This window comes from Pseudomonas sp. GM50 (assembly GCF_000282375.1).
In the GTDB taxonomy this organism is placed as follows: domain Bacteria; phylum Pseudomonadota; class Gammaproteobacteria; order Pseudomonadales; family Pseudomonadaceae; genus Aquipseudomonas.
Genome location: NZ_AKJK01000051.1, coordinates 1 through 57,671, shown reverse-complemented (window position 1 = coordinate 57,671; position 57,671 = coordinate 1). Strand labels below are relative to the sequence as shown.

The following is a 57,671-nucleotide window of genomic DNA, read 5'->3' as shown; positions in this document are numbered from 1 at the left end:
CGGGGCATCGTTTTTCAGGCTGGTGGCGTAGAGCGCATCGAACACCATGGCTTCGGTCGGGCACAGCTCTTCGGCGCCGCCGGCGAGCATCAGCGGCAGGCGGCCGAACTTGATCGATTCGTAGGCGTAACCGATGCCCTGGCTGCCGCTGGTGCAGGCACTGGAGGTCGGGATCAGCCGGCCGGTGAGGCCGAAGAAAATGCTGATATTCGCCGCCGTGGTGTGCGGCATCATCCGCACGTAGGAGTTGGCGTTCAGGCCTTCAGCCACCGAGTTGAGCAGCATATTGCCGAACGCCTTGATCTCGTCGGTGCTGCCGGTGGAGGAGCCGCAGGAAACGCCCATGCGCCCGTCCTTGATCGATTCGTCACCCAGCAGACCGGCGTCCGCCAACGCTTGCTCAGCAGCACCAACAGCGAGCCGCGAGACGCGGCCCATGCTGCGCAGTTGCTTGCGGGTCCAGTGGCTCGGCACTTTGAAGTCGTCGATCGGCCCGGCCAGGCGGGTGTTGAGTTCGGTAAAGCGATCCCACTCGTCCATGCGGCGGATGCCGCTGCGATTGGCGGCGAAGTTGGCGGCGATGGTGTCCCAATCGCTGCCCAGTGAGGTGATGCCGGCCATGCCGGTGACGACGACGCGCTTCATCAGCACAGGCCTCCATTGACGGCCAGAACCTGCCGGGTGATGTACGACGCTTCCGCCGACATCAGGAAATTCACCGCACTGGCCACCTCTTCAGGGGTGCCCATGCGTTGTGCGGGGATCATTTTCATCAGTTCTTCCACCGGCACATTTTCATCGAGCATCGCCGTGTCGATCAGGCCGGGTGCGACACAGTTAACCGTGATTTTGCGTTTGCCCAGTTCGATCGCCAACGCCTTGGCTGCGCCGATCAAACCGGCCTTGGACGCGCTGTAATTGACTTGCCCGCGATTGCCGATCAACCCGGAAACAGAGGTGATGCAAACAATCCGCCCGGCGGCGCGACGACGGATCATCGGCATCATCACCGGGTGCAGCACGTTGTAGAAACCGTCGAGATTGGTGCGCATCACCAGATCCCAATCCTCCTCGCTCAGGGCCGGAAAAGCACCGTCGCGGGTCAGGCCGGCGTTGAGCACCACGCCGTAATAGGCGCCATGGGTTTCGACGTCGGCTTCAAGAATAGCTTTGCAACTGGCGCGGTCGGACACGTCGAATTGCAGGATGCGCGCGTTGCGGCCCAGGGTCTCGACTTCGGCCTTGACGGCTTCGGCGTCCGCGAGACCGCTGCGGCAGTGCAGCACGATGTCATGCCCGGCCCGGGCCAGACGCAACGCAATGGCGCGGCCGATACCACGGCTGGAGCCGGTGACCAGTACGGATTCAGTCATCACTCGACTCCTTGGGGTTCATGAAGATATTGCGCGGCCTGAGGCGGGCGAAACACGTTCAGCCGGGCGGTGGCGTGGATGCCGGGGGCGGTGAGGTGGCATTCGAACACACCCATGCCGTTGTCGTCTTCCAGCGAGCGTATTCCATGGATGGTCAACTCGGTGCCGGCGGGGAAGTGTTCCACGTTGCATTCGAATTTACGGGTGCCGAGCAGGAAACCCAACTCCACCGCATTGCCTTTCTGGCGTGCATGGCAGCCGGCGTATGCGGCGACGCTCTGGGCCATCAGCTCGATGCCGACCCAGGCTGGCAGGCTGCCGTCGGGGCGATTGAACAGGCCGCCGGGTTTGACGGTGAGTCGGGTGTGAATCTGTTCGTCATCGAACGACAGGATCTGCTCGATGAGGATCATGTCGCCGGCATGCGGCAGCAGTTCGGCGAGCGGCCAGGCAATCATGGGGCGTCTCCGATAATCAGGCTGACGTTATTGCCACCGAAGGCAAAGGAATTGCTCATCAGGTAGCGAGGTGCAATGGACGTCAGGTGGTCGGTCGGGGTCACCCAATGCAGGGCCGGCAATTCAGGATCGGGCTGGCCGTCCCATACGTGGGGCGGCAACGCATGTTCGCGGTTGTCCGCGCTCAGGCTCAACCAGCAGAACGCCGCTTCCAGGGCACCGGCAGCGCCGAGGGTATGGCCGGTCATCGGTTTGGTCGACGAGCAGGGCACGCCTTGCGGGAATAGCGTCGTCACGGCCAGGCTTTCCATGGCGTCGTTGTGTTGCGTGGCGGTGCCGTGCAGGTTCAGATAGCCGATCTGCTGCGGTTGCAGGCTTGCGCGGCTCAAGGCTTTGCGCATCGCTTGCAGGGCGCCACGGCCGGTCGGTTCCGGCGCGGAAATATGGTGTGCATCGGAGCTGGCGCCACTGCCCAGCAGGGCAATCGCTTGGCCGTTGCCGGCGTTTTTGCTCATCAGAAACAGCACCGCCGCTTCGCCGATGTTGATGCCGTTGCGGTTGGCTGAAAACGGATTGCAGCGCTGTTCGGACACCGCTTCCAGGGCCGAGAAACCGTTGAGGGTCAGCTTGCACAAACTGTCGACACCGCCGCACAACACGGCGTCGCACATGCCCAGGTCGAGCAGTCGTTGAGCACTCATCAGCGCGCGGGCGCTGGAGGTGCAGGCGGTGGAAATCACATAGGCCGGGCCGCTCAATTGCAGCCAGTCGGCGAGAAACGTCGCCGGCGCGCCGAGTTCCTGTTGCTGATAGTCATAGTCGGCAGGGAACTGGTGCTCTCGGATGTAATGGGCAAGACCGCTGCTGGCCTCGTCGATGCCCGAGGTGCTGGTGCCCAGGATGACGCCGATACGGTCGCGGCCGTAGGTCTGGATCGCCTGCTCGATGTCTTCGCGAATTTGCAGCGCGGCCTCCAGCAGCAATTGATTGTTGCGACTGCTTTGATGCGCCAGCTCAGCCGGAATCGGCGCCAGCTCGCCGCGCACCGCCGCGACTGGCAGCGTGCGTTCCGCCACCCAGCCGGCCTCGCTGCGCATGCCCGAGCAATCGCCGGCAAACAGGTTGCGGGCGACTTCCTGCTTGTCGCGGCCCAGGGCGCAGATCACCCCGAGGGCGTTCAGATAGGCCGTCATGGCGTGTGCTCGCCTAACGGAGTGACGCGATAGTGCGGGCCTTGGGACACGTTCAATTCAAAGCTCAGTGGTTGTGAATAGCGGATGTTCCAGCGTGGTGACAAGGAGCGTTGCCCGCCATCCTGCCGGGCGGCGGGATAGTTGCCATGCAACTCGCCCGCAGGGGTCAACGCAAACAACAAGGCTGCGAACAGCTCCCGGGCTTCCGGATTGGGCGGCAGCAGGCCGTCGGCCTGCCATTGGCCATCGATCAGTTTCTGCCGTGCCACGGGAATCCCCAAAGGGTCCATCATCGACCAACGAATGCCCGGGCCTTCACGCTGGATTACCAGCAGCCAGTCCTGACGCTGTTCGGCCATCTGACGCTCGATGTGCAGTTGCAGCGGCAACGCCAGGTTCGGGGTTCGCTCTGGCAACGGTGCCTGGCTGGCGCAAGCGCTCAGCAACAGGGCACAACCCAGAAGCAGGAAACGGATCATCAGGCACACCCTTCAAGAGTCTTGCGCGCGACTACATTGACCAGGGTTTCTTCCCGTTGGCCAAAGGGTTTTGGCTGGCGCAGGCCGAAGCGTTCGAGCAGGCCGAAATCCTTGGCGCGGCTCCACCACAAGTAAGGGTAAGACACGTTCTGCGGGCCGAATTCAAAACCCTGTCGACGGATCATGTCCAGGTAGCCGGCAGCGCTCTTTTGCACGTGCATCGGGTGGCGGAACAGCCAGCGAATCACCCACGTATCAATGTAAGCCTCGGTGGACTCGGCGAACAGCAAATAACCGCCCGGCTTGAGCACTCGATAGAACTCGGCCAGGGCCTGTTCCTGCTCGACAAGGTGATGGAAGGTCTGGTGACAGAACAGCAGATCGACACTGGCGTCCGGCACTTTGATGCTGGCGCAGTCGCTGCCGAGCAGCTCTACATCCATGCCCTGGCGGGCCGCTTCCGCACCGCTCAGGTTCAGGCTGTGAGGGTCGGCATCCAGCCCGATCAGGCGCAGAGGCGCGAAGGTCTGGCGCAGGTACTGGAACGACTTGCCCTGGCCGCAACCGGCATCCAGCAATACCGGGTTGTCGGGCAATGGCGCGCTGAACAGGTTGCGCAAATCATTGATCGCCACGCGCAATACATGGTGCTGCCAGGTGTGACTGCGCAGGAACCAGAAACCGAAACGGGTTTCTTCGACGTAGTTGTCGCTCAAGTAACTCATGTCGGATCCTGTGCGCAAAGGTCCGAGATCATCCGCAGTCGACGTTTGGGTTCGCTGACGAACGGGTTGCGTTCATCCCAGGCGTAACCCGCGAGGATCGAGCTGATCATGCGGCGGATATCCGCTGTGCCGCCCTGATAGAAAATCACATCCTGGAAGGTCCCCGCGTACCAGCCTTCGACGTAGCAACGGAAGGTGTCGACGCCGCGCTTGAGCGGTTCGGCGAATTCGGTCTGCCAGTTGACGCTTTCACCTTGCAGTTGGCGGTGCAGCACCCCGGCGGCCATGCTCGCCGAACGCATGGCGATGGTCACGCCGGAAGAGAACACCGGGTCGAGAAATTCCGCCGCATTGCCCAGCAGGGCGAAACCTGGGCCATGCAGGGTTTTGACGTTGGCCGAGTAACCACCGATGGTCCGCGCGGGCGTGTCCCACACGGCATTGTTCAGCACAGCGGCCAGGCTTGGGGTTTCGGCGATGAAGCCGCGCAGGCAGTCGTCCAGATTCTCGGTGCGGCCTTCGAAGTGTTCGGCGGCTGCCACCACGCCCACCGAGCAACGGCCGTTGCTGAACGGGATGGTCCAGAACCAGATATCGCGCTGGGTCGGATGGGTGGTGATGAGGATTTTCTCCCGGTCGAAAGCCGGACTGTCGATGCAATCTTCGACGTGGGTGAACACGGCCTGGCGCACCGGGAAATTCGACGGTGCTTCAAGGTCGAGCAAGCGCGGCAGCACGCGACCGTAGCCGCTGGCATCAAGCACGAAGTCGGCTTCGACGCGGTACTGGCTACCGTCTTCGCGAAGCACGTCGAGCTGCGGTTTAGGCAGGCTGAAATCGGCGCTGACGATGGCTTCGCCGTAACGGACTTCGACACCTTGCAGCTCAGCCTGATCGGCCAGCAGCTTGTCGAAATCGGCGCGCTGGACCTGGAACGTCGTCGGCTTGCCGTTGCTGAACGTATCGCCGAAATCGAAGGCGCTGTACTGATCGCCCCAAGCGAACGCCGCCCCGTTCTTGCGCTGGAAACCAGCCGCATTTACTGCCTCGAGCATGCCGGCTTCTTCGACGAAATCCAGGCAGTGGGACAGCAGGCTTTCACCGATGGAAAATCGTGGGAAATGCTGGCGTTCGATCATCAGCACATCATGACCTTTACGCTTGAGCAGCGCGGCGGCGATGGCGCCCGAGGGGCCAGCGCCGATCACCAGTACCTGACGACGTTCCATTTCAACTGTTGGCACGGGTGCTCCTTGCCGGGGCGGCGATGTTCAAAGGGATTCGGTGCATGCCGGCGAGTGCCGGCAGCAGGGTTGCGATCAAGCCCATCAACATCAGCGCGAAGTACAGCGCCGGGCTGATGAGCTGTTGTTGCAGCAGCAGGTTGAGAAAAACGATCTCGCTCAAGCCGCGAATGTTCAGCAGGAGACTTTCCCTCCAGCGGCTGGCACCTTCAAACGAGGCGCCGCCCCAGCCCAACCCCAGCCAGTTGCCCAGCAGTTTGCTGGCAATCGGTAGCAGCAGGAGTGCCGCCAGTTGCACCCAGCCGAGGCTGGCCATAGCGCTGTGCACGTTGATCTGCACGATGCCGAACGTGAGGATCAGCGGGATGGCGATCCAGGTCTGCAAACGGCTCATCCACGCCGCCGACAATGGCAGCACCAATGGTACCTTGAGCGCGGCCATGCACAGCAGATAGCCGATGCCGAAAATCAGCGCATTGAGTTTGAAGTGTTCGGCGACCACCAGCAGCGCGAAGAAGCAGCCGCTGTGCAGCAACGGTTGGCGCAACCTGAGCAGTCGCAGCAACAACGGCAGACAGGCGCCGGCCAGCGGCAGCAAGAGGCTGCTCAGGTGCAGGCTGCCCTGGGCAAACGCGAACAGGGTCCAGCAGGTCAGGTCGATCAGGATCGCGGTCTGCACCAGGCGTCGGGTGGCAGCGGGCGGGTAGTTGATGTGTCGCAGGTACAGATACAACACCGGAATCGCGGTGATGGCGAACAGCAGACCGACCGCCAGCGAGCTGATCCACGGCTGCGGCGGCAACAGCCAGACCGCTGTCGCCAGCCCGCAGGCAAACGGGATGCAGAAACTCGGCAGGGCGATTTTCAGGCTCTGGCGTTCCAGCCGCAGGTCGATCACGTCGCTGAGGATGTGCCCCAGCAGCAAGGCAAAGCTCAGGCTGTAGAGGTTCTTCAGCCAGCCCGGCGAGATCAGGTTGGCACCGCTCAGGTGCCAGCCCGGTTCGATCCAGAAGTACATCAGCAACGGCAGGCCGAAGGTCGCCAGCAGCAACTGGCTGACGATCGGAATCAGACCGAAATGACGACCGACACGGGTGGCCACGGCGAATAACACCAGGGCCATCACCCAGAACACCGCGACCATCATGCTGCCGGCTCCGTAACTGGGGCGGCGTGAACTTGGCGTCCGGCCCACGGTGCCAGGATGAAACTGAATGCCAGGCCCAAGCTCACCGACAAGCCGAAGTTGCTCACTGCCGGCGTGCTGGATACTGCCAGCAAGCCAAACGACAACCAGGTGGTCACCGCCGCCAGCAAGGTGCCCAGCAGACTCGCCGCGGCACCGCCGATTTGTTCGCGCATGAGGATCGCGTAATCGACGCTGATGGCCGTTACCAGCAGCAGGCCGAACAGGCTGAACAGTGTCAGCGGCTGACCGAGCCAGCCGAGGCTTGCCAGACTGCACAGGGCCGCCAGCAGCGGCAAAGAGACGATACGCAGCGCGCCACCGAAACCGAATGGCAGGATCAGTACCAGCACGATCAGCACGCAGGAAGCGAGTTTCAATTCAGCGGCGCTGATTTGAGTGGCGGCGAAAACCTGGTTCAGTTCGCCGAGGCGGTCCACCAGTTCCACACCCGGCAAGTCCAGGGCCTGGACCCGCAACAGCGTGGGATTGTTCAAGCCTTGCAGGCTGACCATCGCGGCCACGCCGTCATCGGTCGGCCCCAGCCACAGGGTGCGGTAGGGCTCGGCCAATGGGCCGGCCAGCGCTGTGTCGATGTCTTCGGTGGGCAGCGCCTGCAACGTTGCCAACTCGGCCTGCAACGCGGCGGCCGGTACGCCGAGGTCGAGCAACGGTTGCCAGAACTGTGGCAGCTTGCTCAGTGCTTCACGCACTTTGCGCTGCTCGCTCGGTTGGCTGACCAGTTGATTGAGCGACAGGTAGCCCTGGAGTTTTTCCAGGTTGACCAACTGATCCAGACGCTCGCTCAGTGCCGTCTGGCGTTCGAGTAATTCTTGCTGATTGGCCGCGCGCACCAGGAAGAACTGGCTGGTGGGTTGATAGCCGGTGATGCGTGCGATGGTCTGGGCTTCGTCAGTCAGTTGCTGCGGTGCGCCGACCCATTGGCGAATATCGTTTTTGCTCTGCAGCTGCAACAGACCGCCGACACAAAAGGCGATCAGCAGTGCCAGCAGTACCGGTGAGCGTACGTATTTGAGCAACGTTTCACGCAGCTCCAGCAATTTCTCGGCGATGCGCATGGGCCACTGCGCCGGGCGCAGAACCACGCCCTTGAGCAGCGCCGGCAGCAGGCACACTGCCGACAGGTAGGCGCCAAGCAGGCCGGCGGCGGAGAACACGGCAATTTGGGTCAGGGCCGGGAACGGCGTCCAGGCCAGGGCCAGGTAGCCGATGCAACTGGTGATCAGGCTCAGCGTCAGCCCCGGCAGGGTCAGGCGTAACGCCGGCCAGCTGTGCCAGGGTTTCAGGCTCCAGCTTTTGGACAGGTAATGCAGTGGGTAATCCACCGCCACGCCGATCAGGCTTGAGCCCAACACCAGCGTCATCACATGCATGTGGCCGAACAGCGCCACGCAAGCCACCGCACCGAACAACATGCCCACCAGCACCGGGACGAACGCCAGCAACACTCGCCAACGCCGGAAGGCCAGCAACAGCAGCAACAGAATCCCGACCGTGGCGCCACCACCGACCCAAGTCATTTCGCGCGCGGCTTGCCGTTGACCGCTGGCGGCATACAGCAGGCCACTGGCGGCGAGCAGTTGCACATCCGAGCGGGCGGCTTCTTCGCGACTGTGTTGCAGCAGGTCAGCCACTTGCAGCGGCAGGTTCATATCGAACGCGTTGCCGACGGTTCGCGCCCGCAGCATCACCCAACTCTTGCCGTCGGCATCGGCAACCAGCGCACCGCTGCCGATGTCCAGTTGTACCGAGCCGTGTTGCGGCTGGCTGTTCTGGATGCGCCCGGTCAGGCCGAGCCAGTCGTCCTGGCTCGGTACCAGGCTGAAGCCGGTGAACGGGTCGAACAGGGCTTGTACCCGTTGCTGGATAAAGGTGTCGGGGTGCTCGATGAGTTGCTGCCGGTCGGCCACGGACAACATCGCCAGTCGGCCTTGCAGCAATTGCGTGCGCAGCGCCGGCAAGTCGGCCTGCAGGTTCCACTGGACCTTTTCGAACACGCCGCTGGCCTGCCACTGCTCGCCCAGCTTTTGCGCCATGGCGATGGCTTGCTGGCGGTCTTGATGGCCGACCAGCACCAGCATTTCCCGGTTCAGCGGTTCTTGCATGCGCTGTTCGGCGCGCAGTTCCAGCGCGTCTGGCGCCGTGCCTGGCACCAGTTCCATCAGATTGGCCGACAGCGGTGCACCGTCACGCCATTGCCAGCCGGCGAGCGCGAGCACCGCCAGCAGCAGGATCAGAAACAGCCGCGGCAGCATCCGTTCACTCGGCAAAGTCATGTTGCTCCGCATCGCTCAAAGGTTGTGCGCTGGTGCTGTCCTGCATGCGCAACAGGGTTCGGTCACCCTGGGTTTCGAGCAGCTCGATGCTGTGCACCAGTTCGCCGCCGTCAATGTTGATCTGATTGAACACCTGCTTGAGCAGCATCGAACGCGGGGTCAGGGTCAGTTTCCAGTTCTGGGCATCGCCGCTCAGCGCAAGCTCGAAATCCCTTTGCAAGCCGCTGCTGTCGCCTTGCAGCACCGCGAGGAACAAGCGGTTCTGTTCGGCGCCGGCACTTTTGTTCGGCAGCATTTGCCAACCGTTGGCATCACGCCGGGCAATGCCCTTGGCGCTGATGCGGTAGTCCTGTTGTAGCGGGGTTTTCAGCAGCCAGAGCAAGCCGTGATTCTTCGCCAGAACGAAGGTGCCCTTGCTGGTCAGCGGCTGGGGCAGGGCACGCAGGTGTTTTTCCTGGACGAAGCTGCCGTGGATCACATCGGGTTTGGCCAGTTGATCGCTGAGCTGTTGCAGATCGAAGGCCTGCGCCAATGATGAGAGCCCGAGCAACGCTAAAGCGCCAAGGCATTTGAGGAGCGAGTTCATGGCAGCATCCTTTCAACCGCATCGGTGAAAACCTTCGGTGAAGCCAACTGCATTTCGCGGCTGCTCATGTCGACGGCGACTTGTACGGAACAGGCGCGGGTCAGACGTTCGCCGGTGGCCAGATCGCTGATCAGATAACTGATCTTCAGGCGGTTTTCCCACTCCACCAGGCTGGCACGCACATTCAGCTTCTGGCCGAACACCGCGCCGCGCACATAGCGCAGCTGCAAGTCGATCACCGGCCACGCGTAACCCGACGCCACCATGGCGTCGTAGTTGTGGCCGATCCTGTCCAGCAGCGCACAGCGGGCGACCTCCAGGTATTTGACGTAATGGCCGTGCCAGACCACGTTCATGGTGTCGACGTCAAAGAACGGTACGAGGATTTCCGTGTCGGTGTGAAGCACTCCCTTGCTACGCATGCAGCCTCCAGTGTTGTTCAGCGATGCGTTGCAGGCACAGGCGCAATTCGCCTTCAAGGGCACGGTCTTCGATGACCGGCGGGAAGTCCTTGGCCAGCTCAAAGTGCATCGCAGCCAATGCCGGTGGCAATGGGCGCGCGTCTTCAGCCTGGCCGCGCAGCCAGACGCCCTGGTTGGCGGCGAGCAAGGTGGCAGCGGCGACCTGTTCGGTCAGCTCCAGCACACGGATGGCGTCGCGGGCGGCGATCGTGCCCATGCTGACTTTGTCCTGATTGTGGCACTCGGTGGAACGCGAGAAGACGCTGGCCGGCATGGTGTTTTTCAGGGCTTCGGCGGTCCAGGCGCTGGTGCCGATCTGCACCGCCTTGAAGCCGTGATTGAGCATCGCGCGGTCGGCCGTGGCACCGGACAAATTGCTCGGCAGGCCGTGGTTGTAGCGCTCGTCCACCAGCAGGGCGAGCTGGCGATCCAGCAAGTCAGCGACGTTGGCCACCAGGGTTTTCAGACTGTCCATGGCGAATGCGATATGGCCGCCGTAGAAGTGCCCGCCGTGCAGCACGCGTTCGGCTTCGGCGTCGATAATCGGGTTGTCGTTGGCGCTGTTCAGTTCGATCTCGATGAACGAGCGCAGCCAGTTCAGGCTGTCGGCCAGCACGCCGAGCACGTGCGGCGCACAACGCAGGGAATAGCGGTCTTGCAGGCGATGCAGCGGCGCGGTCGGCGCATCGATCGCCAGATCCTTGCGCAACCAGGCGGCGACTTGCATCTGCCCTGGATGGGGTTTGGCGGCGAACAGACGCTCGTCGAAGTGCTCCGGGTTGCCTTGCAAGGCAACTACGTTAAGTGCGGTGATGCGCGTGGCCAGTTGCAGCAGGTAATCAGCGCGCGCATAAGCCAGGCAGGCGATGCCGGTCATCACGGCGGTGCCGTTCATCAACGCCAGCGCTTCTTTGGGGCGCAACACCAGCGGTTCCCAGCCCAGTTCGCTGTGCACATCGGCGGCTTGTCGACGCTCACCACGGAACATCACTTCGCGCTCGCCGGACAAGGTCGCGGCGACGTAGGACAGCGGCGTCAGATCACCACTGGCGCCCACCGAACCTTCTTCCGGAATCAACGGCAGAATGTCGTGTTCGAGGAAGCCTTGCAGGCGCTCCAGCAATTCCACGCGCACCCCGGAAACGCCTTGGCACAGCGACTGCAAACGCGCCGCCAGCACCGCGCGGGTGGCCTGGGCGTCGAGCAGTTTGCCCAGGCCGCAACCGTGAAAGGTATACAGATGACGGGGCAGGGCTTCGACGTGGTGCAGCGGCACCGCCACCACACAGGAATCGCCATAACCGGTGGTCACACCGTAGATCACGCCTTCCTTGTCCAACAGGGAGTCAAGGAACTGCGGACCCTTGGCGATGCGCTGGCGAAACTCAGCGTCGCCCTGCAACTGCGTCGGCACCTGACGGTTGGCCAGGGCCAGCACGTCTTCGATGCGCAAAGGGAGTTCGCCGAAGGTTACCGGCTCAAGCGTTGGCGTCGTCATCGGTCTTCCAGAAAGGGTAAAAGTTGAACCATTGTTGGGGCGCTTCGAGGCAATAGTGACCCAGGCGTTCGGCGTAGCGGGAGGCCCACTGATGAATGACCTGTTCGCGGTCGCTGCGTTTCCACACGATGGCGTCGGCGAACGGTTCGAGGGTCAGTCGATAGTCGCCAGTGGGTTTCTTCAGGCACAGCATCAGGTTGATCGGGCATTTCAGCAGGCCGGCCAGCAACCATGGGCCCTGAGGGAACGCGGCTTGATGGCCGAGGAAATCCACGCTCACGCTACGCCCGCCATGCAACGGCACGCGGTCGCCAGCAATCGCCAGCCATTCGCCGCGCTCCAGGCGTTCATGCAGTTGCAGCATGATCACCGGGTCCAGCTCGCTGACCTGAATCAGCCGCAGGTTGGTCGCCCCGGCTTCGCCCAGCAGACGGTTGAATTGTTCGGCGTGCTTGGTATGCACCAGCACGTTCATGGTGACTTTTTCGCCGATCTCGGCCAGCGCCCGGCAAACCTCGAGATTGCCCAGGTGCGCACCTACTAGCATTTGCCCGCGTGTGCCGCGCAGTTTATTGCGCAGCAGCGCCGGGTCGATGATTTCGATTTGATCGATGCTCAGCTTGCCGTTCCACACATCGAGTTTGTCGAGCATGGAGTCGGCGAAAGCCATGAACTGGCCGAACACCCGCCAATGGCTCGGGCGCAATTCGCTACGGCCGCTCCAGTCAGCGAGCCGCTGCTGGTATTGCCAGGCGCTTTTGCGGGCGCTGCGCCCGAACAGGAAAAAGTACAGCACGATGCCGTACAGCAGCGGGCTCAGCAGTCGGCGACCCAAGACTTTTGCGCAGAGCGCGGTGAACTTCATCAACCAGAAGCTGCCGCGCTCCTGGCGGTCGGCCCAGTGCTGTTTGTCTGCGTTGTCGCTCATGCTCGCCACCGTCGCCAGAGGATCACCGGGGCCCGCAGCAACATGCCGAAGAACAGCCGGGTGTGCATGCTCGTAATCAGCACATTGTCGTGGAACAGGCGAAAATGCGAGACGCCATCCGAAGGGTAATGGACCCTGGTTTTCAGCCACTGCATCGGCAGATTACGCCAGGCCAGGCGCACCAGGATGTCGGAGTCGAAGTCCATGCGTTTACCAATCCTGGCCGAGTCGATCAGTGCCAGGGTCGGTGGCAATGGGTAGACGCGGAAGCCGCACATGGAGTCGCGAATCTGCAACGACAGGGTGTTGATCCAGACCATGATGTGCGTCAGGTAGCGGGCGTACAAACGACCTTTCGGCACACTGGCGTCGTATTGCGGATAACCGCAGATTACCGCCTCGGGATGGGCACGCGAATGCTCGATGAAGACCTTGACGTCTTGCAGGTCGTGCTGACCGTCGGCGTCCACCTGCAAGGCGTGGCTGAAGCCCAGGCGCGAAGCTTCGCGCAAGCCGGTCATCACCGCGCCGCCCTTGCCTTGATTGACGGTGAGCCTGATCAGGTAAACCCGGTCACGCTGGGCCAGTAGGTCAAGCACCTTGGCGCAGGCCGGGCTGCTGGCATCGTCCACCAGAATGCATGGCAAGCCACTGGCAAGCAGCGCATCGACCACGGCGGTGATTGCGGTTTCGTGGTTGTAGACCGGGATGATTGCGCAGGGGTTATGCATGTTGGCGTACACCTGAAGGATCGAGGTGCCTGCATCGCGAGCAGGCTCGCTCCCACATTGGATGTGTGTCGAGCACAGATTGGACGCATGGCCGCGATTTATTGTGGGAGCGAGCCTGCTCGCGATTGAGTGCGCAGCACTCACCAGAGTTATGCATCGCTGGCAGCCTCCAGCAAAATCCGCCCACTGGAGCAGGTAGCGGTTTCATTGCGATAGGCGAAATACAATTTACTGCGTGCCGAGTCGAAGCGCAGGTGCAACTGGATTTCATCACCGGGGCGTACCAGTTGCTGAAATTTCAGCACTTCCATACCGGCGAATCTTGCCGGCAGGTCCATCAATTGCTGGCCCAGGTTCAATGCCCAATCCACCTGCACTACGCCGGGCAATACTGGCGCTCGGGGAAAGTGTCCGCTGAAATACGCCAGGTCTGGCGGGACGGCCAGTTGCAGGCTCCACTCGCCATCGGCTTCGAGCTGCTCCAGCACTTGCGGCGCCTTTGGGCGGGGCGCCAGCAGCAGGGCTTCGACCTCGGCCTGGGGCAGTTTGCCTTGCGCGTTCAACGGCAGTTGCCGCAACAAGCGCCAGCGGCGTGGCAGGGCCAGCGTTTCACAATGCTGACTCAGATGCTGACGCAATGCTTGAGTGAGGCTGCGTCGTCCCAGATTGCGCAGGGCATACAAACCTTGCTCGCTGAGCACCAACAGCGCCCCTAATGAGGCGCGGTTTTCCTGAACCACGCCGAGGCGCGCTTCGGCGACCCAGTCGTGAGCCGTCAGCGCTTGTTCGAGCATCGGTAGCGAGATACGTTTTTCTTCCAGTTTGACGATTCGGTCCAGCCGTCCCAACAGCTCGAAACGGCCGTCGGCGGCGATGCGCGCAGCATCGGCGGTGTGTTCGATGTGGCCGGCCGGCAAGTACGGTGAAGCGATAAGCAGGGCGCCATCGCTGTCCTGGCTCAGTGCAACATCAGCGAAGGGCTGCCAGAGATTTTGGCCCTGGCGCCAGGCGATGCCGCCGGTTTCCGAACTGCCGAAAATTTCTGTCGGCCATTGTTGCAGGCGCTCATGCAGGCTTTGCGCCGCTTCGGCGGGCAGCGCGCCACCGGAGGAAAACACTCGGCGCACCGCCCTCAGCGCTGGCCAGTCGAGGTTATCGCCCATGCGCTTGAGCAGCGCCGGGCTGGCGACCCAGGCGAAGGCCGGGTGTTCGCGGCTGGCGCGCTGCAAGTCTTCCGGGAAGGCCAATTGTTTGCGCACGAACGAGCGTCCGGCGCACAACGGCCACAGCACCCGAAACAGCAACCCGTAGATGTGCTGGGTGGCGACGCTGCCAATGATGCAGGCCTCGCCCATATCTGCGCCCCACAGGTGCTCCAGCGCTTGGACTTCATTGGCCAGTTGGCGCAGGGTTTTGTCGATGCGCTTGGGTTCACCACTGGAACCGGAGGTGCACAGGCTTAGCTGACAGCGATCCAGATCCAGCAGGCTGGCCGGCAGCGGTGGATGCTGATAATCGCTCAGGTGCGCATCCTCGGCGTGATCGGTCAGCCACAGATCGACCTCGGTCGACCAGCGCTGGCGCGTCTGCGCTTGCAGGTCGGCGGGCAGCAGCACGCTGACCCCGGCACGCCAGGCGCCGAGCAGGGCAATGGCCAGGTCGGCAGCGTCCTCAAGGTGCACGGCGATGCGCTGCACGCCTTGCGCTTGCAGGCCGGCAGCCAGGCTCAGGGCCTGCTCGCACAATTGCGCGTGATTCAACGCCGGTTCGGCCGTCACGGCACGGTCCGGCTGAGCCTTGAGCAACAGTTGCTCAAGTGTTATCCAATTCATGGGCGGCCTCTTACCCGTTGTCGTATCAGCCATTCAATGGCAAACATCAGGCCGATCAATCCATAGGAGATCAGGCCGGTGTACAACATCCACCAACTCAGCGGCGCCCAAAGGGTCAGGGCGGCGGCGCACAAGCCGTTGCAGAGAAAAAACACGCTCCAGGCAATCGTCACCTGGCGGGTGTAGCGAATGGCCCTGGCCGGTAATTCCGGTTCTCGCAGACGGGCTAGGCGCTCGGCCATCGGCGGGCCATATTTCAGGCTCAGCCCGAACAGCACCAGCATGAATGCGCTGATCAGCACCGGGTACCAGCGCAGCAGCACCGGGCTGTCGAACAACGCCAGCAGCAGGCAGAACGCGATGGCGACCATGGCCATCCACAGGCTTCCAGGTCGCCGTTCGCCAGTCAGCGCCCGCGCCAGCCACAGGCTACCCAGCAGCAAACCGAACTGCCACGGGGCAAAATGCTCCATGCCGAAATACACCGCAAAGGGGTACAACAGGCCTGCCAGCAGCAGGCCCAGGCCGATCAATCGGCTCATGCGGCCGGTTGAACCAGACGGTAGACCGCCTCGACCACGTCGCTGACGGTACGCACCGATTTGAATTCTTCGGCGGCGATTTTCTTGCCGGTCTGGCGTTTGATGTGATCGATCAGGTCGACTGCATCGATGCTGTCGATTTCCAGATCCTGATACAGGTTGGACCCCAGACTGATGCGCTCGGGCTCCAGCTCGAAGAGTTCGACCAGAGCATCGCGCAGGGTATTGAAAATATCGTCACGAGTTTGCATGGTCCGGTCTCAAGCTGCCTGTTTTGCAGTGACGAACGCCGCAAGGCTCGCCACGTTGGTGAAGTGATTACGGGTGTCCTTGGCGTCGGCATCGATTTTGATGCCGTACTTTTTCTGGATTGCCAGGCCGAGTTCCAGGGCGTCTACCGAGTCCAGGCCCAGGCCTTCGCCGAACAGCGTCTGGTCGTCGCCGATGTCGTCGACGCTGATGTCTTCGAGGCCCAGTGCTTCGATGATCAGTTCTTTTATCTCACGGTGCAGATCGCTCATCTTCGGCGAGCTCCTTAATAAAGTAATGGTGCAAATAATCATTGAGCTTGCGCGAGGCCTGAGGCGCAGGCCCTTGCGTAGCGAAGGCCTGTGGGTCTATATCGGCCCCGACGCGAAAACTGAAGTGCACGCGGCGTTTGGGAATGCGATACCAGGGTTCGGCCTTGGTCAATGTGGTCGGGCTGACCTTGATGATCACCGGGGTGAGGATTCTCGCACCGCGCAGGGCGATTGCCGCAGCCCCCCGATGAAAGGCCGGCGGTTTACCGGGTTGGGTGCGGGTTCCCTCTGGAAAGATGATCAGGGTCTGACCGCTTTTCAGTGCGTCGGCAGCGGCATCGAGCATGTCCATGCTGCCGTCGTTGCTGATGTAATCGGTGCGGCGTAACGGACCGCGGGTGAACGGGTTTTCCCAGAGGCTTTTCTTGACCACGCAGTTGGCATGACCCACCAGGCCGATCAAAAACACCACATCGATGAGTGAGGGGTGATTGGCAACGATCATCTGGCCTGGCCGCCCGAGCTTTTCCGCCCCTTGAATGTCATAGGTCAGCACGCCACTGCGAGCCATGAAACGAATGAAAAACCAGAAACACCGGCTGACGGTCTGCCGTGCCCGCTGACGATGGGCCTGGGCGTCTCCCGGCAGGCAGCTCAACAGCGGGAACACTACCAGTCGCAGGCAAAGCCCGCCCAACCCGAACAGGGTGAAGCTAGCGGCAGTGGCCAGCAGGCGCCAGTAATAGGCGTCGCGGTTTTTATCGGTTACGGGTTGCGTTGCCAGGTCCATACACGATTTTTCCAGGCATGTTGGCAGGTGGTCTGCTGGCCGAGCAGGGTGCGTAACAGATTCAGGGCATGGGGCCAGTGGGGTTTGGACAACGCTTGCGAGGTGCTGTTCAGCGACAGCTGCCACTGATTGCCGGGCGTAATCAGCAGGCCAACCGCATAAGGGAATGGCACGTCGTCGATCCAGGCCGAGTAGGCCGCGGGCGGTTGCTCTTCCGTCACTATCAGCAGTACCGCAGGCGCTCCTTCATCAAGCAATGCCGCCGCCTCTAGCATGCCGTGTTCAAGGCCATCGCCAGCCGCGGCGAGGGCGGTCATTTCGCTGGTTTCGCCGCGCATGATCGACCACAGGCCAATGACCGCGTTGTGTACCGACAGGCTGAACTGAGTGGGCGACAGCGGTTGGTCAGTCGCCAGATCGCTGAGAATTTCGAAAGTGCGCGGGGTTTCGCCGTGGCGGGAAATAAAGACCAACGGTAAATCCTGGCGACCATCAGCCAACGGCCAGCCAACGTTGAATGCCATCCGCGCCAGACGGCTGAGTCGCCGACGCTGCATGGCAGGCAGAAATGACACATCGGGGGCGGCATCGCTACGCTCGAGCACGACCGGTTGTCGGCTCCAGGCCCGCCAATCATCCACGCTTTCAAGCCCAGGGGCCCACGCGCGCCATTGGGCGATGTTGAAGTTGATCACAGACATTCATCCCGCCCCTGCGGGCTTCCTTGACGCGGTGAGTCGCAAAAAAGCGCGGCCGACCTTACGTGGCGCTTAACGCCGAGTGGCGCGCATTATCCCGGTGCGGCGGGCGTGTAGCAAATGTTGGTTACATTTTGCGCAACGAAATGTACCGACTGGTTCGCGAAAAAAGCTGTCGTTTGGCCATTATCCACGTTGCAGCGGACATGTCTGTCGGCTCCATCGGCTGTCGATGGACGAGTTGGCGGCTTTTTCTGCCGGATATTTACCAATGACTTCGTAGTCCCGATGCCAGTGAGGTAGCTAAGCAGCGCCGTGGACTACTACACTCGGTCATTCTTTGATACACGGAGGTTTTGACATGCGGCGCGTGGTGTTCAATCAGAAAGGTGGCGTGGGCAAGTCAAGCATTGCCTGTAATCTGGCGGCGGTCAGCGCCAGCGAAGGCTATCGCACACTGTTGGTGGATCTCGATGCTCAGGCCAACTCCACTCAATACCTGACGGGACTCACCGGTGATGATATCCCGATGGGGATCGCTGACTTCTTCAAGCAGACTCTGTCCTCCGGGCCGTTCTCGAAGAAAAACCAGGTCGATATTTACGAAACCCCCTTCGACAACCTTCACGTCGTCACCGCCACCGCCGAGCTGGCGGACTTGCAGCCCAAGCTTGAGGCCAAGCACAAGATCAACAAGCTGCGAAAATTGCTCGAGGAACTGGACGGCGATTACGACCGAATTTACCTCGATACGCCGCCAGCACTGAATTTCTATGCCGTCTCGGCCTTGATCGCCGCTGATCGTGTGCTGATTCCCTTCGATTGCGACAGTTTCTCGCGTCAGGCGCTGTATGGCCTGTTGGCGGAAATCGAAGAATTGAAGGAGGACCACAACGAAGGGTTGGAAGTCGAAGGCATCGTCGTCAACCAGTTCCAGGCCCGTGCCAGTTTGCCCCAGCAAATCCTCGACGAACTGATCGCCGAAGGGCTACCGGTGTTGCCGGTGTACCTGGCCAGTTCAGTACGCATGCGCGAATCCCACCAGGCCAACACGCCACTGATCCACCTCGACCCGCGGCACAAACTGACCCAGCAGTTCGTCGACCTGCACAACCTGCTGGAAAATGCCTGAATCGCTGTTGTTGGCACAGAAACCATGTGGGAGCGGGCTTGCTCGCGAAGGGGTCATAACAGTCAACATCATCGCTGATGGATAGACCGCTTTCGCGAGCAAGCCCGCTCCCACATTTGTCCGCGTGTAGTTTCAAATCCCCTGACTACGCAGCCAGCTCATCAATTGCGGTAACGGGAACGCCCCGCTCTGGCGAGCCACTTCCCGGCCGTTCTTGAACAGAATCAGGCTCGGGATCGAGCGAATCCCCAACTGCGCCGACAATTGCTGATTTGCCTCGCTGTCCAGCTTGGCCAGCCGACACTTGCCCGCCAATTGCCCCGCCGCCTGCTCGAACACCGGCGCAAACGACTTGCACGGCCCGCACCAGTCCGCCCACACATCCACCAGCAACGGCAGGTCGCCCTTGATCTGACTGGCGTAATCGCCTTGCTTCAATTCGAACGGCTTGTTGAGCAGCACTTCGGTCTTGCAGCGACCGCATTTTGGATGGTCGTCGAGGCGCTCGGCAGGGATGCGATTCAAGCCGTTGCAGTGGGGGCAGGGGATGAGGAGTGGGTCAGGCATGATTGGGTTCCGGATGAGTAGGCAATCTATGGCACTGATCTGGAGTCGGAAATGATGTTTATCAAGGCAGAAGTTTGTAGGCAATAACCTTCCTTGGTTTGAGATACACCCTACGAGTGCTGGTGTCCCTGACTGATTGGCTGAGAGCGGTTCAACTCTTAGTCTTGAGCCCTATTTTCACGCAGCAAGACCGAAGCACCACTAATAGGGAGCAATAATGAGCGATATCGTTAAGCGAGCCGTCGAACACTGGCCATTTGTAGCCTGGCTATTAAAACGACCTGAATCGGAAGCTGAATACAACCTGTTGGCTGAGTCGCGGTATGAATTGCTAGCAATGATGGGCGGAGAAGAATTACATCCGTTGGAAAACCTGGTGGAGATCATAGGCGACCATATCGAAGCCTATGACCATGAGCGCCGGCCAGTACCAGTCTGAATACTCAGTGTTGTTAAGTCTCACGACGAACAACTGATCTCCAGATGCTTGCCCCACTCCGGTGGCCGCTCGGCGTAGCTCTCCATTCCCGGTTGCTCCTCGAACGGATTGCTCAATACCGCGTGCAAACGACGAACTTCTGAGTAGTCGCCACTTTCCGCCGCATCGATGGCTTTCTGTGCCAGATAATTGCGCAGGATGTACAGCGGATTGACCGCATGCATGCGCGTGCGGCGCTGTTCCTGGTCCACCTCACCTTCACGGGCAACCCGGGCGATGTAGAGCTCGCCCCATGCATCAAAGCCCTTGATGTCGACGAAGTCATCGCGCAAGCGGGCGAGGGCCTGCTCCGGTGATTCGTCGCCGAGGCGGCGGAAGAACAGGCTGTAGTCGACGCCGCTGTTCTGCATCAGTTGCAGCAGGTGTTCCAGCAGTTTCTGGTCGTCGTCTTCGGCAGTGGTTAGACCGAGGCGGCGACGCATCAGGTCCAGGTAGTGGGCCTGGAACAGCGGCAGGTACAGGCCGAGGGTTTCGCGCAGGGCTTCGACGCTGATGAACGGCGTCAGGGCCTGGGCGAGGGCGCTGAGGTTCCACTGGCCGATCGGCACCTGATTGCTGAAGGAGTAGCGGCCCTGGTCATCGGAGTGGTTGCAGATGAAGTGGGCGTCGAAGTCGTCGAGGAAGGCAAACGGGCCGAAGTCGAAGGTGATGCCCAGGATCGACATGTTGTCGGTGTTCATCACGCCGTGGCAGAACCCATAGGCCTGCCATTTGGCGATCAGCTCGGCGTTGCGCTCGACGATTTCGCGGAACATCGCCAGGTACGGTTCCGGCTGTTCCAGGCAGAGCGGGAAGTGCATGGCCAACACGTGCTCGCCGAGCTCTTTCTGTTGCTCGGGGCGCTTGGTGTAGTAGAAAAATTCGAAATGCCCGAAGCGTACATGGCTCGGCGACAGGCGCAGGACCATGGCCGCGCGTTCCTGTTTCTCGCGCCAGACCGGCGTGTCGGAGCCGATTACGCACAGTGCGCGAGTGGTGGGAATACTCAGCGCATGCAGGGCTTCGGAGGCAAGAAACTCGCGGATCGACGAACGCAGCACCGCCCGTCCATCGCCCATGCGCGAGTAAGGCGTCTGACCGGCGCCCTTGAGGTGCAGGTCCCAATGCTCGCCGGCGTTGTTATAGACCTCGCCCAGTAACAGGCCACGACCGTCGCCCAACTGCGGGTTGTAGGAGCCGAACTGATGCCCGGAATAGACCATCGCTCGCGGCTCGGCTTCGGCCCAGAGCTTGTGGCCGCCGAACAGTTCGGCGAATACCGGCGTCTCGGCCTCGGCCGGATCCAGGTCCAGCAGCGCCATGGCGGCGGGGCTGGCGACCACCAAGCGTGGCGCGGCGATGGGCTCGGGCAGCACATGGGTTGAGAACGCGTCGCCCAAACGGGCGAAGCGATTGTCGAAGGTCAGTTCGTCGAGGGCTTTCAACGGCCATCTCCAGCAGAATGTCCGAGCATTCTGCTAGGGATAGAGCGGTTAGTCGAGTTCGACAGGTGGCGGCTCGCGGTGCGGTTTGCCGTCGGCCAGCGGCACGATGGTTTTGGCTTCCGGCTCGATCGGCACCATTTTGTATTCCTGGCCGTGAAGGTTCTTGAGGTAGACCTCCATCTGCCGGAACGAGATGTTGATGTGCTGTTTCTTGAACTCGCGATTGATGAAGCGGTTGACCTCGTCGAGCACCGGGTTACGGTCGCCGAGGTCGCGCACATGCATGCGCAACTCGTGGTCGAGAGTGCTTTCGCCGAAGTTCAGGAAGTACACGTGAGGCTCCGGGTCCTTCAGTACGCGCGGGTTGTCCCGGGCAGCCTTGAGCAGCAGCTCTTTCACCAGGTCCAGGTCCGAGCCGTAGTCGACACCGAGCTTGAGGGTCACCCGGGTGATGGTGTCGGTCAGGGACCAGTTGATCAGTTGCCCGGTGATGAACGTCTTGTTCGGGACGATGATGTCCTTGCGGTCGAAGTCAGTGATGGTCGTGGCGCGGATGCGGATCTTGCTCACCGTGCCCGACAGGTTGCCGATGGTGATGGTGTCACCGATCCGCACCGGGCGTTCGAACAGGATCATGATGCCGGAGATGAAGTTGGCGAAAATCTCCTGCATCCCGAAACCGAGACCGACCGACAGCGCCGCCACCAGCCATTGCAACTTGTCCCAACTCACGCCGAGCGTGGACAGGGTCGAGACGAAACCGATGCCGGCGATCACATAGGACAGCAGCGTGGTCGTGGCGTAGGAACTGCCTTGGGCCAGGTTCAGCTTCGACAGCACAAACACTTCCAGCAAGCCCGGCAAGTTGCGCGCCAGTGCAAAGGTGATACCGATGATGATCAGCGCGCCGAGCATGTCGCCGATGCTGATCGGCACCATGCTCATGTTGGCACCGGTGCCGCTGGTGTATTCGTAAAGGGTGATGTTGTCCAGGTACGAGAACACCGAGATCAGGTCCGACCAGACCCAATACAGCGCAGCGATGAAACCACCGAGCAGGGCCAGGCGGATCAGTCGAAGGGACTGTTCGTTGACCTTCTCGATGTCCAGGGTCGGCTCTTCGATCACCGCTTCGCCGTCACCAGCCTCTTTCGCTGCCTGACGTTTGGCCAGGGCGCGCTGATAGGCCAGGCGCCGTGCCGCAACGCTGAGGCCGCGCACGAAGGTTGCTTCGATCACCAGCCAGAACATCAGCAAGTACAGCGTGTTGATCAACCGGTCGCTGAGTTTCAGCGCGGTGTAGTAGTAGCCAAAGCACACGGCGACGAACAACGCGATTGGCAGGGCTGTGAACAGAACACCCACGGCCTTGCGGAACAGTGAAGCGTTCTGGTGAGTCGGGCTGCTAACCAGCAGGCGGCTGAGTAGCCAGGCCATCAAGGCGTAGCAGGTCAGCACCACCGGCATGCCGAGCACGTCATCGGCCAGTATCGCTGGTTGCAACTCTGCGACCGCCACCACCGCCACCAGGGCCATCACTACCAGGCCGAGTCGGCGTATCCAGCCCTGAAGGAATTCGACCTGAGGTTTTTCCCAGCGGAAATGCAATTCGGCGACGCCGCCCGGCGCGAGGATGCGGTAGGCGGTGTAGAACACCAGCCAGGCCTGGGCCATCTGCAGCAGCGCCGCGCCCATATTGGCGTTCTGCCCGCGGGCGTCGATCTGCAAAGCCAGGCCGCACAAGCCCAACCCCAGGGATACCGGCATCGCCAGCAGGATGTTAATCAGAATCGCCTGCGGTGTGTGCCACTGGCTGTCGCGCTTGAAATGGCCGATGTCCAGGTGAACTTTATTCAGGCGGGCATAGAGATTTTTGCGGCGCCACAGCAGCGCCCCGATCAGAAAAGCCAGCGGCAGGAACAGCAGCGGCCGCTGGGTCAGGCCATCGGTCAGTTCGCTCAGGCTCGAGGCCCATGGCAGGGTAGTGACCTGACGTTCCAGGCGTTCCGGCACGGCGCGTATCCACTCAAGATCCAGCGGCTTGTTGCTGGGAATCCAGAACATTTGCTCGTCGAGGGTTGCGCGCAGACTTTGCGCGGTGCTGAGCAGTTGCTTCTGGTTGAGTTGCAGCGTGATGGATTCGTTGAGCACCGCGCTCAATTCGCGATTCAAACGCTCCAGCAGGTCCGCGCGGGTGGTGGCCAGTTCCAGCAGGCTCTTGCGCAGTTGCGGGGTGACTTGCTCTGGCTGTTGAGTCGCCAGCAAGTTGTCGACATAGGTTGTCGGGTTGCTGAGCAATTCCCGCTGCTGGCTGACTTCGAACTGATACAGGCGAATGTCGGCGATCTGATCCGCCAGGTCGCGGTCGAGCTTGAGGCGCGGCAGGGCCTGTTTCTGTTTGTAGAGAATCTTGGAGAGCAGCAGGCTGCCCTTGAGCACGTTGATCTGTTCGTCCAGGGCCGAATCGCTTTGAGTCACGCTGTCCAGTTGCTGTTTGGTCTGCAGGTTCTGTTGGGTGACTTCGTTGAGACGGTCGGTGCTTTTGAGCAGGTAGTCGGAGAGCTTCAGGTTGGCCGCGCTTTCGGTGGCCAGCAGGCTGCTGCCGCCGGCCTTCTGCGCTTCGATGGATTGCTGGGTGACCGTTTCTTGCGACTGGGCGAGGCGCTTCTGGTTGATCAGGGTTTGCAGATCCTGGATCTCCTGATCCAGGCGATCGGATTTCTCCGAGAGCAAGTCATGCTGGCTGTTGCCCAAATCCTGCAACAGGCTGTTGCCGGCCAGTTCCTGGCGACGCAGCGGGATCAAGGCGTTCAGCGCCGCGAGTTCGGCGTTGAGCTGATCGCGTTGCTCGGCGGTCAAGGTCTTGCCGCTGTCCTTGCCGAGCTTGAGGATGTTGTTGATCTGCTGGATGCGTGTCTGGCTGGCAGATATTTCGGCCTGGGCGCGCTCGGGGCGAGTCTGCGCGGTGATGATCAGGCTGTTCGCTTCGGCCAGGGCTTTCTGCAGATCGCTTTGCTGGGTGGAGCGCTCGGTCAGCAATTGCTCAAGCTGCTGAATGGTCTCTTTGGTATAGCGTTGCGCCACCGGTACCACTTTGGTGGCCTTGAGACGGGTCAGTTCGCGCTGGTTTTCGATGTTCTGCTTTGGCGCAGTGGTCAGCTGCTGCTTGAGATCAATCAGCTTCTGCTCGTAATCGCTCATGTTGTTGAGTTGGGTGAGCGTGCTCTGCAGGACCGCTTGCAGGGCTTTTTGATCGGCTTCCGGCAATTTGCGGTCGGCGATCTTGTCCAGGCTCGCCTGCACGGCTTCGCTGGAGGGCGGTTCGGCGGCTTGCAGATTGCTGATGGAAAGACTCAAGCCCAGCAGGGCCATGATGAAAAAGGTACGCAGAGTTGACATAAAGACCGATCGAAAACGAGACGAAGTGTGGAGTTTAGAGGAACAGGCCGGGGCCGGGGCGACTTCCTTCGGGGAATCTGACGCCCACTTTACCAATCTTGTTCCCTTCCATGACAGCGACGGTCCAGAGGGTGTTGTTCCATTCCACCTGGTCACCGACTACCGGCGCACCGCCTACTTTCTGGGCAATGAAGTGGCCCAGGGACATGTTCGGATCGATGCCTTCGACTTTCAACCCGTACAGGGCAGCAACCGCGCCCAGCTGGGCGTCTCCTTCGAGTACGAAGTCGCCGAAGAAGCGCAAATCCAGACCTCGTTGCGGAGCCTGACTGAAGAGTTTTCCGAGGGCCGGAAGATTGTGCTCATGGCCGATGACGCAGAGCAAATCATCGACTTCGAGCACCGTACTACCCGACGGATGGAGCAGTTGTTGGCCGCGAAACAAGGCCGCGATACGGGTACCTTCGGGCATTTTCAGCTCGCGAAGAGGGGATCCAATGCACCATTTCTCGGCACCGAGGCGATACACGAACAGCTCCCACTCGCTGGTGACATGCACTTCCAGCGCCGATCGCGAGATCGGCAAAGGCTCTGGCGGGACGGTCACTTTCAAAAGCTTGGCAACCCAAGGCAGGCTTGTGCCTTGCACCAGCAGCGACACCAGGACGATAAAGAACGCCAGATTGAAGTAGAGCTGAGCATTGGGTAGCCCCGCCATCAGCGGGAACACCGCCAGAATGATCGGGACGGCACCGCGCAGGCCAACCCAGGAGATAAATGCCTTCTCGCGACCATGGAACGCCTTGAAGGGCAACAGACCGACCAGCACCGAGAGCGGACGAGCAAACAGAATCATCCACAGCGCCAGGCCCAGCGCCGGTAAAGCAATCGGCAGCAGGTCATGGGGCGTGACCAACAGCCCCAGCACCAGGAACATGCCGATCTGGGCCAGCCAGGCCATGCCGTCGAGCATATGCAAAATGCCGTGGCGACTGCGGACCGGGCGGTTGCCGATCACCAGGCCACACAGGTACACCGCCAAGAAGCCGCTGCCGTGCAGGGCGTTGGTCAGGGCAAACACCACCAGACCGCCAGCAATCACCAGAATCGGATAAAGGCCGGTCGCAAGGTTGATACGGTTGACCAGTTGCAGCATGAGCCAACCACCGCCGAGGCCGATCACACCGCCGATGCCGAACTCGCGCATCAAATGCAGGAGCAGATCCCAGTGCAGGCCGGTCTCGCCGCTGGCGAGCATGTCGATCAGGGTCACGGTGAGGAACACCGCCATCGGGTCGTTGCTGCCGGATTCGATCTCCAGGCTCGCGCTCACCCGTTCGTTCAGGCCCTTGCCGCCCAGCAGCGAGAACACGGCCGCGGCGTCGGTGGAACCGACGATGGCGCCGATCAGCAGGCCCTGAATCATATTGAGGTCGAACAACCACGCGGCCGCCATTCCGGTCAGTCCGGTGGTGATCAACACCCCGACCGTGGCTAGCGACAACGCCGGCCATAACGCCACGCGGAAACTCGCCACCCGGGTGCGCAAGCCGCCGTCGAGCAGGATCACTGCCAGGGCGAGGTTGCCGACCAGATAAGCCGTTGGATAGTTATCGAAAATAATGCCGGCGCCGTCGACACCGGCCGACATGCCCACCGCGAGGATGATCACCAGTATCGGGATACCGAGACGCGATGAAAGTGAGCTCACCAGAATGCTCGCACCTACCAGCAACGCGCCGATCAAGAACAGGCTGTTGATGGTCGTCGCATTCAAAGGCAGTACTCCAGAAAGCTAAAGGCGGGCACAAACTGACCATGCAGTCTGCGTGCCAGCGATTCTAACCTGTTGAAATGTGATGCTGTCAAAAAGCTTTTGCAGATCAAAAGATCGCAGCCTGCTGCAGCTCTTCGTAGGAGCGAGGCTTGCCCGCGAAGGCGATGTGTCAGTCTCAATTTATGTCTACTGATACACCGCCTTCGCGGGCAAGCCTCGCTCCTACGAAGGCTGCGATCTTTTCGGCCTTACTCGGTTACAGGCTAAACCGCCCAACCATGTTGTTCAGGTCCAGCGCCAGGCGCGACAACTCGCTGCTGGCAGCGCTTGTCTGGTTGGCACCGGTGGCCGATTGCACCGACAGGTCACGAATGTTCACCAGGTTGCGGTCCACTTCGCGGGCAACCTGTGCCTGCTCTTCGGCCGCGCTGGCGATCACCAGGTTGCGCTCGTTGATCTCGACGATGGCGCTGTTGATGGTGTCCAGCGACATGCCGGCCCCACGTGCGATGTTCAGCGTCGACTCGGCGCGCTCGGTGCTGTTGCGCATTGAATCCACGGCGTGTTCGGTGCCGCTCTGGATACTGCCGATCATGCGTTCGATTTCGCTGGTCGACTGCTGGGTGCGATGGGCCAGGGCACGCACTTCGTCGGCGACCACCGCGAAACCACGCCCGGCTTCACCGGCACGGGCTGCTTCGATGGCTGCGTTCAATGCCAGCAGGTTGGTCTGGTCGGCCAGGCCGCGAATCACATCCAGCACTTTGCCGATGTCTCGCGACTCGTTGGCCAGATCACCGATCAGGGTGGCAGTGCTCTGTACGTCGGCGCTCATGCGCTCGATGGCACTGACGGTTTCCTGTACCAGGTCACGACCGTCGCCAGCCGACGTGGTGGCGTTTTTCGAGGCTTCGGAGGTGCTCACGGCGTTGCGGGCGACTTCTTCCACGGCGCTGGTCATTTCGTTGACGGCGGTGGCGGCCTGCTCGATTTCGTTGTTCTGTTGGGTCAGGCCACGGGCGCTTTCGTCGGTGACACTATTGAGCTCTTCCGCGGCGGACGCCAGTTGCGTGGCCGAACCGGAAATCCGTTGCAGGGTGTCGCGCAGTTTGTCCTGCATCTTCGCCATGGCGGCCAGCAGACGACCGGCTTCGTCTTCACCGTCGACCGTGATCGGGCGCGTCAGGTTGCCTTCGGCGATTTCTTCGGCGGCGCTCAGGGCATTGGCGATTGGCTTGGTGATGCTGTTGGTCAGCAGCCAGGCGAACAGCAGGGTCAGGCCGGTGGCGATGACCAGCAGTGTGACGACCAGATTGAAAGCCGAAGAATACTGCTCGACGGCTTGCTGGTTGGTGTCGGTGGTCTGCTGAGTGTTGATCTCCAACAACCGGTTGAGCACGGTGTTGATTGCTTCGGAGTTGGTCAGCAAATCGGTATTGACCAGGGTGCGTAGCTCGTCGATCTGATTGTTGCGCGACAGGGTCTTCATCCGGTCTTCAATCTGACGGTATTGCCCCAGCAACTGCACGTATTGATCGTAGGCCGCGCGTTCCTGCGGGCTGGCGATCAACTTTTCGTAGGCCGCCTGAGCATCACGAATCTGCTGGTTACGGGTGTCGAACAGGCCCATGGTCTTTTGCTGGACATCCGGCTCGCGGTTCACCAGCAAACGGTAGGACAGGACGCGCAGGCGCAAGGTCAGCTGAGTGAATTCGTCGAGGCTTTTGATGCTCGGTACGCTATTCGAGGTGATTTCCTCGGCGGCGCCGCGAATCTTGCTCATCTGATTCAGGGCGAACACACCCAGAACCAACATCAGGCTGCCAATCAAGGCAAAACCGAGGAACGCCCGCGGTGCGATATTCATATTTCGTAAGGACATGGTGTTCACCGAAAAAAGCGCATCCGTGCGGGGCTGAGACTGCTATATGCATGACTTATCGGTCATACGACTAAAGTCTTGAGGTGCTGCGCGCTTTTGTCGCAGAAGGGCTGCGGCGACGAAGTGCAGGAACCAGAGCCGCCAATCACAGTCTTTAAAGCTCGCGAGGAAGGTCGCCCGCCAGGAAAATCAAGGCCTTGCGCCTGCATAACCCTGGCATCTGTGGTGACTTTTCTTTATCGTACGCGCCCTTTGAAAATGCCCGGAAAATCAAAATGTTGGAAGCATCCCTAAGCCAATTGGAACAACTGGTCAGCGACCTGGTGCAGCAGAACCAGGCCCTGCTCGGCACCAATCAATCCCTGAGTGCAGAACTGGCCCAGGTCAAGGATGAAAACGAAAGCCTGCAACTGAGCCTGATGGAACAGGAAGAGAAGCAAGGCGCCACCGCCGCGCGCATTCAGGCCTTGGTTGAGCGTGTCAGCGCCGGCCCTGTCAGCGCATGAGTTACGGCGCCGCAGGGGTAAAAGTCGTCTCGATTCTGGGTGAGGACTATTCGATCAAGGCGCCGGCCGGGGAAGAGCAGACCCTGCTGGACGCTGCATTAATGTTGAAGGCCGCCCTGGCCGAGACCAAAAAGAAATACCCGACGCTGATCGGTGACCGCTTGCTGGTGCTGGCGGCGATGAATCTGTGCTCGCAGCAGATCGAAATGCAAAAGCGTCACCAGCAAGAACTCGACCGTTACCAAGAGCAAGTCAGCGCCACGGTTGAAGTGATCGCCAAGACAATCAATCAAGCCTGATCAGCTTTGCGCACAACCAAAGAATAAATTGTCGTTTGAGTTGTATACAATCGGCATGGCTGTTGCAGTGTTTCAGCCTCTTATTCTTTGGGGGTGCTCCATGCAGTTCTGGCGACGCAGTATTCAATGGCAGTTGATCCTGAGCATGGGCACCGCCCTGCTGGTCAGTATTCTGATCGTGGTTGGCGTTTATACCCTCGTGGTCAATCGCCTCGCCCAGCGCTATCTGGTCGAACAAGCGCTGCCGTCGAGCATCGAGGCGATGCGCAACGACATCGAACGAATCCTCGTTCAACCCCTCACTGCGGCCAAGGACATCGCCAGTAACAGCATGGTGCGCGACTGGTTGGCCGGGGGCGAAAACAGCGCCCAGACCGACACCTTCGTGAAGTATCTGGAAGGCATCCGCGCCGAGCACAAAGCCTTTACCGCGCTGATTATCGGGGCCGCTTCAAACCATTACATCACTGAAAAAGGCCTGGACCGCACGCTCAGCCGTTCCAATCCCAATGACGCCTGGTTCTATTCGTTCCTCGACAGCAACCAGCCGCGCACCCTCAATATCGACAATGACACCGCCACCGGTGAGTTGGCGCTGTTCATTGACCTCAAGGTCGAACACGCCGGCAAAGTCGTGGGCGTCGCCGGGCTTGGTTTGAGCATGAAAGAGCTGTCGGAACTGATCCACAATTTCAACTTCGGTGAGCGCGGCAAGGTCTATCTCGTGCGCTCCGACGGTTTGATCCAGGTTCACCCTGAGGCGCAGTTCAGCGGCAAGCGTACGCTGGTCGAACAGATCGGCGCTGCGGCGGCGCAAGCGGTCACGGGGCAGCTCTCTACCTCCGCCGCGTTCGCCACCAGCAGTTTTGTTCGCGATGGCGAAGATTTTCTGGCACTGAGCCTGCCGCTGCGTGATCTGGGCTGGACCCTGGTGGCCGAAGTGCCGCAGTCGCAGATCTACGCCGAAGCCCGCCGCGCGATGTGGATGAGCAGTGGCATTGGTCTGGCGGTGGCGTTGGTGTGCCTGCTGCTGGTGGTGTTGCTCGCCCGTGGGTTGGTACGACCGATTCGTCAGGTAACAGCGGCGCTGGTAGCCATCGGTAGCGGTGGTGGAGATTTGACCCACAGGTTAGATTCCAGCCGCGCTGATGAACTGGGTGACCTCGCTCGCGGTTTCAATCGGTTCCTGGAAAGTCAGCGCGACATGATCGGCGAAGTCCTGGCCACCAGTGAGCGCTTGCGCTCGGCGGTCGGCCAAGTGGCGCGGGTGGTGGACAACACGGCCGAACGCTCGGGCCGTCAGCAGGAAATGACCGACATGGTCGCCACCGCTGTCCACGAAATGGGCCTGACCGTGCAGGAAATTGCGCAGAACGCCGGCAACGCGGCCGTCGCTTCACAAACCGCACGGGATGAAGCGCTGCAGGCGCGGGTCGTAGTGGGCGGGTCGATTCGGCATATCGAAAGCATGTCCGATGAGATTGGTATTGCTGCCGGTGCGGTGGGCGAGTTGGCCCATCAAGTAGCGTCCATCGATCAGGTGTTGGCGGTGATTCGCGGGATTTCCGAGCAAACCAACCTTTTGGCTTTGAATGCGGCCATCGAAGCGGCGCGGGCCGGGGACATGGGGCGCGGGTTTGCAGTGGTGGCCGATGAAGTACGGACATTGGCGCGGCGGACTCAGTCGTCCACCGATGAGATTCAGCAGATGATCGGCAGCCTCAAGCAGGGCGCGGAGAATGCGGTGTCTTCCATGCACGCCGGGCAAGCAGCGACCGGCACCGGCGTTGAGTCGAGTCAGCGCACCGGGGCGTCGTTGACGGCGATTACCGGGCAGGTCGAGCGCATCAGCGACATGAACCATCAGGTGGCGACGGCGACGGAAGAGCAGTCGGCGGTGACGGAAGAAATCAACCGCAACGTGCAGGGGATTTCTGATTTGGCCCGGGCTACGGCGGGGGAGGTCAGGGCATGTCGTGAGGATTGTCAGATGTTGCAGCGGTTGGCGGATGATCTGGCGCGGCAGATGGGTAGCTTCAAACTTACCTGACCGATCATTCCCACGCTCTGCGTGGGAATGCAGCCCGGGACGCTCCGCGTCCCATTGGAACGCTCCGCGTCCCCTGAGGCATTCCCACGCAGAGCGTGGGAACGATCAGTGAGAGGGTGTCAGAACCACTCATCCTGCATCGTCAAACACACATCATCCCGCGCCTCTAGAATCGCCAGTTCATGGTGGCAACCCGGCACTTCCCAGGTCAAAAAGTACCGCGCTGCTTGCAGCTTTCCTTTATAGAAGCCCACATCCGCCGCATTACCCTTGGCCAACCCTTCCTCAGCGCGAATCGCCTGTTCCAGCCAGCGCCAGCCAATCACCGTGTGCCCGAACACTTTCAGGTACAGCGCCGAGTTCGCCAGGCTGCTGTTGACCTTGCCTTGAGCCAGATCGGTCAACAGGCCGATGGTCACGCTTTGCAGGCGCGCTACCAGTTTTTCCAATGGTTCACGCAACGCGGTCAGCGATTCATACGCCTGCGCGCGCTCGGCGGTGTTGGCGATCAGGCGGATCAATTGCTTGAGCCCTGCACCACCGTTCTGCGCCAGTTTGCGACCCAGCAAATCCAGCGACTGAATGCCATGAGTGCCTTCATGAATCGGGTTCAGACGGTTGTCGCGGTAATACTGCTCCACCGGATACTCGCGGGTGTAACCGTGGCCGCCGAGAATCTGGATCGCCAGTTCGTTGGCCTTCAGGCAGAACTCCGACGGCCAGGATTTGACGATCGGCGTCAGCAAATCCAGCAGCTCATGGGCTTGTTTGCGTTCGGCTTCAGTCTCAAGCGTGGTGGTGTCGTCGAACAGTCGCGCCGCGTACAGCCCAAGGTCGAACGAACCTTCGACGTACGCCTTCTGCGTCAACAGCATGCGTTTGACGTCGGCATGCTGAATGATTGCCACCTGTGCGGTGGTCGGATCCTTGCTGTCCGGCACTCGACCTTGCGGCCGCTCGCGGGCGTATTCCAGGGAATACAGGTAACCGGCGTAACCGAGCATCACCGCGCCCATGCCGACGCCGATCCGCGCCTCGTTCATCATCTGGAACATGTAGCTCAAACCGTGGTGCGGCTTGCCCACCAGATAGCCGACACATTCGCCGTTATCACCAAAGTTCAGCGCGGTGGACGTTGTGCCGCGCCAGCCCATCTTGTGGAACAACCCGGCCAGCAACACGTCGTTGCGTTTGCCCAGGCTACCGTCATCGTTGACCAGGAACTTGGGCACGATAAACAGTGAAATCCCCTTCACCCCGGCTGGCGCGTCCGGCAGTTTGGCCAGCACCATGTGCACGATGTTTTCCGACAGCGGGTGATCGCCGCCGGAGATGAAAATCTTGTTGCCCTTGAGTCGATAGGTACCGTCGGACGCAGGCTCGGCGCGAGTACGAATATCCGACAGCGACGAGCCGGCATGCGGTTCGGTCAGCGCCATGGTGCCGAAGAAACGACCGTCGATCATCGGTTGCAGGAAGCGCTGCTTCTGCTCATCGGTGCCGAAGCTTTCAATCAGGTTCGCCGCGCCCATGGTCAGGAACGGGTAGGAGGTCGACGCCGCGTTGGCCGACTGAAAGTGCGCAAAGCAAGCTTGGGACAGCAGCGTAGGAAGTTGCATGCCGCCGGCGTCGAAACTGCGCGCGGCGTTGAGGAAACCGGCTTCGAGGAATGCATCCACCGCCGGTTTCACTTCCGGAATCAGAATGGCCTGACCGTCCTCATAGCGCGGTTCGTTCTCGTCGCCCTTGCGGTTGTGCGGGGCGAAGAACTTCTCGGCGATGCTGCGGGCGGTGCCGATAGCCGCATCGAAGGTCTCGCGGTTGTGCTCGGCGAACCGCTCGCGCTGGGTCAGGCCCTCGGCATCAAGGACTTCATACAGCTCGAAAGCCAGATTGCGGGAACTGAGCAACGTCTCGGACATGGCGGCCTACCTTTTTTTGGAATGGACCGAGTCTAGGCGTGGGAATAGAGGCTGAACAGGATGATTGATGCGCGTGATGGTGTGGTGCGGGCACCGCTAATCAAATGTGGGAGCGAGCCTGCTCGCGATAGCGGTATGTCATCCAATACAGATGTCGGATGAAATACCGCTATCGCGAGCAGGCTCGCTCCCACAGGTATTGTGTAAACCAGGCACCCATTGCAGGCGCCCGGTTCTATTGCGGTTTAGCCGATCGTCATCAAACTGGCATTACCACCCGCCGCAGCGGTGTTAACACTCAACGCCCGCTCAATCACCAGACGCTCCAGCGCAATGTTGGTCTCGCCTTGCGACAAACCATGAACCCCAACAATCGCTCCGGCACGCTTGGCCACTTGCTGGCAGACCGCACGCAGCTGATCGGAATGGCCATGATGCAGAACCGCATCAATGACCACCTCGTCCTTGGTCCAGTCAGCCACCCGCTTGATCCGCGCCTGGATTTCTTTCGGCAGGCGTGCGAACAGGGCCTTGCCCGGTTCAGCGTCCGGCCATACCGCCGAGCCGCCCACGGCCAATACCGCCGCCAGTTGGGTCAGCAGATCGCCTTCGACGTCGGCCAGGCACAGCACGTGCTCGCGCGGCAGGATGGCATAGCTGTTGCGCTCGCCGGTCGGGCCGGCCAGAACACGGGTGATCCCGCTTTGCGATTGCGCCGCGAACTGTACGCACAGGGTGCTCAAGTCAGCGAACTGATTGCTGTCGGCCCAGGCTTTCAGCGCGGTCAGCGGTTGGCTCATGGCATCACGCAGACGGATGTCCGGTGCAGCGAGAGCATCGCCGCGAGCGAAGGATTGTTCGATTGCATCGGTAGGACGCGTCGACAGCAGACGGTACAGGTACAACGGACCACCGGCTTTCGGGCCAGTCCCCGACAGGCCTTCGCCGCCGAACGGTTGCACGCCAACCACAGCACCGACGATGTTGCGGTTCACGTAGACGTTACCGGCGTTGACGTTGTCGATCACCTTGGCGATGGTCTCGTCGATGCGAGTATGTACGCCCAGGGTCAGGCCGTAGCCGGAAGCGTTGATCTGACTGATCAGTTGATCGATCTCTTTGCGCTTGTAGCGCACCACGTGCAGTACCGGGCCGAAGATCTCCCGTTGCAGCTCGTCGAAGCTTTCCAGTTCGATCAGGGTCGGCATCACGAAGGTGCCGCGTTTGACTTCTTCGCTGTTGGCGATGGCCACCTGGTACACGTTGCGACCTTTGTCGCGCATGGCCTGGATGTGCTTCTCGATGCCGGCCTTGGCTTCGGCGTCGATCACCGGGCCGATGTCCACGGACAGGCGCTCAGGGTTACCGAGACGGCATTCAGCCATGGCACCTTTGAGCATTTCGATGACACGGTCGGCGGAATCTTCCTGCAGGCACAGTACCCGCAGCGCCGAGCAACGTTGGCCAGCACTGTCAAATGCCGACGACACCACGTCGATCACAACCTGTTCGGTCAGCGCCGAGGAGTCGACGATCATCGCGTTCTGGCCGCCGGTTTCGGCGATCAGCGGAATCGGACGGCCTTGTGCATCCAGACGACCCGCGACGTTGCGTTGCAGCAAACGAGCGACTTCAGTGGAGCCGGTGAACATCACGCCTTTGACCCGATCGTCGCCGACCAGACGGGCACCAACGGTTTCGCCACGGCCCGGCAGCAATTGCAGCACGCCTTCCGGAATCCCGGCTTCGATCAGCAGACGCACGGCTTGAGCGGCCACCAGCGGGGTTTGTTCCGCAGGCTTGGCCAGTACCGGGTTACCGGCGGCCAGGGCAGCAGCGACCTGACCACTGAAGATTGCAAGCGGGAAGTTCCACGGACTGATGCAGACCACCGGACCCAATGGGCGGTGGGCATCGTTGGTGAAATCGTTGCGCGCCTGCACCGCGTAATAACGCAGGAAGTCCACGGCTTCACGCACTTCGGCGATGGCATTGGCGAAGGTCTTGCCGGCTTCACGCGCCAACAAGCCCATCAGCGGCTGGATCTCGCCTTCCATCAAATCAGCGGCACGTTCCAGAATCGCGGCGCGTTCGGCGGGCGGGGTGGCCTGCCAGATCGGGGCGGCGTTCAGGGCGCACTGGATCGCGTTGTCGACGTCTTCGACGGTGGCTTCTTGCACGTGACCAACCACGTCACGCAGATCTGACGGGTTCAGGACTGGCGCAGGGGGTTCGCTGCTGGACGCGCAGCCGAGCATCGGCGCCGCTTTCCAGTTGTTATGAGCGGTAGCCAGCAGGGCGCAGGACAAGGAAGCCAGACGATGTTCGTTGGCCATGTCGATGCCGCTGGAGTTGGCGCGCTCGGCACCATACAGGTCACGCGGCAGCGGGATGCGCGGGTGTGGCAGGCCGAAGCCACCTTCCAGCGTCGCCATCTGCTCGATGCTGGCCACTGGATCGGCCACCAGCTCCTGAATCGAAATAGATTGATCGGCGATGCGGTTGACGAACGAAGTGTTCGCGCCGTTTTCCAGCAGACGACGCACCAGGTACGCCAGCAGGGTTTCGTGAGTGCCGACCGGTGCGTACACGCGGCACGGACGGTTCAGCTTGCCTTCGGAAACTTTGCCTACAACCTGTTCGTACAACGGTTCGCCCATGCCGTGCAGGCACTGGAACTCGTACTGACCGGGGTAATAGTTCTGACCGGCAATGTGGTAGATGGCCGACAGCGTGTGGGCGTTGTGCGTGGCGAACTGCGGGTAGATGACTTCTGGCACCGACAGCAGTTTGCGTGCACAGGCGATGTAGGAAACGTCGGTGTACACCTTGCGGGTGTAGACCGGATAGCCTTCCAGGCCCTCGACCTGGGCGCGCTTGATCTCGCTGTCCCAGTACGCGCCTTTCACCAGGCGGATCATCAGGCGATGACGGCTGCGGCGAGCCAGGTCGATCACGTAATCGATCACATACGGGCAGCGCTTCTGATAAGCCTGGATCACGAAACCGATGCCGTTCCAGCCCGTCAGTTGCGGTTCGAAGCACAGGCGCTCCAGCAGATCCAGCGACAGCTCGAGGCGGTCGGCTTCTTCAGCGTCGATGTTCAGGCCGATGTCGTACTGCTTGGCCAGCAGGGTCAGCGACAGCAGGCGCGGGTACAACTCGTCCATCACGCGCTCGTACTGTGCACGGCTGTAACGCGGGTGCAAGGCGGACAGCTTGATCGAAATGCCCGGGCCTTCATAAATCCCACGACCGTGGGAGGCTTTGCCGATCGAGTGAATGGCTTGTTCGTACGAGGCCAGGTATTTCTGGGCGTCATGCTCGGTGAGTGCAGCTTCACCCAGCATGTCGTAGGAATAGCGGAAGCCCTTGGCTTCGAACTTGCTCGCATTGGCCAGGGCTTCGGCAATGGTTTCGCCGGTGACGAACTGCTCGCCCATCAGGCGCATGGCCATGTCGACGCCCTTGCGGATCATTGGCTCACCGCTCTTGCCGATGATGCGGCTCAGCGACGACGTCAGGCCGGCTTCATTGTGGGTGGCGACCAGTTTGCCGGTCAGCAGCAAGCCCCAGGTGGCGGCGTTGACGAACAGCGACGGGCTGTTGCCCAAGTGCGGCTGCCAGTTACCGGTGCTGATCTTGTCGCGGATCAGCGCGTCGCGAGTGCCTTTGTCCGGGATGCGCAGCAGCGCTTCGGCCAGGCACATCAGTGCCACGCCTTCCTGGGACGACAGGGAAAATTCCTGCAACAGACCCTGAACAATCCCGGCACGGCCGCCGGCGCTTTTCTGATTGCGCAGTTTTTCGGCAATCGAGGCGGCGAGCTTGTTGGTGGCTTCCGCCATCGGGGCCGGCAGGCGCGCTTGCTCGATCAGCATCGGCACCACTTCAGGTTCCGGGCGACGGTAAGCGGCGGTGATCGAGGCGCGCAGCACCGATTGCGGCAGGATGCTTTCAGCAAACTCCAGGAAGCACTGGTGCGCGTGATCGGTATGGACTTCGCCGGCGTCGTCGGCGTCTTTGCCAGTCAAACCGTTCAGCTCGGTCAGGGTTGCACCACCCTCGAGTTTTTCCAGGTAATTGAAAATTGCCTGCTTGATCAGCCAGTGCGGCGTGCGATCAATCGAGGTCGCGGCGGCCTTGAGGCGTTCGCGGGTCGGGTCGTCAAGTTTGACCCCAAGGGTGGTGGTAGCCATATTTTTATCCTCATGTTTGCCACGACCGCGTGGCATCAGCTGGCGGCAAGATTAGCTGCGCGGTCGTCTAGGTGCAACCGGGTGCAACCATTTTTTTGTCGGAATAATAAGCAGCTCGTCAGGAAATAAATTCTGGTACTCACATCCCGCGCCTGCTTGGTGCTTTTGCTTCTAGCGCAAATTGAAAAACGCCCTGAAAAGGAGCAAAAACCGACCCTTTTCAAGAAAATCCGACTAGGTGCAACTTATTCGCACGAAACTGGTTGCACCTTATTTGCTTTGTTGAATAGCATTCGCGGCCAAGGTGCAACCGGTCAAAAAGATCGGTGTACCGGCTGATGGCTTTCCTGGGGAAACATCAGTCATAAATGCGCGGGACCCCGAATCGTCCGTCAAACGTCGTCGTTTGCGAGCGGTTCACCAGCCGCTGCTACATAAAAACAATGCCAGGGCGTAACTCAATGAGCGTAAGCAATCCAACCCTGATCACGTTCGTGATCTACATCGCAGCAATGGTGCTGATCGGCTTCATGGCCTATCGCTCCACCAACAACCTTTCTGACTACATTCTGGGCGGTCGTAGCCTGGGCAGCGTCGTGACCGCACTCTCTGCCGGTGCTTCCGACATGAGCGGCTGGTTGTTGATGGGCCTGCCGGGCGCTATCTACATGTCCGGTCTTTCCGAAAGCTGGATCGCCATCGGCCTGATCGTCGGTGCTTACCTGAACTGGCTGTTCGTTGCCGGCCGTCTGCGCGTGCAGACCGAGCACAACGGCGATGCGCTGACCCTGCCGGATTACTTCTCCAGCCGTTTTGAAGATAAAAGCGGCCTGCTGCGGATCATCTCTGCGGTCGTGATCCTGGTGTTCTTCACCATCTACTGTGCTTCCGGCATTGTGGCCGGTGCCCGTCTGTTCGAAAGCACCTTCGGCATGTCCTACGAGACAGCGCTGTGGGCCGGTGCCGCGGCGACGATTGCCTACACCTTCGTCGGTGGTTTCCTGGCAGTGAGCTGGACTGACACCGTACAAGCTACGTTGATGATCTTCGCCTTGCTGCTGACGCCGATCATCGTGCTGCTGGCGACTGGCGGCATCGACACCACGTTCCTGGCAATCGAAGCACAAGATCCAAGCAACTTCGACATGCTGAAAAACACCACCTTCATTGGCGTGATTTCGCTGATGGGCTGGGGTCTGGGCTACTTCGGCCAGCCGCATATCCTGGCGCGTTTCATGGCGGCGGATTCGGTCAAGTCGATCGCCAACGCCCGTCGCATCTCCATGACCTGGATGATCCTGTGCCTGGGCGGCACCGTCGCTGTAGGTTTCTTCGGTATCGCTTACTTCTCGGCGCATCCTGCCGTGGCGATGCCCGTGAGCGAAAACCACGAGCGTGTGTTTATCGAACTGGCGAAAATCCTGTTCAACCCATGGGTTGCCGGTGTGTTGTTGTCGGCCATTCTGGCTGCAGTGATGAGTACCCTGAGTTGCCAACTGCTGGTGTGCTCGAGCGCCCTGACCGAAGACTTCTACAAAACCTTCCTGCGTAAAAGCGCTTCCCAGGTTGAACTGGTCTGGGTCGGTCGCGCCATGGTGCTGCTGGTTGCGCTGATTGCCATCGCGATGGCGGCTAACCCGGAAAACCGTGTACTGGGTCTGGTCAGCTACGCCTGGGCTGGTTTCGGTGCTGCGTTCGGTCCAGTCGTCCTGATCTCCGTGATCTGGAAAGACATGACCCGCAACGGCGCACTGGCCGGCATCCTGGTCGGCGCGATCACCGTGATCGTCTGGAAACACTTCGAACTGCTGGGCCTGTACGAAATCATCCCTGGTTTCATCTTCGCCAGCCTGGCGATCTACATCGTCAGCAAACTGGGCACGCCGACTCACGGCATGCTTCAGCGCTTTGCGGCTGCCGAGGCAGATTTCCGCCTGAACAAGTGATGGGGATGAGCTGATGCTCTGATCTTTCGACTACATGAAAACGGCCCGCTTCCTTGATGGAGGCGGGCCGTTTTTTTTGGGGTTGACGCCAGACCAGAGGTATTGAAGATCCCTTGTGGGAGCGAGCCTGCTCGCGATGGCGGTTGATCATTCAACATTGATGTCGACTGACCCGACGCTATCGCGAGCAGGCTCGCTCCCACAGGGGATATGGTGCTTCTGAAGGGAATGTATGTAGTCAAAAATTCTGTTTTATGAAGGGAGAGTCTTCATAAAAAGTAGGGAAAATCTGATTTCCTTGTCCCTCCGTCAACACCCCTTGTCGCTCATGCAGAATCGCCCGCCTTCATTCTGCAGAGACACATCGGATGTTCGCGCCTGCCAATCAACCGCGTTTCACGTTGACCCTCGACGGCGTCCAGAATGAGCTCAAGGTACTTGAGTTCACGGGCAAGGAAGCCATCAGCCAACCCTATCGCTTTGACCTGGAACTGGTCAGCGAGCGCCCGGACCTCGAACTCGAAAGCCTGCTGCACCGTCAGGCGTTTCTGAGTTTCGATGCACAAGGTTCCGGTATTCACGGTCAGATTTATCGCGTAGGCCAGAGCGATTCCGGCCAACGTCTGACGGGCTATCAAATCAGTCTCGTACCGCGTCTGGCGTATCTCGGGCAGCGTATCAATCAGCGGATTTTCCAGCATAAAAGCGTGCCGGCGATCGTCACGCAAATCCTCAAAGACCACGGCATCCAGCGCGATGCCTTCGAGTTCCGGCTCGGCAGCGACTATCCCGAGCGCGAGTATTGCGTGCAGTACGCCGAAAGCGATCTGGTATTCATTCAACGTCTGTGTGCCGAGATCGGCATTCACTACCATTTCCAGCACAGCCCCGACGGGCACTTGCTGGTGTTCGGCGATGACCAGACGGTTTTCCCACGGCTACCCGAACCGACGCTGTACCTGCCAGGCAGCGGGATGGCGGCAGATGCGCCAGCGATCAAGCGTTTCAACGTGCGCCTGGAAACCCGTACTACGGCGGTCGCTCGCCGGGACTACGACTTCCGTAAACCGCGTTTGCAACTCGAAAGCCGCCTCGACAGCGAGCAGCGACCGGTGCTGGAGGACTATCACTTTCCCGGCCAATTCACCGATCGCGAACACGGTAAACATCTGGCTCAACGGGCCCTGGAACGCCACGCGACGGACTACCGCCAGGCAGAAGGTCGCGGCGATGAATCTGCGTTGGTCAGTGGGCATTTCCTACACCTCGCCGAACATCCCCGTCAGGGATGGAACGATCTGTGGTTGATCACCGAAATCGAACACCGTGGTCGGCAGCCGCAAGTGCTGGAAGAGTCGGCCACCAGCGACAGCCCGGATGATTTCCAGGGCTATCGCAATACATTTCTGGCGACGCCGTGGGATGTTTCCTTTCGCCCGCCACTGGGGCCAGAAAAACCACGCTTGCTTGGCTATCAGTCCGCCGTGGTCACCGGCCCGACTGACAGCGAAATCCATTGCGACGAGTACGGTCGAGTCAAGGTCCAGCTCGCCTGGGACCGTGACGGTCAGCTCAACGAGCATTCCAGTTGCTGGCTGCGTGTCGCCACTGGCTGGGCGCACGACCGCTACGGCAGCGTGATGATTCCGCGCGTCGGTATGGAAGTGCTGGTGGGATTCGTCGACGCCGATGCCGACAAGCCGCTGGTCATGGGGTGTCTGCCCAACGCGGCGACCCCGGTGCCGCTCGATTTGCCAGCCGACAAGACCCGCAGCATTTTCCGCAGCCAAAGTAGTCCCGGTGGCGGCGGTTACAACGAATTGCGCATCGAGGATCGCAAAGGCGCCGAGGAAATCTACCTGCGCGCCCAGCGAAACTGGACTCAGCATGTACTGAACGATCAACAGGTGCAGGTCGACAACCAGCGCAGCATCGTCGTCACCGGCACCGCCCGCCATGAGTTGAAGGCTGATGAAAAACGCATCACCCACGGTCAGCGCCAGACCGAAGTGCGACTGGACGATCACTTGGTAGTGGTCGGCGACCGGCACATTCGCGTGACCAGTCAGGCCCTCAACGCCAGTCAGCAATTCCACGTCAGCGCCGGCCAGCAAGTGGTCATCGACGGCGGTGCCAGCGCGACCATTCAGGCGGGCGGGCAATGGATCAACATCGGGCCGGGCGGGATTTTCAGCAGCGTGCCGATTGTGGTCGGGGGTGCACCGATGGCGGCCATGGCCGCTGCGCCGAACTTGCCGGATGTTCCATTGAAACTCGCCGCCCCGGCGGCGCTGCTCAGTGCCGCACAAATACTCAGCCTGCAAAGCGACGCGCCATTCTGCGAAGAGTGCGAGCGCTGCAAGGGCGGTGTTTGTGCCGCCTGATGCCTTGTCACCTCACGCTTGGCTGGAACGCCAGCCACTGAAACCGTCGGAGCAACTGTTCGCGATTTTCAGCAGTGCCAGTGCGGCTGAACCGTTCAAAGCCTGGCAACGCTCGATCACCGCTCAAGCGCCGAGCCCGATCTGGGCCGACACCGCGTATGCCGAGTGGGAAGCGGTGATGCCCTATGTCGGAATCGTCGCTGTTGGCAGTGAGTTTCTGGAGTGGGTTGCTACGACCGAGTCCCGCGATTGGGGTTGGCTGGCAGTTTCTTCTGCTTCTCAAGAAGCGCTGGTCGAGCATTTGCGCAGCCTCACTCAAGTTCTTTTGCCAAACAACGACGCGGTGTTTTTTCGCTTCTGGGATGGGCGCTATTTGTTGCCGATTCTTCAGTCTGCCGACGTTAACGCCACGCAGTTAATGCCTGTCATTGACCGTTGTTTGATCAATGGGCAATCGCTTGATATCGGCGGCAGTGCATTGAAAACCGCCAGGGATTTTCCGTGGTGGGAAGTTTCTGAATCGCTGCTCAAACACCTCGCCACTGAGTCCGCCACAACCCGCATCAACAACTTGGTGAAGTGGTTGAGCGAGGAACGTCCAGATATTTATGAGGCGTTTTCCGAAAGCGTCTTGCGCCACAAGGTTGCGATCTTTCTTGAAACACCGAACCTGCCTCAAGCACCCAAAACAGCTTTGGTGGACTACCTGATGGCGGAGCTGAACTGATGGATCAGATCGTACGTATCGAGCAGGAGCTTGATGGTTTCAAAGACACGTTGAGTTTGTATCGCCAGCAACTTGGCAGCTTCTTGAGCAGGAATGTGGACAAGGTCAGTCGGGCTACGGACATGCCCTCGCTGATGGACATGGAACGCAAGATCAAGCTGGGAAATACCAGCAAGTCGGTCAGTAGTCGCGATGACGATTTTTTCTCCAGCGTTGCGCAATGTCCGGACAGCGGAATTCTGGAAATAGAGAGCAAGTTTGAATCGGTTTATGACATTCCGTTGGGGAATATTCAGGTCGATGTGATTGCTGTCGATGGCGGCGAGATCACGCCGGTCACGCTTGATGAAAATGGTAAAGGGCAGTTCGAAGGTACACCCGGCAAGTTCTACCGTGTTCATGTCCAGAGCGAAGTTACCCCGGCTCAAATCGATGATCTTTTCTCGTCCTACGATGGCTTGACCTCAGAGCTGGAAGGCTGGCTGCGCAAAGAGTGGGAGGGGTTCAAACCGCAATGGTCGCAGCAATCGGCTTCAGCTTCATTGGCGGCAGTGGGCAATGGAATGCTCGCGGGGAGTTGGGCAGCGATTCAGGCTGTTTGGGATGGCATTGGTGAGCTCACCGACATCCTGAAAGACCCCAACGCCTTCGCCGAAAAGCTCGGTGAAAGTGCCAGTCAACTCGCCAATCTGGCCGTGACTGCCCCAGACAAAATAGAAAAGGCCATGTTGCTGGCCAGCGACGAGGCGGCGCTGTGTTTGCTGATGCGCACCGCAGTGCTATGGCTCGAAACATTGCCGCCTTCGCAACTTGCCGGGTCCTCGGCTGAAGCCATTTCCAAAGTTGTGGTCGGTTTGGTCATCGACTTGTTGATTGGCGTGGTGCTGAGTGTCGTTGGGGTAGGCATTGCCTGGCTGACAGTGCGTCTGGCCAAGTACAGCGCGCAGATTTTTCAGGCCGTAATGGGCTTCGTGAAGTCGATGGTCGCGATCATCAACAACTTCATGGAGTACGTCGACCGCTATAAGAAAGTCGCCGCGCGCGGTGTTGCTGCGGGGCTGAAAAAGGGTCGCATGCAGCTGCGCTGGGATGCCAAACGCAATACCACGCTCAAACAAAACGAACACCACGACGACGCGTCGAAGCAGGCCACCAACCCCAACGGCGACAGCGCTGACTCCGCGGATAAAACCGCGACCAACAAATGCCCGGTCTCGATGGTCACCGGCGAGGAACTGCTGACCCTCACTGACGGTTCGCTGGACGGGATCCTGCCGTTCGACTTCACCCGGCTCTACCGCACCAGCGCCGCCGAGATCGATTGTGGGCTGGGCTTCGGCTGGAGCCATTCGCTCGCCCATCGGCTGGAAATCGAGGGTGATCAGGTCATCTGGATCGACCACGAAAACCGCCGCACCACCTTTCCGCTGCCAAACCGCGAACGCCCGGCGATCCACAACAGTTTGTCGCGGGCGGCGATTTATCTGGGCGATGAACCCGAAGAACTGATCCTCGCCCAGGCCGGCGAAGAAACCCGTTTCTACCACTTTCACAACGGTTTTCTGAGTGCGATCAGCGACGCGTACGACAACCGCCTGCGCATCACCCGCGACCGCCAGCAGCGCATCCAGCGCCTCGACAACGGCGCCGGCCGTGCCTTGCTGTTGCGCTATGACCGCGCCCATCTGATCGGCGTCGACTACCAGGTGTTTGTCCCCGCGCAGACCCTCGATGAGTCCTGGCACACTGAGCAAACACTGGTCAGTTACGGCTACGACGAACGCGATCAGCTGATCGAAGTGACCAACGCCGCCGGCGACAGCGAGCGTTACGACTACGACGACCAGCACGTGATCCTGCAGCGGCAACTGGCCGGTGGCGCGAGTTTCTTCTGGGAATGGGAACGGTCCGGCAAGGCCGCGCGCTGCATCCGCCACTGGGCGTCGTTTGCGCAGATGGAGGCGCGCTACGTCTGGGACGACCAAGGCAGCGTCACCGTCCATAACCTCGACGGCAGCGAAGAGGTGTACGTCCACGACGACCGGGCACGGCTGGTGCGCAAGGTCGAGCTGGATGGCGGCGAACAGCTCAAGGCCTATGACGAACAGGGCCGCTTGGTGGCCGAGCAGGATCCGCTGGGGGCCGTCACCGAATACCGTTATGACGAAGTCGGACGGTTGGTGGCATTGATTCCGCCACAAGACGAGCCAACGGCCTACGAGTACCGCAACGGTTTCCTGCACGCGCGCTATCGCGGCAAAGCCATATGGAAATACCAGCGCAACGCCCAGGGCGACGTCACTGAGGCCACCGATCCGGACGGCCAGGTCACCCACTATCACTACGACCCTCAGGGGCGGTTGCTGTCGATCCGCTACCCCGACACCAGCCGCCATGTGTTCGTCTGGAATGCCTTGGGCCAACTGGTCGAGGAAACGCTGCCGGACGGCGGTCAGCGGCGCTTTTCCTACGACGTACTGGGCCGAAGGATTACCCGTCAGGACGAACATGGTGCCGTTACTCGTTACCAATGGGACGCCATCGGCCGACTGATTCAGACAACCCTGCCGACTGGCGCCACACGCGGATTCAGCTACAACGCCTACGGCCAGATCACCGCTGAACGCGATGAACTGGGCCGCGTCACCCGCTACGAATACGCCGACGATTTGCACCTGGTCAGCCGCCGCATCAACCCCGACGGCACCCAGCTCCAGTACCGCTACGACAACGCGCAGCTGCTGCTCACGGACATCGAAAACGAAGCCGGCGAACACTATCGGCTGGACTACACCCCCGGCGGATTGATCCGACAGGAAACCGGTTTCGACGGCCGCCGCACGGCGTATGCCTACGATCTCAACGGGCAGCTGCTGGAGAAAACCGAGTTCGGCGATGACGGTTCGCAACTGGTTACGAGGTATCAACGGGATTCGGCCGGACGGTTACTGGTCAAGACCCTGCCCGACGGCATCCAGGTCGAGTATCGCTACGACAGCCTTGGCCGACTGATCGGCGTCGACGACGGCCACGATCACCCGCTGGAATTCGAGTACGACCAGCAAGACCGGCTGATCACCGAGCACCAGGGTTGGGGCACCTTACGTTATGGCTACGACGCCTGCGGCCAGCTCAACCGCCTGCGCCTGCCGGACGGCAGCAAACTCGACTACCACCACGCCAAGGGCGGCGCGCTGACGGCCATCGACCTCAACGGCGCGCGGCTCACCAGTCACCAATTTTCCTTTGGCCGCGAACAACAACGCCAACAAGGTCAACTGACCAGCCAGTACCACTACGACGAACAAGGCCGGTTAAAAGCCCACGCGATCAACCAGCCAACCCGACCGCTGTACATGCGCCACTACAGCTACGCGGTGAACGGCAACCTGGCGACCATCGCCGACAGCCGTCATGGCCAACGCAGTTATTACTACGACCCGCTCAACCGCCTGACTCGCGTGCGCCACACCCGCGACGAGCCGCCGGAAAGCTTCGCCCACGACCCGGCCGGCAACCTGCTGATGCAGGATCGGCCCGGCGCAGCGACCGTCAAAGGCAACCGCCTGCTGATGCAGGGCGACCGGCATTACGACTACGACGCCTTCGGCAATCTGATCCGCGAACGTCGCGGCACCGGGCAGAAACTCGTCACCGAGTATCGCTACGACTGCCAGCATCGCTTGGTCGGCGTAACGACCCCGAATGGACGTTGCACCAGCTACCGCTACGACGCCTTCGGCCGCCGTATCAGCAAATCCGTCGATGGCAAAACAACCGAGTTCTTCTGGCAGGGCGACCAGCTCATCGCCGAAAGCAGCAAAGAGCATTACCGCAGCTATGTCTACGAACCCGGCAGCTTCCGCCCGCTGGCCCTGCTCGACGGCAAAGGCCCGAAAAAGGCCTGCCCGTTCTACTACCAACTCGATCACCTAGGCACGCCGCAGGAACTGACCGATTTCGGTGGCGAAATTGTCTGGTCGGCGAAGTACAACGCCTACGGCAAAGTCACGCGTCTGGCGTTCGGCGGGGGTGAGCAGCTTGAGCAACCGTTACGGTTTCAGGGCCAATACTTCGACGCCGAGAGCGGCCTGCATTACAACCGGCATCGGTACTATGATCCGGAGGTCGGACGGTACCTGACGCCTGATCCGATCAAGTTGGTGGGGGGGCTGAACCAGTACCAGTACACGCCGAATCCGACGGGGTGGGTTGATCCGTTGGGGTTGAGCGGGAATTGTCCGCCGCCCAATAAGTCAGGGTGTCAGGCGCCGGATGATACGACTGGGGTTAAGGTTGATGAGGGTGAGCCGGCACTGCCGAAGCCCAAGTTAAGTGCTGCGGAGCTTGCCAAGAAAGAAGTTAAGAGATTGAACGACAGTCAGGGCATGCATATGGTTGGAAAGCATGATCCTGAGATCTCAGAGACCAAATGGAAACAACGAGCTATCGATGGTACGAATCCAATAACTGGAAGAAAACCTTGGCACGAACGTGGGGTTCCGAGCTCCCGATTTAACAGCTGGGAGTTGATGCTTGAAGCTTACACTCTTGCAACAACGAGAACGGAACGCGGGTTGACTCGATTTACCGGAAAAGACGGTAATCAAAAGGACATAGTCAGGATGAGACTTCCGGGCGCGGGGGAAGGTTACGTACCGAATGCTAGATCCAAGGACAATCCGAGGCGTATAGAATTAGATGGCTTCGAGATGAAATTTGACGATTCCGGAATTCCGTTTACTTTATATCCGATTAAGTGAGAAGAATTATGTATATTGATACCGGTACAGGGCAGCCATATATTCCGACTCCTTCATATTTTTTAGGTTGTTTCGATATTTATGACCAAGAAGAAACGCTTGGAGAGGAGTTAGAGCGGTTTAATCCGAATGATGCCGCGGACAGGGAAGAGTTAATTCTCAAGTATTGCCTGGTCGGGAATTGTACATATCGACAACGATTTTTACTTTATAAGTGCTTGGAGAAAGCCCTTCAGGACGAACGCTACGATTTCAAATCACTGCTGAGATATGATCCCGAGGCTTATTCCTCGTTTCCCTGTGGGTGGGATGAGATGGAAAATACCAGGACTTTTTTTGAAGATATTCTCCGGTTAGCAGCCGTCGAATGGAAAGACGACCTCCATAAAGCCAGTGTTGAAGACCAGGCTACTTGGATAACCGTTAACTAACTTTCATTGGCTGTGACTGCCAAAGGGGGCGGATTTATTTTTGCTGCCAGCTTCGAAGGTGTTGTTATAGAACAACAAATAAATCCATCCCCTTTTTGGTCCTGGCTAGCGAAGAGTGGAAGAGTGATCTTCAAAAAGCTAGTCTCGAAGATCACTCTAGTTGGTAAATTTTTTATGTCTGAGAATATAACGCGAGAGTTGATATTTGAATGGGCGTATAACGACGTCGTTATTGATATGTATGAAAGTGGCGATGACGGTGATGCTGCAATTTTCGAAAGTACAGTAATGAGTATTTTTGGTGCGAAGGGGTTGCTGGAGTTCGCTGCAGATCCAAAATGCCCGAGTAGATTGTATTTTGCTAAGTTGTTGTCGCACTCTTTTTTATGGATGTTTAGGCGCGGTACAAAATTGCCTTTTCATTTTTCTAGATTTCGCGGAATTATGTCGAGAGATGAGTATAGGCAAGAGCTTCTAAGGCGTGAAGACGAACTATATGAGCTGTGTTTGGTCCTGGATAGTATGCGGGCTATAAATGATTCTGCAATTAAGTCTTTATACAAGCAGGTCCTGGATTTTAGGCATGATCAACGCGACAGTGACTCTAGGTTCTACTATGAGTGTCGCGCTAGATTAGATTTTAAGTTATTTGAGTAGGAGGCTATTTTGGTTTATCGCGTTTTGTTGTCGGTATACTGACAAAATAAGTATATCCATCCGCGTTTATCAGTGATGTTTAACGGGCCGCTACTTTGAAGATAGTGAAATCTACTCGCTTCGATGATGTCGATCACGATTTTGGATGTGAGTACCGTGGTTATAACTACGACATACAGAATGAAGAGGATGTGTTTCTGACCAGAATTTACGATGACGAACCAGGAAAGGCAACGGTAGTACGTCCGACTACGATGTCTAAAAACGGTAACCTTAGAAAGCTTGTTGAGTTCTTACAATCCGAGCTAGGGGTGTCCAAGATCTATCTCTACAAGGGCGATTTGGGGAATTACGCCGAGATCGATCTTGATAGCTTGGTATTCTGCTCCGTCTGAAGTCGACGGCAAGAAAGTGGCAGGCGTTTTTACACACTCTGGGCCGTATTCTGTCGTTGCTGAGCGGCAGCTATAGGTGGTGAATTCAACAGGTGGCGAAATCAAGCCAAGCTTCAGTGAAGCCTTTCGCCACGTTTGCTTTTTTGAGCGAAATTTCTGGGCAAGGTCGTCGGAAGTTTCCTTCAAGACGTATCGGTTTCCATGAACTGGTGCGAGGTGAGATCCATGGATATTCTTTGACTGTCGCTGCAAATGCAGTGGCAGGGTGTAGGAACCCTTGAAGGTCATTCGCGCATCAGTACTGTCGTTTGATTTGCGGCACTTTATACGTGCCCGTAACATCGTTCGCGGCGGCTGTGTGCGGGACACGTTTCGACGTGGCTGAGTTTGATGGCCCTCAGTTTCCTACTCCCGCGCACGGCTGCCACCCAAAGCCCGTAGGAAGGCCGTTGGTAGCTTTTTGAGTTAATAGCTAAAGGCCTATCAAATAATGACGACCCTTACACCCGATCCACCCTACGAAAAAATAATCCCTCATCCCCAAAACCGCTTCATGGCATTGACCAGTAACTGCACCGACATGCCCACGCTGTTCGTCGATACCCACGCGCCGCTCGATGTTTTATACGACGCGGCCAACTATCGAATTCGCGCCGTCACGCAGGTGCTTGAGAACATGTCGATGCGCGGTTCAGTCGAGTGCGAATCCTTCATTCTCAGTGACTTTGCCTTGCTCTGCGCCATTCCTCTGAGGGATGGCTGTGATGTGCTGGATGTGATTGGGCGGCGGTTGCGGGCGATGTCTTCGCAATAGCGACTGGCTGCTTTTGTGGCGAGGGGGCTTGCCCCCGTTGGGCTGCGCAGCGGCCCCAAAATCTGCAACCCGGTTTTGTCAGTTGCTCCGAGGGGCTTGGTTTGGCGACTGCTTCGCAGTCGAGCGGGAGCAAGCTCCCTGGCCACAGGTTTTTGTGGGTGCTGGGATGTTTTGGGGCTGCTGCGCAGCCCAACGGGGGCAAGCCCCCTCGCCACAGGGTTTGTGGGGCTGCAAGTGCCCGCTCGGCTGTGAGGTCCTGACGTTCTGCGCCGTACAAGGTAAACTTCCCGGCCTTCGCAGGAGCAATCATGAATTATCGTCACGCCTTCCATGCCGGCAATCACGCCGATGTGTTCAAACACCTGACTTTGACCCGCCTCATCGCCTTGATGTCGCGCAAGGAGCAGCCGTTTGCCTATCTCGACACTCACGCCGGTATTGGTCTGTATGACCTGCAGGGTGATCAGGCGAGCCGTACCGGTGAGTACCTGGAAGGGATCGCGCGGTTGTGGGATCAGCCGGATTTGCCGGCGCTGACTGCCGATTACATGAAGGTGCTGCACGACATGAACCCGGATGGCCAGTTGCGCTATTACCCAGGGTCGCCGGAGTTGGCGCGGCGTCTGACGCGGCCGCAGGATCGGCTGATGCTCAACGAGAAGCACCCCGAAGACGGCTTGCTGCTCAAGGACAACATGGCCGGCGATCGTCGGGTGAAGGTGCATTTGGGCGAAGGCTGGCATGTGCCGCGGGCGATGTTGCCGGTGCAGGAGAAGCGGGCGGTGATGTTGATTGATCCGCCGTTCGAACAGCTCGATGAGATGCAGCGTTGTGCGGCGTCTTTGAAAGAGGCGATTGGCCGGATGCGGCAGACGGTGGCGGCGATCTGGTACCCGGTGAAGGACCAGCGCATGTTGCGTCGTTTTTATCAGGACCTGGCTGGCACGGGCGCGCCGAAGTTGTTGCGGGTGGAGTTGTTGGTGCATCCGCTGGATACGCCCAATAGCCTGAATGGTTCGGGGTTGGCGATTGCCAATCCGCCATGGGGGCTTGAAGAGGAATTGCGTGAGTTGCTGCCGTGGTTGTCCAAGAAGCTTGGGCAGACCCAGGGTGGGTGGCAGATGGATTGGTTGATTGCTGAGAGTTAATCAATTGCATGAGTTGTCGTTCCCACGCTCTGCGTGGGAATGCAGCCCGGGACGCTCCGCGTCCCTGCCGAAGCGGACGCAGAGCGTCCATTGAGGCATTCCCACGCAGAGCGTGGGAACGATCAGTACGGCGTCAGATCGGGCAGGTCACGCCTGTACCGCCAATCCCGCAATACCCTTCAGGGTTTTTCGCCAGGTACTGCTGGTGATAGGCCTCGGCGAAGTAGAACGTCGGCGCTTCTTCGATTTCGGTGGTGATGGTGCCTTTGCCAGCCTTGGTCAACTCGGCCTGGAACACTTGTTCGCTGTGTTTGGCGGCGGCCAATTGTGCCGGGTTGGTGGCATAGATCACCGAGCGGTACTGGGTGCCGATGTCATTGCCCTGGCGCATGCCCTGGGTCGGGTTGTGCAGTTCCCAGAACATCTTCAGCAGTTCTTCATAGCTGACTTTTGCCGGCTCGTAGACCACTAGTACCACTTCGCTGTGGCCGGTCAGGCCCGAGCAGACTTCTTCATACGTCGGGTTCGGCGTAAAGCCGCCGGCGTAACCCACCGCCGTACTGACCACGCCTTCGCGCTGCCAGAACTTACGCTCCGCGCCCCAGAAGCAGCCCAGGCCGAAGATCGCGAAATCCACGTCCATCGCGAACGGGCCCAGCAGCGGGGCGTCGTGGACGAAGTGTTTTTCCGGCACGGTCATTGGGGTTTCGCGGCCAGGCAGAGCTTGTTCTTTAGTCGGGAGCACGTTTTTGTTCACCAGGATTTCCGAGCGCAGAACCATGATCAGTCCTCTCAGTCAGGTTGAGATGTAAATAAACAGACCACCAGTGTGCCCAATGATGCCAAGTTAATCACTACCCAAAATGTGGGAGCGGTGTGCTGTCAGGCGATTGGACCACGCGGGTAACGTTTGAGCTTTTCGATCAGCTCGGAACCCGGGATTGGTCGGTCGAACAGGTAGCCCTGGCCGACGTCGCAGCGGTGGCGGCGCAGGAAGGCGAGCTGCTCGGCCGTCTCGATGCCTTCAGCCACGACCTTGAGTTTCAGGTTGTGGGCCATGGCGATCACTGCAGAGGTGATTTCCATGTCGTCCTGGTTGTCCGGGATTTCGTGGATGAAGCTTCGATCGATCTTGATGATGTCGATCGGGAATTTTTTCAGGTAGCTGAGCGACGAGTAACCAGTGCCGAAGTCATCCATGGCCAGGGTCAGGCCCAGGCGCTTGAGCTGGTCGAGCTGCAAGTGGGTGTCTTCGGTGGCTTCCAGCAGCAGGCCTTCGGTCAGCTCCAGCTCCAGCAGGTTCGCCGGCAGCTCTTCTTCCTTGAGGATGTTGGCGATGGACGCTACCAGGTCCGGGTCGGAGAACTGTTTGGGCGACAGGTTGATCGCCACTTGCAGGTTGCCGAGGCCGGCGGCGGTCAGGTCTTTGCTCATGCGGCAGGCCTGGCGGGCGATCCATTTGCCGATCGGGATGATCAGCCCGGTTTCTTCGGCGACGCTGATGAACTGGTCCGGGCGGATCATGCCTTTTTCCGGATGGTTCCAGCGCAGCAGCGCTTCCATGCCCAGCAAGCGACCGCTGCGCAGGCACAGCTTGGGCTGGTAGAACACGTCCAGCTCGTTCTGGGTCAGGGCGCGGCGCAGGTTGTTTTCGACGAACAGTTTGTAGCTGGCTTCTGCATTCAGCGCTTCGGTGAACACCTGCACCTGGTGTTTGCCGTTGGCCTTGGCCTTGTGCAGCGCCAGGCCTGCGTTGCGCATCAGCGTCTGAGGGTCGCGACCGTGCAGCGGCGCGCAGGCCAGCCCCACGGAGCCGGTGACGCTGATCAACTGGTTGTCGACGAACATCGGCTTGTCGAGGGTTGCCAGCAATTGGTTGGCGACCTGCTGGCCTGTCGAGAGGTCGGTGTCGTCCAGCAGCACGGCGAATTCGTTACTGGCGAAGCGCGCCAGGCTGCCACTCGGGCTCAGGCTGTTGCGCAAGCGTCGCGCCAGGCTGATCAGCAGTTTGTCGCCGGTCTGGTGACCGAGGCTGTCGTTGATCCGCTTGAAGTTGTCGATGTCCACCAGCAGCAGGCTGATTGGCGTATCGCTGTCTCGGGCGAAGCGTTCGTCGAGGTTGCGGATGAACGCCGGGCGGTTGCCGAGGTTGGTCAGGTTGTCGGTATAGGCCAGGCGCTCGATGCGCTGCTGGGCGAGCTTGGTCTGGGTGATGTCTTCGTAGATGCCGATGTAGTGCGTCAGCTCACGGTTGTCGCCGTAGACCTTGGAAATCGACAGCTGGCCCCAGTAGGGTTCGAGGTTCTTGCGCCGGCTCTTGAACTCGCCCTGCCAGCTGTTGCTCTTGGCCAGCGCCGACGGTGCGTCGAACAGCAGTTCGCTGAGGTTTTCCAGTGCCGGCAGTTCCGACAGCCGCTGGCCGTGGACTTCCTCGGTGGTGTACTGGGTGATCGCGGTAAAGCTTGGATTGACGTACTCCACCACGCCATCGCAATTGACCAGCAGGAAGGCGTTGGCGCTTTGCTCCACCGCACGCTGGAACAAGTGCAGGGCGCTGGTGGCGGTGCGGCGGTTGTGGTTGTTGATGACCTGGGCGAACTGATCCGCCAGCTCGCCGGCAAAGGCGATTTCGTCCGACTGCCAGGCGCGGGTCGCCCCGATCTGCTCCAGGCAGAGCACGCCGACCACTTGGCCGTCGACGCGGATGCTGGCGTCGAGCATGGCGTTGACGTCGCGCGGGCGCAGGCTCTCGGCTATTTCCCGGGTGCGCGGGTCGCGCATGGCGTTGTGGGCGTCGATGGCACGGCCGGTGTGCAAGGCTTCGAGGTAATCGGGGAAACCACTGGCATCGATCGGCTCCGGCAGTTGGTGATTGCGGGTGGCGCGGTGATAGGCCGAGATCGGCGTCAGTAGCGAGCCGTCGAGGTTCCACAGGCTGGCGCAGTCGATCTCATAGATATCACAGGCACTGCGGGTGATCAGCTCGGCGGCTTCTTGCAAGGAATTGTTGGTGCTGTAGCGCTGGCGGGTCAGCAACAGAATCAGATCTTGCTGGGCGCGTACCCGGTCCAGGTGCTGCAGTTGTTCCTGTTGGGCGCGTTGATTGAGTTCCAGGGCAATTTGCAGGCGTGAGTTCTGGGTTTCCAGGTCCAGTACCGGCAGCAGCGGTTCATCAATGAACAGGCCGTCTACCACCATCAGGTAGCCGCGCAGCAGGTGTCGATTGTGTTGTTTGTAAGCTTCGCCCAGTTCCAGCAGGCTCAGTACCCCTGCGGCGGTGTGCAAGGTGTAGCGGATCAGGTAATGCGGGCTATTGGTGAGTTGCTGCTGGATCGTGTCATGCAGTTGATAGCGCGCTTCGGGCTCCATCAGGCTGGCATAGGGCGAGCCGACCAGAGCACAGAGCTCCACTGCCGGCAGGCCAAATTGTCGTTCGCAATTGGGGTCGAGAAACAGCAGCGCCCAGCTCGGTTCATTCAGCCGTTCGAAACGCAGCATGCCGAGCCGCGAGGGCACAGGCAACTGCGTCACTACCTCGGCCACCATACGGCTGGCGGCATCGGGTTGGCTCTTCATATAGAGGGAAACTCGCTTCGAATATGCTGATCGCGCCGGGCTCTCGCCCTCTTTACTGTTGTCTGCGGCAAGGTTGCATCATTGCGACACCGACTGACAAGAGACATGAAGGCCAAGTGCTATAAGAATATGTCGGCAGGCATGAAGAATTCTCCAGCGAGGCGTCGAAAAGTAATGCTGTGAGTCAAAAGATCGCAGCCTTCGGCAGCTCCTGCAAGGCTGCGATCTTTTCCGCAATCAACGCAATTTTAGGGTGATCGACTGCAGTTGTTTGCCATCCCGGTCGTGATAATTGACGCGAACCTGTTCAGCATCGACGACCAGATGCGCGAAATTATCCTGGCTGATCACCTCACTGGTCAGCTCATGCCGATAATCTCCCGCGGCCGTTCGGGCTAACGCTTGGTCGAAGATGAAGGTCGATGCCTTGGCATACGGCAGCAGCTTGCTGTTGCATAGAGGTGAAGACACGATGGTGTGAACTTCGAAGTCCGGTACCTCACTGTGAGTCAGGCGACTGGTCAGCGAGCCGTGGACATCACCGGAAATGAAGAAGACGTTCTTGACGCGACGCGTACGAATCGTCTCCAGTAGCCTTAGTCGTTGTTCCGGGAAGGCTTTCCAGGCGTCATCACCGTGCAGCTTGCGGTCGGGGTAGAACATGACGCTGGTGACCACGAATTTGACCCGGGCCGGGCTGTTGATCAGCCATTTGAGCAGCGCCTGTTCCTGTTCTTCATCAAGAATGCGCCGGTCGCTGGCCGACAGATTGCGTCGGGTTCGGCTGTCGGTGATAAACCATTCGATATCGCCCTCGGTGAATTGATACCAATAGTGCGGCAGCCGTGCTCTGTTTACTTGCCCGTTGGCAAGCAGTTCATGTACGGGGCTGTGGCTGACCTGATAGAGCTCATACGCAGCCATGGCATTTCTGTATAAGTGAACATCACTCTTACTTGCATTGGCTGGCCAGTTGTCTTCAATTTCATGGTCGTCGAGGATCATGTAAGTTGGCACGCCGGACATTAACGCCGATATATGAGGCTGAGAAAAAGCCTTGCGGTATTTGCTGAGGATGTCCTTGTATTCCCGGTCGGGGGCCACGAGGTTCAGGTCATCGACGTAGATTTGGTCGCCAGTCATCAGCATGGCGCTGATGGGCGGTTCGGCGTGTTCCGCCAGGTTTGTGATCGAGGCAAAGATCCGGTCGCCCACATGCGGGGCTGACGCAATGCCGGCGGTCATTCGCAGGTAACGACATGAGCCGACGATATAAGCCCGTGGCGTGGTGGTTTTGCTGGACTGCGTGCGAAAGCGATAGATCTCCCGCGGCCATTGCAGCGGCAGTTCCTGAGCTGTCTCCACGGTATGCACCGGGCTCATGGGGCTGAACCAGCCCGCCTGGTATTCATAGTCGGTATCGGTGGCAAGGTCGTTGAGGGCAATCACATCGGACATATCGCGCAAGATAGTCAGTTTTACAAATACGCCTTTGGGCCAGTGGCCCTCGCCGGTGCGTCGATAACGGATGCCTGCAAATACCAAGGCATCATTCTGTAATTCGCCGCGTAAGAAAATGCGGGCATGGTTAGTTGTAGTGTGGCCAATAATCGGGCCGACAGTCGGTTTGAACATGTTCGAATCCATTCGAAGTAATGCTAACTAAGCAGATTAGGTTGTCGAAGTTTCTATTGGAAATTATCCGAACTAAGCTTAGTTATTGGCGCGCAAAAAATATCGGGCGGAAGTGGACTTGAGTTGTAGGCGGCGTAAGCCATGAGTGTAGGAATAAAGCTCGGAAGAGGGCATTTTTCGAGGCAAAAAAAGCCCCGCCAAATTGGCGGGGTTGAGGTACGAGCGTGGCGCTCGGAAAACATGGAACGCGACAGGCCCTCCGGTGAAGGAGGGCCGGCCGGTGTTACAGCAGGATGGTGCGGATGTCCGCCAGCAGGTCGCTCAGACGCTTGGTGAAGCGTGCAGCAGCGGCGCCGTTGATCACACGGTGATCGTAGGACAGCGACAGCGGCAGCATCAGTTTCGGCTGGAAGGCTTTGCCGTCCCAGACTGGCTGGATGGTTGCCTTGGAAACACCGAGGATCGCCACTTCCGGCGCGTTGACGATCGGCGTGAAGCCGGTGCCGCCAATGTGGCCGAGGCTGGAAATGGTGAAGCAGGCGCCTTGCATGTCGTCAGCGGTGAGCTTTTTGTCGCGGGCCTTGGCGGCCAGCACGGCGGCTTCGGCTGCCAGTTGCAACAGGCTCTTCTGGTCGACGTTCTTGATGACCGGTACCAGCAGGCCGTCCGGGGTGTCGACCGCGAAGCCGATGTTCACGTACTTCTTGCGGATGATCGCCTTGCCGCTTGGCGCCAGCGAACTGTTGAAGTCCGGCAGTTCCTTGAGCAGGTGCGCGCAGGACTTGAGCAGCAACGGCAGGATGGTCAGCTTGACGCCAGCCTTCTCTGCAACGGCTTTCTGGGCAATACGGAACGCTTCCAGCTCGGTGATATCAGCCGAATCGAACTGAGTCACGTGAGGAATGTTCAGCCAGCTGCGATGCAGGCTCGACGCGCCGATTTGCATCAGGCGTGTCATCGGCACTTCTTCGGTTTCGCCGAAACGGCTGAAGTCCACGACCGGAATCGGCGGGATGCCCGCGCCGCCAGTTGCGCCGCCAGCGGCCGGTGCTTCCTTGGCCTTCTGCATCATGGCCTTGACGTAAACCTGCACGTCTTCTTTCAGCACACGACCGTGCGGGCCGCTTGGGCTGACCGCGCTCAGCTCGACGCCGAATTCACGGGCGAGTTGGCGAACAGCCGGGCCTGCATGAACTTTGGCGCCTGGCTTGGCCGGGGCAGCAGCAGGTGCGGCAGGTGCCGGAGCAGCAGGTGCTGCGGCGGCTGGAGCAGGCGCGCTCGGTGCAGCAGCGGCCGGAGCCGGGGCCGCAGCAGGCGCAGCGCCTTTGACTTTCAGCTTCAGGATCAGGTCGCCAGTACCGACTTCGTCATCCAGCTTGATGGAAACGCTTTCCACCACGCCAGCGGCAGGCGATGGAATTTCCATGCTCGCCTTGTCGGATTCCAGAGTGATCAGCGACTGGTCGGCGGCGACAGTGTCGCCAGCCTTGACCAGCACTTCGATGATCTTGGCCTTGCCCGCCGAACCGATGTCCGGGACGTGAATGTCCTGAACAGTGTCGGCAACCGGAGCCGCCGGAGCCGGAGCCGCAGCGGCTGGCGCTGGAGCAGCGGCAGCAGGCGCAGCAGCCTGGGCTGGCGCGGCCGCGGCCGGTGCAGCAGCACCCGCCACTTTCAACGCCAGAATCAGGTCGCCCGTGCCGACTTCGTCGTTGAGCTTGACGCTGATGCTTTCGACCACGCCAGCGGCAGGCGATGGAATTTCCATGCTCGCCTTGTCGGATTCCAGGGTGATCAGCGACTGATCAGCCGCGACGGTGTCGCCGACCTTGACCTGAATCTCGATGATCTGGGCCTTGCCCGACGAACCGATGTCCGGCACGTGGACTTGCAAAGTGGTGGCAGCAGCAGGCGCGGCAGCTGGAGCGGCCGGCGCTTTCGCGGCAGCAGGCGCAGCTTCAGCCTTGGCCGCTGGCGCAGCGGCAGCCGCAGGGGGC

The 57,671-nt window shown here is 59.9% G+C and carries 43 protein-coding genes and 2 pseudogenes (1 of these 45 running past the window's edge); 13 read left to right on the top strand and 32 right to left on the bottom strand.

Annotated elements, in window-relative coordinates; translation table 11 throughout:
• The 20 genes from PMI30_RS17075 to PMI30_RS17170 form a co-directional block, all read right to left on the bottom strand.
• Positions 1–645, bottom strand: partial view of a beta-ketoacyl-ACP synthase gene (locus tag PMI30_RS17075; protein WP_008009169.1) — the 5' portion only. Its footprint begins 582 nt before the window's first position; the window shows 645 of its 1,227 coding nt (coding positions 1–645); it begins with the start codon at positions 643–645; its stop codon lies off the left edge, out of view.
• Positions 645–1,373 (bottom strand): 3-oxoacyl-ACP reductase FabG, encoded by a 729-nt coding sequence (fabG, locus tag PMI30_RS17080; protein WP_008009167.1) that lies wholly within the window; start codon positions 1,371–1,373, stop codon positions 645–647. The genes PMI30_RS17075 and fabG overlap by 1 nt, the downstream gene beginning before the upstream one ends.
• Positions 1,373–1,831: a hotdog family protein gene (locus tag PMI30_RS17085; protein WP_008009164.1), complete on the bottom strand. Its 459-nt coding sequence runs from the start codon at positions 1,829–1,831 to the stop codon at positions 1,373–1,375. The genes fabG and PMI30_RS17085 overlap by 1 nt, the downstream gene beginning before the upstream one ends.
• Complete coding sequence (locus PMI30_RS17090) at positions 1,828–3,024, bottom strand: beta-ketoacyl-[acyl-carrier-protein] synthase family protein (RefSeq protein WP_008009162.1); 1,197 nt, start codon at positions 3,022–3,024, stop codon at positions 1,828–1,830. Before PMI30_RS17090 ends, PMI30_RS17085 begins: the two co-directional genes overlap by 4 nt.
• Positions 3,021–3,503: a DUF3261 domain-containing protein gene (locus PMI30_RS17095; protein ID WP_008009161.1), complete on the bottom strand. Its 483-nt coding sequence runs from the start codon at positions 3,501–3,503 to the stop codon at positions 3,021–3,023. Before PMI30_RS17095 ends, PMI30_RS17090 begins: the two co-directional genes overlap by 4 nt.
• Positions 3,503–4,228, bottom strand: coding sequence for a class I SAM-dependent methyltransferase (locus PMI30_RS17100; RefSeq protein WP_008009159.1), 726 nt, complete (start codon positions 4,226–4,228; stop codon positions 3,503–3,505). The genes PMI30_RS17095 and PMI30_RS17100 overlap by 1 nt, the downstream gene beginning before the upstream one ends.
• Complete coding sequence (locus tag PMI30_RS17105; RefSeq protein WP_008009158.1) at positions 4,225–5,472, bottom strand: NAD(P)/FAD-dependent oxidoreductase; 1,248 nt, start codon at positions 5,470–5,472, stop codon at positions 4,225–4,227. The genes PMI30_RS17100 and PMI30_RS17105 overlap by 4 nt, the downstream gene beginning before the upstream one ends.
• Positions 5,459–6,619: a hypothetical protein gene (locus PMI30_RS17110; RefSeq protein WP_008009156.1), complete on the bottom strand. Its 1,161-nt coding sequence runs from the start codon at positions 6,617–6,619 to the stop codon at positions 5,459–5,461. Before PMI30_RS17110 ends, PMI30_RS17105 begins: the two co-directional genes overlap by 14 nt.
• Positions 6,616–8,955, bottom strand: a complete 2,340-nt coding sequence (locus PMI30_RS17115) for an MMPL family transporter (protein ID WP_008009153.1) — start codon at positions 8,953–8,955, stop codon at positions 6,616–6,618. Before PMI30_RS17115 ends, PMI30_RS17110 begins: the two co-directional genes overlap by 4 nt.
• Positions 8,939–9,541: an outer membrane lipoprotein carrier protein LolA gene (locus PMI30_RS17120; protein ID WP_008009149.1), complete on the bottom strand. Its 603-nt coding sequence runs from the start codon at positions 9,539–9,541 to the stop codon at positions 8,939–8,941. Before PMI30_RS17120 ends, PMI30_RS17115 begins: the two co-directional genes overlap by 17 nt.
• The gene (locus PMI30_RS17125) at positions 9,538–9,963 is read right to left on the bottom strand and encodes an acyl-CoA thioesterase (RefSeq protein ID WP_008009147.1); all 426 of its coding nucleotides are present in this window, start codon (positions 9,961–9,963) and stop codon (positions 9,538–9,540) included. Before PMI30_RS17125 ends, PMI30_RS17120 begins: the two co-directional genes overlap by 4 nt.
• Positions 9,956–11,500, bottom strand: coding sequence for an HAL/PAL/TAL family ammonia-lyase (locus PMI30_RS17130; RefSeq protein ID WP_008009146.1), 1,545 nt, complete (start codon positions 11,498–11,500; stop codon positions 9,956–9,958). The genes PMI30_RS17125 and PMI30_RS17130 overlap by 8 nt, the downstream gene beginning before the upstream one ends.
• Complete coding sequence (locus tag PMI30_RS17135; protein WP_008009143.1) at positions 11,481–12,428, bottom strand: LpxL/LpxP family acyltransferase; 948 nt, start codon at positions 12,426–12,428, stop codon at positions 11,481–11,483. The genes PMI30_RS17130 and PMI30_RS17135 overlap by 20 nt, the downstream gene beginning before the upstream one ends.
• Positions 12,425–13,159, bottom strand: coding sequence for a glycosyltransferase family 2 protein (locus tag PMI30_RS17140; RefSeq protein WP_008009141.1), 735 nt, complete (start codon positions 13,157–13,159; stop codon positions 12,425–12,427). Before PMI30_RS17140 ends, PMI30_RS17135 begins: the two co-directional genes overlap by 4 nt.
• Positions 13,160–13,308: 149 nt before the next feature.
• Positions 13,309–14,991 carry an acyl-CoA synthetase family protein gene (locus PMI30_RS17145; protein ID WP_008009137.1) on the bottom strand — a complete coding sequence of 561 codons (1,683 nt, stop codon included), beginning with the start codon at positions 14,989–14,991 and terminating at the stop codon, positions 13,309–13,311.
• Complete coding sequence (locus PMI30_RS17150) at positions 14,988–15,533, bottom strand: hypothetical protein (RefSeq protein ID WP_008009136.1); 546 nt, start codon at positions 15,531–15,533, stop codon at positions 14,988–14,990. The genes PMI30_RS17145 and PMI30_RS17150 overlap by 4 nt, the downstream gene beginning before the upstream one ends.
• Positions 15,530–15,784, bottom strand: a complete 255-nt coding sequence (locus PMI30_RS17155; protein WP_007903178.1) for an acyl carrier protein — start codon at positions 15,782–15,784, stop codon at positions 15,530–15,532. The genes PMI30_RS17150 and PMI30_RS17155 overlap by 4 nt, the downstream gene beginning before the upstream one ends.
• Before the next feature lie 9 nt (positions 15,785–15,793).
• Positions 15,794–16,054 (bottom strand): phosphopantetheine-binding protein, encoded by a 261-nt coding sequence (locus tag PMI30_RS17160; RefSeq protein WP_008009133.1) that lies wholly within the window; start codon positions 16,052–16,054, stop codon positions 15,794–15,796.
• The gene (locus PMI30_RS17165) at positions 16,035–16,844 is read right to left on the bottom strand and encodes a lysophospholipid acyltransferase family protein (RefSeq protein WP_008009131.1); all 810 of its coding nucleotides are present in this window, start codon (positions 16,842–16,844) and stop codon (positions 16,035–16,037) included. Before PMI30_RS17165 ends, PMI30_RS17160 begins: the two co-directional genes overlap by 20 nt.
• A complete protein-coding gene (locus PMI30_RS17170; protein WP_008009129.1) occupies positions 16,820–17,545 on the bottom strand; it encodes a beta-ketoacyl synthase chain length factor in 726 nt (241 codons plus the stop codon). The genes PMI30_RS17165 and PMI30_RS17170 overlap by 25 nt, the downstream gene beginning before the upstream one ends.
• 358 nt (positions 17,546–17,903) lie before the next feature.
• Here PMI30_RS17170 and PMI30_RS17175 point away from each other — a divergent pair, with 358 nt between their 5' ends.
• Positions 17,904–18,674 (top strand): ParA family protein, encoded by a 771-nt coding sequence (locus PMI30_RS17175; RefSeq protein ID WP_008009127.1) that lies wholly within the window; start codon positions 17,904–17,906, stop codon positions 18,672–18,674.
• A gap of 132 nt (positions 18,675–18,806) precedes the next feature.
• Here the strand turns inward: PMI30_RS17175 and trxC are convergent, their stop codons facing one another.
• Positions 18,807–19,241 carry a thioredoxin TrxC gene (gene trxC, locus PMI30_RS17180; RefSeq protein WP_008009125.1) on the bottom strand — a complete coding sequence of 145 codons (435 nt, stop codon included), beginning with the start codon at positions 19,239–19,241 and terminating at the stop codon, positions 18,807–18,809.
• Between the two features lie 217 nt (positions 19,242–19,458).
• Between trxC and PMI30_RS17185 the strand changes: the two genes are divergently transcribed.
• Positions 19,459–19,680: a hypothetical protein gene (locus tag PMI30_RS17185; protein ID WP_008009123.1), complete on the top strand. Its 222-nt coding sequence runs from the start codon at positions 19,459–19,461 to the stop codon at positions 19,678–19,680.
• Positions 19,681–19,700: 20 nt separating this feature from the next.
• Here the strand turns inward: PMI30_RS17185 and selO are convergent, their stop codons facing one another.
• The 5 genes and pseudogenes from selO to PMI30_RS32120 all read right to left on the bottom strand — a co-directional run.
• Entirely contained in the window at positions 19,701–21,164 is a 1,464-nt protein-coding gene (gene selO, locus PMI30_RS17190; RefSeq protein ID WP_008009122.1) for a protein adenylyltransferase SelO, read from the bottom strand.
• Between the two features lie 48 nt (positions 21,165–21,212).
• Complete coding sequence (mscK, locus tag PMI30_RS17195) at positions 21,213–24,563, bottom strand: mechanosensitive channel MscK (protein WP_008009121.1); 3,351 nt, start codon at positions 24,561–24,563, stop codon at positions 21,213–21,215.
• Between the two features lie 34 nt (positions 24,564–24,597).
• Positions 24,598–26,340, bottom strand: a complete 1,743-nt coding sequence (locus PMI30_RS17200) for a potassium/proton antiporter (protein WP_008009120.1) — start codon at positions 26,338–26,340, stop codon at positions 24,598–24,600.
• Positions 26,341–26,596: 256 nt separating this feature from the next.
• Entirely contained in the window at positions 26,597–27,460 is an 864-nt protein-coding gene (locus PMI30_RS32125) for a methyl-accepting chemotaxis protein (RefSeq protein ID WP_375538752.1), read from the bottom strand.
• Positions 27,452–28,207, bottom strand: a pseudogene (locus PMI30_RS32120) (MCP four helix bundle domain-containing protein); the annotation flags it as partial. The pseudogene PMI30_RS32120 and the gene PMI30_RS32125, both read right to left, overlap by 9 nt.
• Positions 28,208–28,497: 290 nt before the next feature.
• On the opposite strand from PMI30_RS32120, the gene PMI30_RS17210 reads away from it, so the two are divergent.
• From PMI30_RS17210 to PMI30_RS32110, 4 genes and pseudogenes are all read left to right on the top strand, one after another.
• Positions 28,498–28,728 (top strand): hypothetical protein, encoded by a 231-nt coding sequence (locus PMI30_RS17210; protein ID WP_008009118.1) that lies wholly within the window; start codon positions 28,498–28,500, stop codon positions 28,726–28,728.
• On the top strand, positions 28,725–29,027 hold the full coding sequence (locus PMI30_RS17215; protein ID WP_007903196.1) for a cell division protein ZapA: 303 nt from the start codon (positions 28,725–28,727) through the stop codon (positions 29,025–29,027). The genes PMI30_RS17210 and PMI30_RS17215 overlap by 4 nt, the downstream gene beginning before the upstream one ends.
• A 55-nt stretch (positions 29,028–29,082) precedes the next feature.
• Positions 29,083–30,210, top strand: a pseudogene (locus tag PMI30_RS32115) (HAMP domain-containing protein); the annotation flags it as partial.
• A gap of 21 nt (positions 30,211–30,231) precedes the next feature.
• Entirely contained in the window at positions 30,232–31,077 is an 846-nt protein-coding gene (locus PMI30_RS32110; RefSeq protein WP_443216300.1) for a methyl-accepting chemotaxis protein, read from the top strand.
• Positions 31,078–31,196: 119 nt separating this feature from the next.
• Here the strand turns inward: PMI30_RS32110 and PMI30_RS17225 are convergent, their stop codons facing one another.
• Both PMI30_RS17225 and putA read right to left on the bottom strand, forming a co-directional pair.
• Complete coding sequence (locus PMI30_RS17225) at positions 31,197–32,999, bottom strand: acyl-CoA dehydrogenase (protein ID WP_008009115.1); 1,803 nt, start codon at positions 32,997–32,999, stop codon at positions 31,197–31,199.
• Positions 33,000–33,244: 245 nt separating this feature from the next.
• Complete coding sequence (gene putA, locus PMI30_RS17230) at positions 33,245–37,198, bottom strand: trifunctional transcriptional regulator/proline dehydrogenase/L-glutamate gamma-semialdehyde dehydrogenase (RefSeq protein ID WP_008009114.1); 3,954 nt, start codon at positions 37,196–37,198, stop codon at positions 33,245–33,247.
• 461 nt (positions 37,199–37,659) lie between these two features.
• Here putA and putP point away from each other — a divergent pair, with 461 nt between their 5' ends.
• The 7 genes from putP (at position 37,660) to PMI30_RS17265 (ending at position 50,463) form a co-directional block, all read left to right on the top strand.
• Positions 37,660–39,144 carry a sodium/proline symporter PutP gene (putP, locus tag PMI30_RS17235; protein WP_008009113.1) on the top strand — a complete coding sequence of 495 codons (1,485 nt, stop codon included), beginning with the start codon at positions 37,660–37,662 and terminating at the stop codon, positions 39,142–39,144.
• A gap of 368 nt (positions 39,145–39,512) precedes the next feature.
• The gene (locus PMI30_RS17240; RefSeq protein ID WP_008009112.1) at positions 39,513–41,528 is read left to right on the top strand and encodes a type VI secretion system Vgr family protein; all 2,016 of its coding nucleotides are present in this window, start codon (positions 39,513–39,515) and stop codon (positions 41,526–41,528) included.
• On the top strand, positions 41,518–42,255 hold the full coding sequence (locus PMI30_RS17245; RefSeq protein WP_008009111.1) for a DUF4123 domain-containing protein: 738 nt from the start codon (positions 41,518–41,520) through the stop codon (positions 42,253–42,255). The genes PMI30_RS17240 and PMI30_RS17245 overlap by 11 nt, the downstream gene beginning before the upstream one ends.
• Complete coding sequence (locus PMI30_RS17250) at positions 42,255–47,018, top strand: RHS repeat-associated core domain-containing protein (RefSeq protein WP_008009110.1); 4,764 nt, start codon at positions 42,255–42,257, stop codon at positions 47,016–47,018. The genes PMI30_RS17245 and PMI30_RS17250 overlap by 1 nt, the downstream gene beginning before the upstream one ends.
• An 8-nt stretch (positions 47,019–47,026) precedes the next feature.
• Positions 47,027–47,449 (top strand): hypothetical protein, encoded by a 423-nt coding sequence (locus tag PMI30_RS17255; RefSeq protein ID WP_008009109.1) that lies wholly within the window; start codon positions 47,027–47,029, stop codon positions 47,447–47,449.
• Positions 47,450–48,991: 1,542 nt separating this feature from the next.
• Complete coding sequence (locus tag PMI30_RS17260; RefSeq protein ID WP_008009108.1) at positions 48,992–49,315, top strand: hypothetical protein; 324 nt, start codon at positions 48,992–48,994, stop codon at positions 49,313–49,315.
• A 308-nt stretch (positions 49,316–49,623) separates the two neighbouring features.
• Positions 49,624–50,463, top strand: a complete 840-nt coding sequence (locus PMI30_RS17265; RefSeq protein ID WP_008009107.1) for a 23S rRNA (adenine(2030)-N(6))-methyltransferase RlmJ — start codon at positions 49,624–49,626, stop codon at positions 50,461–50,463.
• Positions 50,464–50,596: 133 nt separating this feature from the next.
• Here the strand turns inward: PMI30_RS17265 and msrA are convergent, their stop codons facing one another.
• The 4 genes from msrA to aceF all read right to left on the bottom strand — a co-directional run.
• Positions 50,597–51,244 carry a peptide-methionine (S)-S-oxide reductase MsrA gene (gene msrA, locus PMI30_RS17270; RefSeq protein ID WP_007903246.1) on the bottom strand — a complete coding sequence of 216 codons (648 nt, stop codon included), beginning with the start codon at positions 51,242–51,244 and terminating at the stop codon, positions 50,597–50,599.
• A 101-nt stretch (positions 51,245–51,345) separates the two neighbouring features.
• Complete coding sequence (locus PMI30_RS17275) at positions 51,346–54,039, bottom strand: putative bifunctional diguanylate cyclase/phosphodiesterase (protein ID WP_008009106.1); 2,694 nt, start codon at positions 54,037–54,039, stop codon at positions 51,346–51,348.
• Between the two features lie 237 nt (positions 54,040–54,276).
• Entirely contained in the window at positions 54,277–55,674 is a 1,398-nt protein-coding gene (locus tag PMI30_RS17280) for an alkaline phosphatase D family protein (RefSeq protein WP_008009105.1), read from the bottom strand.
• 283 nt (positions 55,675–55,957) lie between these two features.
• Positions 55,958–57,671 (bottom strand): dihydrolipoyllysine-residue acetyltransferase (gene aceF / locus PMI30_RS17285; RefSeq protein WP_008009104.1); only part of this gene is annotated, 1,714 nt, incomplete at its 5' end.

Coding starts and splice junctions, on each gene's coding strand:
- fabG (WP_008009167.1), bottom strand. CDS start 1,373: ATGACTGAATCCGTACTGGTCACCGGCTCCAGCCGTGGTATCGGCCGC.
- PMI30_RS17135 (WP_008009143.1), bottom strand. CDS start 12,428: ATGAGCGACAACGCAGACAAACAGCACTGGGCCGACCGCCAGGAGCGC.
- PMI30_RS17130 (WP_008009146.1), bottom strand. CDS start 11,500: ATGACGACGCCAACGCTTGAGCCGGTAACCTTCGGCGAACTCCCTTTG.
- PMI30_RS17145 (WP_008009137.1), bottom strand. CDS start 14,991: ATGAATTGGATAACACTTGAGCAACTGTTGCTCAAGGCTCAGCCGGAC.
- PMI30_RS17225 (WP_008009115.1), bottom strand. CDS start 32,999: ATGTCCGAGACGTTGCTCAGTTCCCGCAATCTGGCTTTCGAGCTGTAT.
- PMI30_RS32125 (WP_375538752.1), bottom strand. CDS start 27,460: ATGCAGGACAAACTGCGCGACACCCTGCAACGGATTTCCGGTTCGGCC.
- PMI30_RS17260 (WP_008009108.1), top strand. CDS start 48,992: ATGACGACCCTTACACCCGATCCACCCTACGAAAAAATAATCCCTCAT.
- PMI30_RS17115 (WP_008009153.1), bottom strand. CDS start 8,955: ATGACTTTGCCGAGTGAACGGATGCTGCCGCGGCTGTTTCTGATCCTG.
- PMI30_RS17150 (WP_008009136.1), bottom strand. CDS start 15,533: ATGAGCCGATTGATCGGCCTGGGCCTGCTGCTGGCAGGCCTGTTGTAC.
- msrA (WP_007903246.1), bottom strand. CDS start 51,244: ATGGTTCTGCGCTCGGAAATCCTGGTGAACAAAAACGTGCTCCCGACT.
- PMI30_RS17250 (WP_008009110.1), top strand. CDS start 42,255: ATGGATCAGATCGTACGTATCGAGCAGGAGCTTGATGGTTTCAAAGAC.
- PMI30_RS17280 (WP_008009105.1), bottom strand. CDS start 55,674: ATGTTCAAACCGACTGTCGGCCCGATTATTGGCCACACTACAACTAAC.
- PMI30_RS17160 (WP_008009133.1), bottom strand. CDS start 16,054: ATGAGCGATCTGCACCGTGAGATAAAAGAACTGATCATCGAAGCACTG.
- putA (WP_008009114.1), bottom strand. CDS start 37,198: ATGGCTACCACCACCCTTGGGGTCAAACTTGACGACCCGACCCGCGAA.
- PMI30_RS17165 (WP_008009131.1), bottom strand. CDS start 16,844: ATGGACCTGGCAACGCAACCCGTAACCGATAAAAACCGCGACGCCTAT.
- PMI30_RS17275 (WP_008009106.1), bottom strand. CDS start 54,039: ATGAAGAGCCAACCCGATGCCGCCAGCCGTATGGTGGCCGAGGTAGTG.
- PMI30_RS17090 (WP_008009162.1), bottom strand. CDS start 3,024: ATGACGGCCTATCTGAACGCCCTCGGGGTGATCTGCGCCCTGGGCCGC.
- PMI30_RS17125 (WP_008009147.1), bottom strand. CDS start 9,963: ATGCGTAGCAAGGGAGTGCTTCACACCGACACGGAAATCCTCGTACCG.
- PMI30_RS17085 (WP_008009164.1), bottom strand. CDS start 1,831: ATGATTGCCTGGCCGCTCGCCGAACTGCTGCCGCATGCCGGCGACATG.
- PMI30_RS17210 (WP_008009118.1), top strand. CDS start 28,498: ATGTTGGAAGCATCCCTAAGCCAATTGGAACAACTGGTCAGCGACCTG.
- PMI30_RS17120 (WP_008009149.1), bottom strand. CDS start 9,541: ATGAACTCGCTCCTCAAATGCCTTGGCGCTTTAGCGTTGCTCGGGCTC.
- PMI30_RS17185 (WP_008009123.1), top strand. CDS start 19,459: ATGAGCGATATCGTTAAGCGAGCCGTCGAACACTGGCCATTTGTAGCC.
- PMI30_RS17215 (WP_007903196.1), top strand. CDS start 28,725: ATGAGTTACGGCGCCGCAGGGGTAAAAGTCGTCTCGATTCTGGGTGAG.
- PMI30_RS17140 (WP_008009141.1), bottom strand. CDS start 13,159: ATGCATAACCCCTGCGCAATCATCCCGGTCTACAACCACGAAACCGCA.
- mscK (WP_008009121.1), bottom strand. CDS start 24,563: ATGTCAACTCTGCGTACCTTTTTCATCATGGCCCTGCTGGGCTTGAGT.
- PMI30_RS17240 (WP_008009112.1), top strand. CDS start 39,513: ATGTTCGCGCCTGCCAATCAACCGCGTTTCACGTTGACCCTCGACGGC.
- PMI30_RS17255 (WP_008009109.1), top strand. CDS start 47,027: ATGTATATTGATACCGGTACAGGGCAGCCATATATTCCGACTCCTTCA.
- PMI30_RS17155 (WP_007903178.1), bottom strand. CDS start 15,784: ATGCAAACTCGTGACGATATTTTCAATACCCTGCGCGATGCTCTGGTC.
- PMI30_RS17110 (WP_008009156.1), bottom strand. CDS start 6,619: ATGATGGTCGCGGTGTTCTGGGTGATGGCCCTGGTGTTATTCGCCGTG.
- PMI30_RS17265 (WP_008009107.1), top strand. CDS start 49,624: ATGAATTATCGTCACGCCTTCCATGCCGGCAATCACGCCGATGTGTTC.
- trxC (WP_008009125.1), bottom strand. CDS start 19,241: ATGCCTGACCCACTCCTCATCCCCTGCCCCCACTGCAACGGCTTGAAT.
- PMI30_RS17100 (WP_008009159.1), bottom strand. CDS start 4,228: ATGAGTTACTTGAGCGACAACTACGTCGAAGAAACCCGTTTCGGTTTC.
- PMI30_RS32110 (WP_443216300.1), top strand. CDS start 30,232: ATGATCGGCGAAGTCCTGGCCACCAGTGAGCGCTTGCGCTCGGCGGTC.
- PMI30_RS17175 (WP_008009127.1), top strand. CDS start 17,904: ATGCGGCGCGTGGTGTTCAATCAGAAAGGTGGCGTGGGCAAGTCAAGC.
- PMI30_RS17095 (WP_008009161.1), bottom strand. CDS start 3,503: ATGATCCGTTTCCTGCTTCTGGGTTGTGCCCTGTTGCTGAGCGCTTGC.
- putP (WP_008009113.1), top strand. CDS start 37,660: ATGAGCGTAAGCAATCCAACCCTGATCACGTTCGTGATCTACATCGCA.
- PMI30_RS17170 (WP_008009129.1), bottom strand. CDS start 17,545: ATGTCTGTGATCAACTTCAACATCGCCCAATGGCGCGCGTGGGCCCCT.